Source organism: Polaribacter sp. (assembly GCF_965660385.1).
GTDB lineage: Bacteria > Bacteroidota > Bacteroidia > Flavobacteriales > Flavobacteriaceae > Polaribacter.
Window position 1 is genome coordinate 57,954 of record NZ_CBFHZT010000006.1, and the last position, 45,565, is coordinate 103,518.

Below are 45,565 nucleotides of genomic sequence, written 5' to 3' on the forward strand. Positions count from 1 at the left end.
TTTGATACCACAACTCACTCTGATTTCTTGTATTGGTAAAAATAAGGGTTGTATTGTTCTCATAAATAATAGGAATAATTTTAGAGCTCATCTTTTTACCCAAATGCCCTGCCCAAGACAATTCTTCGACTTCATCTGGTAAAACAGAAACAATTTCAATTTGCTTTTTTTCTTTGGCTGTAATCATCGTTGTTTTTAATTCTTGATACGGAATCAAAACCTGTTTTGCTTCTTTTAAATTACCAATGGTAGCAGTAATGCCCCAAATTCTTAAATTCGATGTTATATTTTTGATTCTGGCAATTGCCAATTCTACTAAAACGCCACGTTTAGAACCTAACAATTCGTGCCACTCATCTACAGCAATACAATTCACATTTTTAAACCAGCGCGAATTTTTTTTCTGAGAAAATAAAAGATGTAAGGTTTCTGGAGTTGTCAATAAAACATCTGGCATTAAACGCTCTTGTTTTCTTCGGATGTTTGTAGGTGTATCTCCATTTCTAACAGCCACTTCCCAGTCTAAACCAATTTCTTCTACAGCAGTATTCATGGCTTTTGCCAAATCTTTTGCCAAAGAACGCAAAGGGCTAATCCAAATGAGCTTTAACCCTTTTTTATAGTGTTCAGGATGATTCAAATAATCAATAACAACCCCTAAAAATACGGAAAATGTTTTTCCAAATCCTGTTGGAGCCACAACCATGCCACTAAATTTATTATGGTAACGTTCCCATGTTTGGGCTTGAAAACTAAAAGGCGAATGCCCTTTATCTGACATCCAATTTTGAATGATTTGGTAGCCTTGGGTTTGTTTAAAATTGCTCACTTTTAGTTTTTAATTGGCGTTTTTACCCTGTATTATGGCAAACAAAATACAAGAAAACGTTTGTTTTAGCTAGAAATCATAAAATGATTCCTGCAGATATTACAAATTTAAGAAGTAATGGTAGCAATATAAAACTCTTTTTTAACCTAGCTTAGATGTTTTATCATCTTGAGACGAATTGCTCATTAAACTAATCCTAGTAAATGTTTAAATTAACTATTAAAAGTTGTGTAAAGTAATTGATAAAGAACTCTACAAGATTGAGCTAAAACAAAAAAAGCAACCCAAATTTGGGAAGCTTTCCATTGGTTAACAAAACCAGACACTTTTTACGAAAAGTGCCAAAACAACACAACTATTATCACTCTAACAAAAAGTGATATGCAAAGATACATTCTTTTTGGTTATCCTAAAATAATTATCTCTTTTTTTACATTTATCTGAATTGTGTATTTGCGCATTCATTGTATCTTTGCGAACTTTAACAAACATCAGAAATTAAACAGCAAATGCAATTATCAGAACAAGAAGTTGTACGTAGAGAAAAGTTAGCAAAATTACGCGATTTGGGCATCAACCCTTATCCTGCAGATTTATTTCCTTTAAATTCAAATTCAAAAGAAATTAAAGCCAATTTTGTTGAAGAAAAACAAGTAATTATTGCAGGTCGTTTAATGTCTAGAAGAATACAAGGAAAGGCTTCTTTTGCAGAATTACAAGATGGTGAAGGTAGAATACAAGTGTATTTTAATCGTGATGAAATTTGTACAGGAGATGACAAATCTTTGTACAATGATGTTTATAAAAAATTGTTAGACATTGGTGATTTTATTGGGATAGAAGGTACTTTATTTACCACAAAAGTTGGTGAAAAAACAGTCATGGTAAAAGACTTTAAATTGCTTTCTAAAGCTTTAAAACCATTGCCATTACCAAAAGTAGATGCTGAGGGCAATACTTATGATGCGTTCAACGATCCAGAAATGCGTTACAGACAACGTTATGCAGATTTGGTGGTGAATCCGCATGTAAAAGAAGTTTTTGTAAAACGTACAAAGTTGTTTAATGCCATGCGTACTTTTTTTAATGATGCTGGCTATTTTGAGGTAGAAACGCCTGTTTTACAACCAATTCCTGGTGGTGCAGCTGCAAGACCATTTATTACACATCACAATTCTTTAGACATTCCTTTGTATATGAGAATTGCCAACGAATTGTATTTAAAACGTTTGATTGTTGGTGGTTTTGATGGTGTGTATGAGTTTTCTAAAAACTTTAGAAATGAAGGAATGGACAGAACACACAATCCTGAATTTACTGCCATGGAAATCTATGTTTCTTACAAAGATTACAATTGGATGATGGAGTTCTGTGAGCAATTATTAGAGTATTGTGCCATTGCTGTAAACGGAACTTCTGAAGCTACTTTTGGCGAACATAAAATAGATTTTAAAGCGCCATATAAAAGAATTACAATGCGCGATTCTATTTTAGAATTCACGGGTTTTGATATTTACAACAAAACTGAAGATGAAATTAGAGCAGCTGCAAAAGCAATGCATATAGAGGTTGATGAAACCATGGGGAAAGGAAAGTTGATTGACGAAATTTTTGGTGAAAAATGTGAAGGCAATTACATTCAGCCAACATTTATTACAGATTATCCTAAAGAAATGTCTCCTTTATGTAAAGAACACAGAACAAACCCTGAATTAACAGAGCGTTTTGAGTTGATGGTTTGCGGTAAAGAAATTGCGAATGCCTATTCTGAGTTGAATGACCCAATAGACCAACGTGAGCGTTTTGAACATCAACTAAAATTAGCACAAAAAGGTGATGATGAAGCTACCGAATTTATAGATCATGATTTTTTACGCGCATTAGAATATGGGATGCCACCAACTTCTGGAATGGGCATTGGAATGGACCGATTAATTATGTTTTTAACTAACAATCAATCAATACAAGAAGTGTTGTTTTTTCCGCAAATGAGACCAGAAAAAAAAGCACCTGCTGTAGAATTGAATGACGATGAAAAAGCAGTGTTAGCCATTTTAACCAAAGCTGAGAAATTAGAATTGGTTGCTTTAAAATCACAATCTGGTTTATCCAATAAAAAATGGGATAAAACCATTAAAGGCTTAACTAAAAAGGAAGTTGCCAAAGTTTCTAAAACAGATGAAGGTTTGTTTGTGGAAATAGTGTAAACTAAACTATCATTCCTGCGAAGGCAGGAATCCCAAAAAAAGCAAACTAGATTCCTGTTTTCGCAGGAATAACAAAATTAGGAATTACAGCAATGTAGTTCCTTTTTTTTATGAATGACACTTTAATTGTAATAACATCTTTTTTTGACGTTAAATTGTCATTATATTGACAGAATTATGACACTACTAAGACATAAAATCTATGGTAATTTTGAATATAACTTCAAATTCAAAATATCATGAACTTAAATCCATCAGAAAAAATTAAAGAATTCAGATTAAAAAGAGGTTTTTCTCAAGAGCAACTTGCAGAAATATCTAATATTAGTATTCGTACAATACAAAGAATGGAAAAAGGTGAAACAAGACCTAAAGGAGATTCTTTAAAAAAAATTGCCATGGCATTAGAAACAACCACAGAAAATCTTTTAGAAACTGATAAAAAAGAAGATTTAGGCTTATTATCTTTAATCGTAATAAGTGGTATTAGTTACCTCATTCATCCATTCTTAGGAATTTTGTTACCTGTATTGCTTTGGTTTTTTAAAAAAAATAAAATAATAAACGCAGATTTAACAGGAAAAAGAGTAATCAATTTTCAAATTACCTGGCAGATTCTCTTTTTTACTTATTTTGTAATTATAGTTTATAATGGTTATCCTTATATTCCTTACAATTATGGTATTTCAGACTGGACCATTGAAATTATTAGCAAACTAAATTCTAGTAATTTTTTAAAATATTCAACTTTGTTTTTTTACTTATTAAATTTATTATTAACCCTTTATAATTTAATTAGAATTAGAAATGAAAAATTACCAAAATACTTTATTTCTTTTCCATTTCTCTAATATCAAAAAAAGGAATTACAGCAATGTAGTTCCTTTTTTTTTGTTTATAAAGCGAAATAAAAGAAGCGTTCTTATCATAATCAAAATAAAAAAAATACCTATTAGTAAGTATATATTATATTAATATTTATTTCTAAATTGTAAGGCTTGTTTATGATATACTAGATAATTTAAATAAGCAACTAATCAAATAAAACATTTTAAAAGGTTAAATAGATAGAGGTTAACCCCCTTTGCGTGACTAAATGATGAAAACCTTGTACAATCATCTTAAATTATTACAAGGCGCGAAAATCGAAAAGCGTTATGAGTAGATATTATAATTTTTAATCAAGAATGCTATAAATGATGGTATCAAACAAAAAGAAACTAATAATACAATTTGCCATAATAATTTTAGGGCTTATTTACTTTGTTTCTGGCTTTAGTAAAGCCATAGATGTTAGTTCTTTTTATGATACTATAAAAGATTATGGTTTTAAAAAAGGTTCTTTATTAGCACCTTTAATAGTTGTTTTTGAAGTAGGGCTTGCAATTGCTTTTATATTGAAGATAAAAATTCGTAAAACTGCTTTACTTTCTTCAATTACTTTAGTGGTTTTCACACTTTTATTTACTTATGCTTATATATTTAATTCAGTAGAAGATTGTGGATGCTTTGGTTCTTTAGGTAAAGATATAGCTCCTAAATGGTTGTACGTTAGAAACTTTATAATGCTAATGTTATCTATTTGGATTTACATTTCTAACCCAATTGAAGCAGAAATTAAAGGGTATAAATTAAATTTATTTTTTTCTATGCTTTTAATTGCAACCTACTTGGTAGGTTTTACTTATAAAAACCCAATTAAAACTACTAAACGTAAAAGTTTTGATAAGATTGAGATTGATTTTATAGGGAAAAACATCAACGAAACACCTTTAAAACCTTACGCTCCTGCCTCTAAAGATTCTACTTATATGATGTATTTCTTTTCATATACTTGTCCACATTGTTTAAACTCTATGGAAAATATAAAACAATACACTAAAAGTGGTTTTTTAGAAAAGGTTATTCTAATAGGTACAGGAAGTGAAATTTCAAAAAATAAATTTTATAATAATTTTGAAATACCCTTTAAAAATTACCATTTAGAAAAGAAGGGAATGAAAAAAATTACAGATAAATTTCCAACTTCTTTTTTTATAATTAACGATACCATTAAAAAACATTATTTTGGAACGTTACCTGTTTATCAATTATTACTTGATAAAAAGTTTCTTGATTAAAATTAAAAATTTAAAAATTATGTTTACAAATCAACAAGTTAAAAGTTCAATTATTAGTATTTTAGGTATTGCAGCATTTGCAGTTTCTACGGTTTTCTTTGTATCATGTGAAGAAGCAGAAGATGCTTTAACAAATACAGTTTGTCAAGATGTAGCTTTAGATTGTGATAGATCTCCATACAAATACCAAGCCTGTGCAAATGGAAGTGGTGATAGTTGGTGGGAGTTAAATGGCACAAGATATGATGACGTTAATGCTGTAACAGAAGCTTACCTTAATTACTGTAACTAACTAATTTATAACACTATAAAATGAAAAAGAATTACTGTAACGTAATTCTTTTTTTTTGATTTAGATTTCGATTGTTTATTCCGCAATTTTCTAATAAGTTTGAAAAACTAAATTTAGTAATGGAGAATTACCAAAAAATAATAAACAGTATATACAGTAATTTAAAAAATGTTACTGATACTGGAAAAGTAGCTGATTATATTCCAGAGCTGGGCAATATTTCTCCAGATAATTTTGGGGTAAACATTACTACAATTGATAAAAAATCTTTTGGAGTTGGCGATTTTAACAAAAAATTTTCAATACAAAGTATTTCTAAAATTTTAACTTTAACATTAGCCTATCAATTAGAAGGTGAAACATTATGGAAACGAGTGGATGTAGAACCTTCTGGAAATCCGTTTAATTCATTATTGCAATTAGAAGCAGATTTAGGTATCCCAAGAAATCCGTTTATCAATGCTGGTGCCATTGTAGTTTGCGATGTTTTAATTTCTCATTTACAAAATCCTAAAGATGAATTTTTAGCTTTTTGTAGAGAAATATCAAATAATAACGAATTAAAATACAACGAAAAAGTAGCGCAGTCCGAAAAAAAGACAGGTTATAGAAATATTGCAATGTGTAATTTCATTAAATCTTTTGGCAATATAAAAAATGATATTGAAGATGTTTTAGACTTTTATTTTTACACGTGCTCTTTAGAAATGACTTGCCAAGAACTTTCACAAATTTTTCTTTTTTTAGCGAATGATGATTTTATCACTCAAAGAGGTAAAAGAGTTTTAACCATGAGCCAAGCCAAAAGAATCAATGCAATTTTGCTTACTTGTGGTTTTTATGATGAATCTGGCGAATTTGCTTTTAGAGTTGGTTTGCCTGGTAAGTCTGGAGTAGGTGGTGGTATTGTTGCTATTCATCCAGATGAATTTTGTATTACAGTTTGGAGTCCGAAATTAAATAAAAAAGGGAATTCATACAAAGGCATGTTATTTTTAGAACAATTTACTACAGCAACAGCATCTTCTATTTTTTAAAACAGTCAATAAGGATCTCATAAAAGAGAATTATAGGATTGGTTTTTAAAAAATAAAAACATAAAATTATTTTTCTTTTTATATTTGATATTATGATCTGTAAAAATTGCCAAAATACTTTAAAAGAAAATGCTCACTTTTGTGATGAATGTGGTGCAAAGGTGATTCAAGATAAAATTACTTTTAAAGCGTTAATCATAGATGTTTTTATTAATGTTTTTGGAGTTGATAGCAAACTCTTTTTAACCTTAAGAATGGCTGCAAGAAAACCTCATGTACTTGTAGAAGAGGTTATAGATGGTGTTCGAAAACGTTACATGAATCCTTTTGCTTTTTTAGCTGTGGGTGCAGCAATTTCTTTATTGGTATTCAATTATTTTTCTGATGATTTTAAAGCTGTAAATAACGAAATTAATTCTTCTCAAGTTGAGGAATACAAGAAGAAAGCAAATTTGGATATTGCCTCTATAAAAGGATTATCTGAAAAAGAAAAGCAAAAGTTAGAAATCGAAAAAAAAGGTGCGCAAATTCAATTGCAATTTTTAGATGGCATGATGAATTTTATGCTACAATATTACAATTTGCTAGCTTTTGTTTTTGTGTTTTTGTATGCTATTTTAAGTAAGTGGACTTTTTGGAAACCCCATAATTTTGGTGAACATATTGTTATGAATGCCTATTTTTTTGGTTTTACAACGTATTTGTCATTGCTACTTTTCTTTTTATCCATACTAATTCATCCTTCAATTTATACCTATAGTATTTTAGTGTATATTATTTACTATATGTTTGCGTTTGGTAAAATATATGAACTTTCTTTTTTTAAAAATGTACTAAAACTTCTTCGTTTTTTTCTGGGTTTATTAATTCTCTTTTTATTAATTATGATTATTGCAACTTTAATTGTTTTAGGTTTAGCTTTTTTAGGCTACATAAAGTTTTAATTTTATCTTAAAAAGTTTCTTTTAATTCTATAATTTTTAAGTTTAAATTACATCAAAAAAAAACTCTCAAAATTAAATTTGAGAGTTTGTAATAAGATTTTAGACTAAAATTTATCCTAAGTAAGTCATTAAAATTTTACTTCTAGAAGTATGTTTTAATCTACGAATAGCTTTTTCTTTAATTTGTCGTACACGCTCACGAGTTAAATCGAAAGTTTCACCAATTTCTTCTAAAGTCATAGGTTGGTGTTCACCCAAACCAAAATATAATTTAACTACGTCAGCTTCTCTTGGTGTAAGTGTCTCTAAAGCTCTATTGATTTCAATTCTTAAAGATTCGTGTAGTAAAACACGATCTGGGTTTGGAGATTCTCCAGAGTTTAATACATCGTATAAGTTAGAATCTTCACCTTCAATTAAAGGCGCATCCATAGATACATGACGTCCAGAATTTTTCATTGATTCTTTTACGTCATTTACTGTCATGTCTAATTTCTTAGCAATTTCTTCAGCACTTGGTGGGCGCTCATTTTCTTGCTCTAAAAACGCATACATTTTATTGATTTTATTGATAGAACCGATTTTATTCAATGGTAAACGCACAATACGAGATTGTTCTGCTAAAGCTTGCAATATAGATTGACGAATCCACCATACTGCATAGGAAATAAATTTAAAACCTCTAGTTTCATCAAAACGTTTTGCAGCTTTGATTAGTCCTAAATTTCCTTCATTAATTAAGTCTGGTAATGTTAAACCTTGGTTTTGATATTGTTTTGCAACAGATACCACAAAACGTAAATTGGCTTTTGTTAATTTTTCTAATGCTCTTTGGTCACCTGCTTTAATAAGCTGCGCTAATTCTACTTCTTCATCAGCTGTAATTAAATCTACTTTTCCAATTTCTTGTAAGTATTTGTCTAACGATGCAGTTTCTCTATTCGTAACCTGCTTTGTAATTTTAAGTTGTCTCATCTAATTGTTTATGACTTTTAAAGGGTAATGTATTACTATTAAGTATACGTAATACTTTATATAAATGTTACAAAAAGGTTATCTTTTTTTTTAAAAGAGGTAATATAAACGTTCAACGTTTAAGTTTTACTACTTGGCTTTTTTTTAATTATAGTGAAGATTATTTTCTTTTTTTTATGATTAAAAGTGAATAAAATTTGAAAAATAGCAATCTAGACAAATTAACTGATGAAGAATTGATCACTAAAATTGTAGCGACCAATAGCGCTAAAATTTTCACCATATTGTATAACCGATATGTAAAAGTAATTTACAACCGGTGTTATGGTTTTACTCAAAACATACAAGAAGCTGAAGATTTAACTCACGATGTTTTTGTTCGTTTATATGCAAAGTTACCTACTTTTAAGGGTAAAGCTAAATTTTCTACTTGGTTGTATTCGTTTACCTATAATTTTTGTGTAAATTATGTACAAAGAGATAACTACAAAAAAAGAGAAAAAGTTACCTTAAATACAGATTTAGTGAAAGAACAAGGATGGTTTGAAGAAATTGAAGATCTTACTAAATATGAGTTAAGATCAGAGAAATTAACAAAGGCTTTAAAACTGATGAATCCGAATGATAAGAAGATACTTTTAATGAAATATCAAGATAATATTAGCATAAAAGAAATTCAAAATACTTTAGCAATTGGGGAAAGTGCAACAAAAATGAGAATAAAAAGAGCAAAACAAAAAGTTATGAGCATCTACACAGCACTATAATTTTATTTCGGATTTACTTTTGAATAATGATACCTTTAATAGTAGAAATTTTTAAGCCATATAAAGTTCTAAAGATATTTAGAATATTTCACTTTATGGTATTTAATGAATTATTTCAGTATTATTAGTAATGATATACAATCATTCTTTTTAACAATTTATTATTTTAATTTTTTAGAAATTAATGTATTGAAGTTTTTCTAAAAATGAACTTTATTTTTTTTTGATGGATGGTTATTATTAAAGCAACAGTTTAAATGATTGTGTTATTATTAATAAATGTGTTAATAAGAAGCACTAAAGGTAGTTATATGTGCAACTAAAGTCAGATTTGATTTCTAATAAAATATCTGCTATATTTGCAAAGTTTTGTAAAAATTGTTGTGAATTATAAAAAATCAAATTGAATCATTTCTGTAATTTCGAAATTAATTTTTTTAAAAGAGATAAAAAATTCTCTAAAATAATATTCAAGTGTTATAACACTTAAAATCTGATAGAAAGTTGGGGGACTATCTATCATGAGTGATTTAAATCACAAAAAAAGAGACCGTGAAAACGGTCTCTTTACTTTATATAAAAATATAATAATTTTAGATAACTTTCATGTTATTTTAATTCAACATTGCCCAAAGTTTGTCTTTTAATTCTTGCAAACCAGTTTGAGCAACAGACGAAATAAAAATAGCATCCACATCTTTGGGTAATTCTTCTTTAATTTCAGCTTTTAATTCATCATCTAACATATCTGTTTTAGAAATGGCTAACAACCTGTCTTTGTCTAATAATTCAGGGTTATGATTTTTAAGCTCGTTTAAGAGAATTTCATATTCTTTTTTGATGTCATCAGAATCTGCAGGAATTAAGAATAATAAAGCAGAGTTACGCTCTATATGGCGTAAAAAACGATGTCCTAATCCTTTTCCTTCAGCAGCGCCTTCAATGATTCCTGGAATATCTGCCATAACAAATGTGGAATGATTTCGATGTTCTACAATACCTAAATTGGGTTTTAAGGTTGTAAATGCATAATCAGCAATTTTAGGTTTTGCAGCTGTAATTACCGATAATAAAGTAGATTTACCTGCATTAGGGAAACCAACTAAACCAACATCTGCTAATAACTTTAATTCTATTCTAAACCAACCATCAACACCATCCATTCCTGGTTGGGCATATCTTGGTGTTTGGTTTGTTGACGACTTAAAATTCCAGTTACCCAAACCACCTTTTCCACCAGGTAATAAAATAACCTCTTTTTTATCTTCGGTAATTTCTACAATTATTTCATCAGTATCAGCGTTTCTAACAATAGTACCCAAAGGAACATCAATATAAATATCTTCTCCATCTGCACCAGAACTTCTACTTTTGCTGCCAGCTCCACCACCTTCTGCTCTAAAATGACGTTTGAATTTTAAGTGAAATAATGTCCACATATTTTTATCACCACGTAAAATAATGTGTCCTCCACGTCCTCCATCTCCACCATCAGGACCACCTTTGGTAATATACTTTTCTCTATGTAAGTGCGCAGAACCTTGGCCGCCTTTACCAGAAGATGCGTATATTTTTATGTAATCGACAAAATTTCCTTCAGTCATAGTTTTTGTGTAAATGTGTAAGTATTGAAACGTGTAATCGAAATCTTTGCTTAAACAATTAAACGCTTAAACAGTCACACGTTATTACAATTTATCAAATACTTCTGAAATTCTTTTGGTAATATCTTCAATAGATCCTACCCCATTAATTCCATAGTATTTATTTTGTGCTTCAAAATAATCTTTTAAAATCGCAGTTTTAGTATTGTACTCGTTAAAACGATTTCTGATTTTTGCTTCATCAGTATCATCAGTTCTTCCGCTTGTTTTACCTCTTTCTAGCAAACGCTCTACTAATACATCTTCTGGAACTTCTAAAGCAACCATTGCATTTATTTGTTCTCCTTTATCACATAAAAAAGCATCTAAAGCTTCTGCTTGAGATTGTGTTCTCGGAAATCCATCAAAAATAAAACCTTGTGCATCCGCATTCTTTTCAACTTCGGCTTTTAGCATATTTATGGTTACTTCATCAGGCACTAAATCTCCTTCATCCATATATTTTTTAGCTAATAACCCCAATTCTGTTGCGTTTTTTATATTGAAACGAAACACATCTCCTGTAGAAATATGTACCAAGTTGTACATGTCTTTTAAAAATGTTGCTTGTGTTCCTTTTCCTGCTCCTGGAGGGCCAAATAATACGATGTTTTTCATTTTAGGTATTGTTGATAGTTGATATATTTCTGGGTAATTTCTTCCTAAACCATTGTAATCTAAGCCATAGCCAACAATAAACTTGTCTTCTATGCTTTTACCAATATAGTTTATGGGTAATTCTTTTTTAAACACATCTGGTTTAAAGAATAATGAAACTACTTTTAATTGTTTTAAATTTTTGTTTCTAAAGATATTATAAATTTCTTGAAGTGTATTTCCGGTATCTATGATATCTTCTAAAATAATAACGGTTCTGTTTGTTAAATCTTCATTGATTCCTACTAACTGTTTTACATTTTCTGAGGATGAAGTACCTTCATAAGAAGCTAATTTTACAAAAGAAATTTCACAATCTGCATTAAATTCTCTTATAAAATCTGCCGCAAACAAAAAGCATCCGTTTAAAATACCGACAAAAATGGGTACTTCATTTTTAGGAAGCTCTTCTTGAACTTGTGCTGCTAAGTGTTTTACGATAGCACTAATTTCATCTTTATTGATAAAAGGTTTAAAATATAAATCGTGAAGTTTTAAAATACTCATAAGTATGCAAATATAACAGCATTATATTGAAAGAGAAAACCGTTTTGAAGTTGCTAAAATGATTTTAGTGCAACCAAAACGGTTTTTTCAATAGCTTAGATAAAAATGATTAGTTTTTTTCTTCTTTTTTAGTAGTATCGTACATGATTGGTGTTGCTACAAATAACGATGAGTAGGTACCTACTGCAACCCCTACAATTAAGGCGAACATAAATCCTTTAATAGAATCTCCACCAAATAAGAAAATAGCTAACATTACTAATAAGGTAGTTAAAGATGTGTTTATGGTTCTACCCAAAGTAGAACTTAAGGCAGTATCTACAACTTTACTATATTTCCATTTGGTATGCATGCCTGCAAATTCTCTAATTCTATCAAAAATAACCACGGTATCATTCAGCGAATATCCAACAACGGTTAATATTGCAGCAATAAATGATTGTCCAATCTCCATATCAAAAGGCATAAAACTGTAGGTAATTGAGAATACCCCTAATACAATTAATACATCATGGAAAACTGCAATTACAGCACCAATAGAGAAAGATACTTTTCTAAAACGTAATAAAATGTATAAGAATACCACTAATAAAGAGCCAAATACTGCATATAAAGCCGAAGTTTTAATATCATCTGCAATGGTTGGTTCAACTTTTATAGAACTCATAACACCTGCACCAGCTTTCTCAAAACCAGGTTTAAAGTTTTCGTAAGATAAATCTCCTAAATAAGGTTGTAAACCAGTGTATAAAGCATTTTGAACTTCGTCATCTACTTCTTGCCCTTCTTCATCAATTTTATAAACTGTTGTTATTTTTAATTGATTGGCAGTACCATAAGATTTTACTTCTGGAGCAGTACCAAAGGCATCTTTTAACGTGTTAGAAACTTCAGTTGCATTCATGTCTTGATCGAAACGAACCACATAAGAACGACCTCCTTTAAAGTCTACACCTTGTTTTAAGCCTATTGAAAAAATAGAAATTAAACCACCAACAATAATTGCACCAGAAACGATGTATGCAATTTTACGCTTCTTTAAAAATTCTAAATTGATGTTTTGGAACCATCCTTTAGAAATATTGGTATTAAAAGTTAATATAGAACCTTTATTTACTGCACCATCAATTAAAATACGAGTAATAAATACGGCTGTAAAGAATGACGTTAAAATACCAATCATTAATGTTAATGCAAAACCTTTAATTGGTCCTGTACCAAAAACATATAAAATAATACCCGTTAAAAACGTGGTAATATTTGCATCAATAATAGCAGATAAAGCCCCTTGAAAACTAAAGCCTTCTTCTACAGATTGTTTTAAACCTTTCTTTTTAAATAATCCCTCTTTTATTCTTTCAAAGATAATTACGTTGGCATCTACAGACATACCAATAGTTAAAATAATCCCTGCAATACCAGGTAATGTTAATACGGCTCCAAAAGAAGCTAAGATTCCGAAGATGAATAAAATGTTTACAATTAAAGCGATATCTGAATACAAACCAGCTTTACCATAATACAAAATCATCCAAAGTAAAACTAAAACAATCGCTAAACCAAAAGAAATGAAACTGGCATCAATTGCTTCTTGTCCTAAAGATGGCCCAACAACTTGTGCTTGAATTATTCTTGCTGCAGCTGGTAATTTCCCTGCTTTTAAAACGGTTGCGATATCTTCTGCTTCAGCAACTGTCATACTTCCACCAGAAATAGAGGTTCTACCACCAGTAATAGCTTGATTTACAGAAGGTGCTGTATATACATAATCATCTAAAACAACAGCTACAAAATTACCTATGTTGTCTGCAGTCATTTTTGCCCATTGTTTTGTTCCAGAGCTGTTCATAGTCATACTCACCTCTGGTTTATTCAATTGGTCAAACACTTGAGCAGCATCTAAAATAACATCACCTTCTATAGTTGCTTGGTCTTTTCTGTTTCCTTTTATAGCATATAACCCTATAAATGGTTCCGCATTTTCATCACTTGCATTGCTATTATCAAAAGGTTTGTAATCCCATAAAAATTTTGCATATTTAATTTCAGGTGATAATAATGCTCTAACTTCTTTTTTAGCTAATAAATCATTTACGGTAGCAGTATCTGTTACTCTTGCTGAAGCTACTAAAGAACTTAATTGTTGCTGACTTTGCGCAATATTTGGTTGCAAATAAGTAAACAAGTTTTTTTGAACCTTTGTAGAATCTGCTTCTACACCTAATAAATCATCAATTTCATCGGTTTTAGTAGTGTCTTTAGCTTCTTCTAAATCACTATCATCTTTCAACATTTCTGCTACTTTTGCATTGGCTGCAAAGAAAAAGTTTTGAACTTCTGCGTTTGTATGTACTTCCCAAAACTGTAATTCAGCTTTGCTAGTAATTAATTTTGTAACACGATCAATATCTTTAGCACCTGGCAATTCAATCTGAATTCTACCAGAGTTTCCAATTCTTTGAATTTTTGGAGAAGCAACTCCAAATTTGTCAATTCTACTTCTTAAAACTTCAAGAGTAGTTACAATAGAACCGTTAATTTCTTCTTGTAAGGTTTCTTTTACAGTGGCATTAGCTTCATCAAAAGCTATTTTTTCGCTCAATGCTTTCGTTCCAAAAATTGAAGGGTCACTTAATTTAGTAGTACCTGCAATTTTCTCGAATTCTTCGAAAAATAAATCTAAATAATTAGAGTTACTTGCTTTTAATCTTACATCTGCAGCCTCTAAAGCCTTGTTAAAGGCTTCATTTTTAGATTCGTTAGATAAACTCTTAAGCACTTCTTTTACAGATACTTGTAAAATAGCATTAATACCACCTTTTAAGTCAAGACCAAGATTCATTTCTTTATCTTTCACATCATTATAGCTATATTGTGCAATACCTAAATCGATGATATCTTTGTTAGCAACGCTATCTAAATATTTTCTTTCGTAGCCAGCTTTTTGCCTAGCATTATCAGTTTCAGTAGCTGTGTTTTTAGCATAAGCTACAGCATCATCTTCTACTTTATTGGCTAAAAAAGTAAATGATAATTGGTATAAACTCACTAAACCAAAGAGGATAGCGAAAACCTTAATAAGTCCTTTATTTTGCATTTTGTTTGTATTTTGTTGTCAAATTTTATTAAAAAACGAGCAAATATATAGTTTCTTAGATAACTTGACAATTATTTTTTAGATTGTTTTATAGTAATTATGAGTATGTTACTCAATAATTTAGAGTAGTTTAAAAAGATGTAAACTATAACATTTTTAGGTAGTAAATATTTGAGGTCCAGCCCTAACTTCAGGTTCTTTATTTGATGTTCTTTCTTTTGTAAAAGGATTACTTTTATAAGCAGTATAGGCTAATTTAAACAATTGATTTGCTTTCTCAATTTCCAAACTTCTAAGAGAAGCGTAATTTGGTGTGATTGAAAATCGTTCAGCGATGTATTTTATTTCAAATACGTATTTATCGTTTAAATTAGTATTGTTTATTTCGTCTGTTAACTCGTAAATATCAATATTATAGGTAGATGAAGGTAGCTTATTTTGTTCGTTTTTTGAATTTTGATGTAATTCAAATTGATCACCTATACTAAGCGCTTCTTTGATCGTATTAACATGAACAGTAGCGTAATAAGAAATTGTAAGCGTACCCTTTTTAGTATCTTTTATTAAGATATTAGTAGCGCCAATACGAACCAGTTTCTCTTTTACATCAAGGATAGTATTATTTACATACTGCTCATTATTTTTACCATCAACGAATTCTAAAACAATTTCTTGATTAGGTATTACAGCTTGGTCTTGGAAAGCGCCAAAGCAGAGGCATAAAATTAAAAAAAGTGTACTAAAGTACCATTTAGACTTCATTGGTTGTATGTAAAAAAGAGGGCTTGTTTGTTATTTGTTTTCTCTTATTAAATGCTATTTAAATAATCGAAAAATATCATTACCGTTTGCAAAAAGTAACAAGGTGATTAATAAAATAAAACCAACGATTTGGGCATATTCTAAAAATTTATCACCAGGTTTTTTACCTGTAATCATTTCCCAAAGTGTAAAAACTACGTGTCCACCATCTAAAGCAGGAATTGGTAATAGGTTCATAAACCCTAGCATAATGGATAAAAATGCCGTAATTTCCCAAAAAGCTTGCCAGCTCCAAGTAGATGGAAATATTTTTCCAATAGAAATAAAACCACCTAAACCTCTGTATGCTCCTGTTTTAGGATTAAAAATCTTTTTTAATTGCTTTATGTAATCTGATAATTTTTTTACTGATTTGTTCCATCCAGCAGGAATCGCTTCACTAAATGTGTATTCAATATCTGCTAAATCGTAATAACCAAGTTTTTCTAAATCATCCATGCTAAAGTTGTTTCCAAAAACACCTAGCTTACCTGAATCAGAGATTTTTACAGTAACTTCTTTTAATTTATCTTCTCTTTTAACAGTTATAGAAATATCTTGACCTTTAAATTTTTGAAAAGCATCTTCAACTTCGTCATAATATTTAGTGTCAATGCCATTTACATTAACAATAATATCTTTTGGCTGTAAGTCTGCTTTTTTATTTGGAGAATCTTTTGGCACTTCAGCAATCATAAAAGGGATTCTAGTAGATAAGATAGGGCCTTCATCATTTTTATTCCTGTCCATTAACTTTGCAATAAAATCTACAGGTAATTCCTTTTCAATTGTTTCTCCGTTTCTATCTATGGTTACGTTATTTCCGTTAATAAAAGCTAACGTCATGCCTCTAAACTCTCTAATTTCTTCGCTATCAACAGCTATTATTTTATCTCCGTTTTTAAAACCAATACTCATTGCTAAAGAATCTTGCACCCAAACCCCATCTTTTGCATTAACACTAGCATTTGGCAAAAACTGTTCGCCATATGCATACATTAACATGATATAAATAAAAATACCCAAAACAAAATTCACAAAAACACCACCTAACATAATAATTAAACGCTGCCAAGCTGGTTTTGAACGAAACTCCCAAGGTTTTGGAGGTAGCGCCATTTGCTCTTTATCCATACTTTCATCAATCATACCAGCTATTTTTACATAGCCTCCTAAAGGAATCCAGCCAATACCATAAACGGTTTCACCAAATTTTTTCTTAACAAGTGAGAATTTATAATCGAAGAATAAGTAGAATTTTTCTACTTTAGTTTTAAATAATTTTGCAGGGATAAAATGCCCTAATTCGTGCAAAACAATTAATAAAGATAAACTTAAAATAAATTGTGATGCTTTAATTAATATTTCCATTAAGCGTTAAATCAGATTTAAAAAACGCACAAATGTACGTTTTTATAAAGAGTTTAAAAAGAACTATTGAAACTTGATTTTTATTTTAACAAAGATTTTATGGCAATCAATTTTTTTGCCATTTTTTTAAGCCCTAAATTTGCAAAAATAACTTTAATAATGGATTTTAAATTCTTCAAAAAAAGTAAAGCTACATTGCTTTTTCTAGTTGTTTTTTCAGCAGTTTCTTTGCCTGTTTTTTATCATTTGGTAAAGGTTGATAAAAAACTAAAAGTATATAATCCTGTAGATGTAAATCCGAGTTTGGTACACGAGTCCATTAAACACATCACCAAAGATCATACGATTGCTGATTTTGAATTGACGAATCAAAATGGAGAAATCATCACTCAGAAAAATTATAAAGACAAAATTTATATTGCAGATTTTTTCTTTACACGGTGCACGAATATCTGCATTGCAATGGCCTATAATATGAGTGAATTGCAAGGCTTTTATAAAGATGATGACGATATTATGTTTTTATCACATTCCGTAACTCCAGAAATAGATAGTGTTTCTGTTTTAAAAGAGTATGCACTAAATAAAGGTGTAATTGATGGAAAATGGAATGTAACTACAGGCTCTAAAAAGCATATTTATGATTTAGCCAGAAAAAGTTATATGGCTGTAATTGAGGAAGGTGATGGAGGTGAAGATGATTTTATACATACAGAACAATTTATTTTAGTAGATAAAAAAAGGCGAATTAGGGGGTTTTATGATGGTACTGATAAAAAAGACATGGAAAAACTTAAAGAAGATGTTGCTTTGTTAAAAGAAGAATATAGGGGTAAATAACTTGTTTAGAATCATTCTAAATTCGTATCTTTGTTTTAAATATCATTCCTGCTTTTTGCAGGAATCTTTTTATACATAAACAAATTGAGCACAATTGCATCTTTACTTAAAGGAGAAATAGGGTATATTTCTGAAGAATCTTTAGATTTTATTCCGCTAAAATTATTAGAAATGGGTTGTTTGCCTGGGGCAGAAGTTCAGTTAATTCAATTGGCACCTTTAAAAGATCCGCTTTATATCTGTGTAAACGGAAGTCATTTAGCTATTAGAAAAGAAACAGCATCTCAAATTAAAATTCTTAAAGCCCATATTAATGTCTAAAAACGATATAAAAGTAGCTTTAATTGGTAATCCTAATACAGGGAAAACATCCTTATTTAACCAACTTACAGGATTAAACCAGAAAGTTGGGAATTATCCAGGGATAACTGTTGATAAAAAAGAAGGCTCAAGTAAGTTATCAGATAAACAAAATGCTTTAATAACTGATTTGCCAGGTACGTATTCAATAAATCCTACTTCTTTAGATGAAAGTATCGTTTTAAAAACCTTATTAAATAAAGATATTAAAACATCACCAGATGTAATTTTAGTAGTGGCTGATGTTGAAAATTTAAAGCGAAATCTTTTGCTTTTTTCACAAATTAAAGATTTAGAAATTCCTACAGTTTTGGCCATCAATATGGTTGATCAGATGGATAAAAAAGGAATTACTATTGATTTAAACTTACTAAAAAAAGAATTAAATACCGAAGTTGTTTTAATTAGTGCTAGAAAAAACGAGGGAATAAAAGAAGTAAAAAAGGCAATAATTCGTTGTCATGTAGCTGCAAAAGCATCTCCTTTGTGTGGTATAAACTCTAAAATTGATGTTCATTATTTTGATGCCTTAAAAGCCATAAGTCCAAATTATTCGTTGTACGAATTGTGGTTAATGGTTACACAGAATAATTTTCCTGATTCCATTTCATCCGAAGAAAAAGAACAATTAATTGCTTTTCAGAAAGATGTTTCTAAGGTTAAGAGATATCAACATAAAGAAACCATCTATCGTTATCAAGAAATTAATAAAATTTTAAACAAAGCTTACGTTATTGATCCTTCTAAAGCTACAGGATTACGTAGTAAATTAGATCGAGTTTTTACCCATAAAATTTGGGGTTATGTATTGTTTAGTTTCATTTTATTACTCATTTTTCAATCTATTTTTGAGTGGGCTTCATTGCCAATGGATTTTATTGATGAAACCTTTGCGCAACTCGCCGACTTTGCAAAAGGTAGTTTACCCTCTGGTGTGCTTACGGATTTACTTACAGAAGGTATAATACCAGGAATTGGAGGTGTTGTTATTTTTATTCCGCAAATTGCTATTTTATTTTTATTTATAGCAGTTTTAGAAGAAACAGGTTATATGAGTCGTGTGGTTTTTTTAATGGATAAAATTATGCGTCGTTTTGGAATGAATGGAAAAAGTGTAATTCCTTTAATTTCGGGCACAGCCTGTGCAATTCCTGCAATTATGGCTACCAGAACCATTTCTAGTTGGAAAGAGCGTTTAATTACCATTTTAGTAACTCCGTTTACTACCTGTTCTGCTCGTTTGCCTGTTTATGCCATTTTAATTGCCTTAATTATTCCACAAAAAAGAGTATTAGGATTTTTAAATCTTCAAGGTTTAGTGCTCTTATTGCTGTATGCTTTGGGTTTTGCATCTGCAATTTTAGCCGCATTTATTTTACATAAAACCTTAAAGATTAACAATAAATCTTTTTTTGTAATTGAAATGCCCAACTACAAATTACCCTCACTTAAAAATGTTTTTTTCGAAGTTATAGAAAAAACAAAAGCATTTGTTTTAGGGGCAGGAAAAATTATTTTGGCTTTGTCTATCGTGTTGTGGTTTTTAGCGTCTAATGGTGGTGCTGATTATAAAAATGCCGAGAAAATTGTTGTTGAAAATGTGAAAAATCAACATTTAAATGCTGATGAAATTCAGCAAAAAATTGCATCAGTAAAATTAGAAAACTCCTATATAGGAATGTTAGGTAAAACCATAGAGCCAGCCATAAAACCTTTAGGATATGATTGGAAAATAGGTATTGCTTTAATTACTTCTTTTGCAGCTAGAGAGGTTTTTGTTGCCACGTTAGCAACTATTTATAGTGTTGAGGCTGGTGATGAAGATACGAGCACTATTAAACAAAAAATGGCGTCAGAAATAAATCCAGATACTGGTAAAAAGCGTTTTAATTTCCCTGTTGGGATGTCTCTAATGGTCTTTTACGCATTTGCTATGCAATGTATGGCGACTTTTGCTATTGTAAAACGTGAAACAAAAAGTTGGAAATGGCCTTTAATTCAGTTATTTGGTATGGCCTTGTTGGCATACATTACTTCTTTATTTACCTATCAAATTTTAAGTTAATGCAACAGATTATTGTATATCTTTTAGTAATTTTAGCTGTTGGGTTTTTAGTAAGGACCTACCTGTTACCATCTAAAAAAAAGAAAAGTTGTAGTACAGATTGTAGTTGTCACTAAACCTTAACACAATATTAAGATTTTTGAGTGTAAGGTTTTTTAAGTTTGATGACATCTTACTTATAAATAAAAACCTAATATTAACAACATGAAGAAAGCTATTTTATCAATCGCAATTTTTACGATTGCCTTGATTTCATCAACAGAAACGTTTGCGCAAAAATTTTCGAAATTAGATGTCAGTCCTATGGATGCAGCATCTTATCCAACAAATTGGAGAAACGCAGATAAATTAGTAAAGATAATTTACAGTAGACCGCAATTAAAAGGTAGAAAATTAGACAAATTAGCACCTAAAGATAAAGTTTGGAGAACTGGCGCTAACGAAGCAGCAGAAATTACATTTTATAAAGATGTAACCTTTGGTGATAAGCAAGTAAAAGCAGGTACTTATACACTATTTACTATTCCTAAAGATGGTGATTGGACTGTGATTTTAAGTAATCAAAAAAATGTTTGGGGTTCTTATTTTTATGATGAATCTGAAGATGTTGTAAGAGTTGCTGGTAAAGTATCTAAGTTAGAAGAACCTGTAGAAGCATTTTCAATAGCTTTTGAAGGTGAAGATGATACTGCTACTATGTTTATGGCTTGGGGTAAAACCGTAGTTGCTGTACCTGTAAAAGGATAATTTTTTAGTGAAATATTTTATAAAAAAAAAGCCTCAAAAAGTATCATTACTTTTTGAGGCTTTTTTTAGTTATGATAACTTAGGCTTGTTTCTGTTGCCATTTCCATGCAGATTCCAAAGCATCAGCAAGATTTTTTTCGGTTTTCCAATTTAATTCTTTATTAGCAATTGTAGTATCAGCATAAGCAGCAACTACATCACCTTCACGTCTATCTACAATTTTATAGTTTAATTTTAAATTGTTTACTTTTTCAAAGGTTTCAATTACCTCTAAAACAGAACTTCCTGTTCCAGTACCAATGTTAAAATATTCAAATGCTTTTTTGTTCTTTTTGTCAATTAATCGATTTAATGCTGCAATATGTGCTTTTGCTAAATCTACAACATGTATATAATCACGAACTGCAGTTCCGTCTTCAGTAGGGTAATCATCACCAAAAACAGAAAGCTGTTCTCTAATTCCTGCAGCGGTTTGTGTAATAAACGGAATTAAATTTTGAGGAACACCCAAAGGTAATTCACCAATTTTTATACTTGGGTGGGCACCAACAGGATTAAAGTAACGCAAAGCAATGGTGTTAATATTATGTGCATTGCTTGCATCTCGTATAATTTCTTCGCCAACTTGTTTGGTGTTACCATACACAGATTCTGCAGCTTTTACAGGTGCATTTTCTGTAATTGGCAGTTCGTCTGCTTGGCCATAAACCGTACATGAAGATGAGAATATAAAGTTGTCTAAGTTACGATCTCTCATTTCTTGTAAAAGATACACCAAACTACCAATGTTATTTTCGTAATATTCTAACGGTTTTCCCATGCTTTCTCCAACTGCTTTATAAGCAGCGAAATGAATAATGCCATCAACTTTATTTGTGTCAAAAAAATGTTTTACATCATTTTTAACACGTAAATCAATTTGATGAAAATCTGGTTTTATACCTGTAATTTCTGTAATGTTATCTAAAACAGAAAGTGTGGTGTTCGATAAATCATCAATAATAACGACCTCAAAGCCTTCGTTTTGTAGTTCTACAACTGTGTGCGATCCAATAAAACCTAGACCTCCTGTTACTAAAATTCTTTTCATTTGTTTTATAGTTTTAGGGTTAATTATTTAAAAAATTGATGATGGTTTGTGTAATGAAATTCAATTGCTCATCATCTAATTCTGTATGCATTGGTAAAGAAATTACCGTTTTTATCAATTGATTGGTTACAGGGAAATCTGCTTCATCATAGCGATTATCTTGATAGGCTTTTTGAGAATGCAATGCCACAGGGTAATAAATTGCATTGGGTATTCCTTTGTCTAATAGGTGTTTGTGTAATTCATCTCTTTTACCATTGGTAATTTGTAATGTATATTGATGAAAAACATGGCAATCGCAAACGTCACAAATAGCATTACACGTTTTTGTTTTGTTAGATTTTGCAGTTGGTGTAATAATTTCTGGGTGATTTGCAAAAGCAGTGTTGTAAAAACGAGCTGCATTTCTTCTCGCATTACAATAGCTATCTAAATGAGGTAATTTTGCTTTTAAAACTCCTGCTTGGATGGAATCTAATCTAGAATTTACACCCACAACATCATGATAATAACGCTCGTACATTCCGTGGTTTACAATACCGCGAATGGTATGTGCTAGATCATCACCATTGGTAAAAATGGCTCCACCATCACCATAACAACCTAAGTTTTTTGATGGAAAAAATGAGGTAGTTCCTACATTTCCAATGGTTCCTGCTTTTTGCTGTGTGCCATCTTTAAATGTATAATTTGCGCCAATAGCTTGTGCATTGTCTTCAATTACAAATAAATTGTGTGCTTTTGCAATTTCCATAACAGCATCCATATTCGCTACTTGACCAAATAAATGCACAGGTACAATAGCTTTAGTTTTTGGTGTAATTGCTTTTTTTAGAGCATCAATATCAATATTAAATGTATCTGGCTCAACATCAACTAAAACAGGTGTTAATTTTAATAATGCAATTACTTCTACAGTGGCTGCAAATGTAAAATCGGCAGTAATTACTTCATCTCCTTGTTCCAAACCCAAGCCCATCATGGCTACTTGCAAAGCGTCTGTTCCGTTTGCACAAGGTATTACATGTTTAACATCTAAATATTTTTCTAAATCTTGTTGAAACTCTTTAACTAAAGGCCCATTAATATATGCTGAGGTTTCTAAAACATCTTGAATTGAAGTATCTACAGTTTCCTTAATTTGTTGATACTGACCTTGCAAATCAACCATTTGGATTTTTTTCATAATTCGTGAAAATATTGTTCACTCAAAAATACAATTTAAATCTATTATCTTTGACAAGTTCAAATATTTTTTAATGATGAAGTTTTTAAAAAAAGTTTTTAAAATTGTTATTTTACTCTTGGTATTGTTAGGTGTTGGCTATTTTGGGTATTCAAAATATAATGCACCAACATATTCAGGTGAACTTGAAATAGCACATTTAACAAGCTCTGTAAACGTTCATTTTGATGAAAATGGTGTGCCCCATATTAATGCACAAAATCAAAAAGATGCCTACATCGCTTTGGGGTATTTGCATGCACAAGATAGATTATGGCAAATGGAACTTATTAGAAGAATTGCACCAGGAAGATTATCGGAAATATTTGGTAAAGATTTGTTGAAAACAGACGTGTTTTTTGCTGGTTTAGGCATTGAAGAAGCTGCTGAGAAAACAATGCAAAATTTAAATAAATCTTCTGAATTTTACGAATTAACACAGGCGTATTTAGACGGAATTAATCAATTTATAGCAAACGGAAAAACACCATTAGAGTTTTCTTTGGTGGGTATTGAAAAAGAAAAATATACTTTAAAAGATATTTATAATGTATTTGGTTATATGTCTTTTAGTTTTGCTGTAGCGCATAAAACAGACCCTTTATTAACCGAAATCAAAGAGCAATTGGGTAAACCCTATTTACATGAATTATTAGGTAGTTTCTCTGAAAACTTAACCATTAATAAAATGGATAGCGTTTCTAAAATAAATGCCAATTTTTCAAAAAGTGTGAGTGCTATTATGGATAATATGCCTGTTTCTCCTTTAATTGGTAGCAATTCTTGGGTAATTGGTGCAGACAAAACCAAAAACGGAAAAGTGATTTTTGCAAACGATCCTCATATAGGGTTTTCTCAGCCCTCTGTTTGGTATCAAAATCATATTAAAACACCTAATTTTGAAGTTTATGGTTTTAATATTGCTTTAATGCCTTTTCCATTATTAGGGCACAATAAAAGATATGCTTATGGTTTAACGATGTTAGCTAATGATGACTTAAACTTTTACATAGAAGAAAATAACCCTGAAAATTCATTAGAATATAAAACTCATGATGGTTATAAAGCCTACAATGTTGTAACCAAAACCATTAAAGTGAAAGATGATGTAGATACTACGTTTCAGGTAAAAGTGTCTAAGCATGGCCCAATCATGAATGGTTTAATTACCCATGTAAAAGATACGAGACCTATTGCCATGTATTGGTTGTACACGCAATTGGAAAATGAAATGCTTGAAGTTTCTTACGGAATATCACACTCAAAATCAATTAAAGATTTTCAACAATCGGTTTCTAAAATTCATGCTCCAGGTTTAAATGTGATGTATGGTGATGCTGAAGATAATATTGCTTGGTTTGCTTCTGCAAAATTATATCAATTAAGAGATAGTCTGTCTTCTAAAACCTATTTAAATGGCGCTTCTGGAAAAGATGAAATCACCGAAATTCTAGATTTTAGTGAAAATCCGAAATCTATAAATCCAAAATGGAATTATGTGTATTCTGCCAATCATCAGCCAGATTCAGTGCGAGGTAAATTATATCCAGGATATTATCAGCCTGAAAATAGATCGAAAAGAATTGTAACGCTTTTAAAAGATAAAGACGATTTTACAAAACAAGATGTTACTGCTATGTTGTATGATGTTACCTCTTCTGTAGATCATCTCATTGCGCAAGATTTATTACATCATGTTTCTAAAAGTGATTTGAATGTTTCTGAAAAACAAGCCTTTACAATTTTAGAAAACTGGAAAGGAGATTATTTAAAAACCTCATTAGCACCGACAATTTACAATCGATTTTTATTTGAGTTTTTAAGAAATACTTATCAAGATGAATTAGGTGATGCTTTTGAACTGTTTATCAATTCGCAATTACAAGATCAAGTATTAAGAACTCAAATTGATAGAGAAAATTCGGTTTGGTGGGATAATATTTCCACAACAAATAAAATAGAATCTAAAAAAGAAATTATAACCACTTCTTATAAAAATGCAATTTCCTTTTTGCAAAATCAATTAGGAGAAAACATAGAAAGTTGGACTTGGAACAGGGTAATTTCTGTTGAATATGAACATGCTATTGGAAAAGCTGGAGGTCTTTTACGCAAGTTTTTTAATGTGGGTCCTTTTGAAACGATTGGTGGAAATGAAGTAATCAACAATCAGATTTTTAAATTAAATAGTACAGGTATTTACAAAGTAACAGCAGGGCCATCTACAAGAAGAATTGTTGATTTTTCTGATGTAGAGCATGGTTTGTCCATAATTCCTACAGGGCAATCTGGTAATGTGTTTAGTGCTTATTATAAAGACCAAACACAACAATATTTAGAGGGTAAATTTATTACAATGAAACTGAATGAAGGTGAAATTAATAAAAGTGAAAATGTTTTGATTTTAAAGCCTATTTCAAAAAATTAACCTAATTTAGTTGATATTCTTCTACATAAAAATTTTTAGAAACTAGTTTTTTTGATTTGTGAGAAGTATTCTTTTTTCTAATTGAAAACACTCCAATTAAACCAATTCTCATATTATTTTTAAGGCTTTTAAATTCAGATTTTATTCGAACCTTTGGCAAGTGCTTTTTAGAGTATTTGTACTTTATGTTTTTGGGTTTTGCTAAAATTTCCTTTTCAACACCTTTAGCTTCTAATAAAAGGTATAAATTAGATCTGGTAACTATTTTATCTTCTAAAACTTCTTGAGCCACTTCTTCCATGATTTTTCTGAAGTAATTAATAATTCGCGCTTTTTCTTCTTTATTATCCATTGTTTGTTTTTAAGTTTTTAGGTAAATATATGGCTCTGTTTATTGCTAAACTTCTTTATAAACTTCGCTAAAAGGAATACGAAAACGTTCACCATAAACTCCTTTTTCATCTCGAATTCCACACGAAACAATCATGTTTATTTCTGCGCCATAAGGTAAACCTAACAACCTTTTCACACGTAAAGTGTCAGAACCTTCCATTGGGCAAGTATCATAACCTTTGGCAGCCATAGAAATCATAAAGTTTTCAGCAGCTAAACCACAGGTTTTATGTGCAACTATACGCATATCACTTTGCCTCACTTGCCTGTAAATAGGTTTAAAAAGTCCTACTATCAAAATCATAAGATATTTAAAGAACCCTAATATTCCTAAAAAATCTGAATAAGCAAAAGGGATGATTTTTTCATAATAATTCCTAGATACTTTCTCTCTTTTCGATTGTTTAGCTTTTGGATTGTTAGCGCCAAAATTTGCATCAATAAACTTTAAGTTCGCTTTGGCTCTATGTTTCCATAAGTCTTTTCTGGTAACAAAAACCACCAATTGTTGTGCGGTTTTAGCAGCATTTTGGTTAAAACAAAAAGGAGCAATTTTAGCAATAATATCTTTGGAGGTAATGTGATAAAATTCCCACAATTGCATATTGCTACTGTTAGGTGCAAGTGCAGCTTGTTCAATACACTTTTTTACAAGGTTTTTGTCAATAGTCTTTTCTGCGTCGTAAATTCTTACTGAGCGCCTATACTGTATGGCTTCAGATACTGTTTTTTCTTGTGACATAAATCGTTTTTATGAGATTTGGATTAATTTTTTATGCTTGGTTTTTTAAAAAAACTTTAAATGAGAAACTAAACCCAAAAACACAAAAGCAGGTAAATAACAATGGGTAAGCCATCCTTTATAGGTAAAAGAAATAGATACAACAAGTACTAAAACTAAAAATGAGAAATATTTAAAGGCTGCCAATCAAAAATTATTTCTTTAAAGATAATCATTCCTTACATGCGTTCCAAATCACATCATTTGGAGTAGGGGCAGTCACTAAAATGTTTTCTTTAGAAACAGGATGTATAAATGCTATTTTACGAGCATGTAAATGGATACTGCCATCTTTATTACTTCTATTAAAACCGTATTTTAAATCGCCTTTTATAGGAAGACCAATTGCAGATAATTGTGCTCTAATTTGATGATGCCTGCCAGTTTCTAAATCAACTTCTAATAAAGTATAATTATCTAGTTTTTGGATAACTTGATAATGTAATACAGCCCTTTTAGAGCCAGAAATTTCTTTTTGATAAACAGAAGATTTGTTATTTTTAGGATTTTTTTTAAGATAATTGATCAACGTATCCTTTTCCTTTTTTGGTGTATCTTTTACAACAGCCCAATACGTTTTGTTTATATTTTTATCGCGCAACATTTTATTTAAACGCTCTAAGGCTTTAGATGTTTTTGCAAAAATAATAATACCTGAAGTAGGTCTGTCTAAACGATGTACAACCCCCAAATAAACATTTCCAGGTTTATTGTATTTTTCTTTAATGTATGCTTTTACTACGTCACTTAAAGGTTTGTCTCCAGTTTTATCACCTTGAGTAATATCTCCAGAACGTTTGTTTACAATAATAATATGATTATCCTCGAATAAAACCTGTAAGTTTTGTTGGGTTGAATGCATATGTGCTGGAATATTCTGGTTAATCTAAAAGATATTTTATGTAAAGTCTTTTGCTACATCTTCATTTACACCATCAATAAAATCTAAAAATTCTTTTCTACCTAAGCCTGTAGTAGATGAAGTTAAAAATGTCATTGGCAAAGATTCCCAATGTTGTAGCAATTTTTTCTTATAAGAGGTAATTTGCTTATTCAATTTAGAGCTCCCTAATTTATCTGCTTTGGTAAAAACAAGGCAAAAAGGAATTTGGTTTTCTCCTAAAAATCGCATAAAATCTAAATCAATTTTTTGCGGATCGTGTCTAGAATCAATCAAAACAAAAGTACAAACCAATTGTTCTCTTTCCTTAAAATAATTTTCTATAAAGTATTGAAAAATAACCCGTTTCTTTTTTGATACCTGTGCATAACCATACCCAGGTAAATCTACTAAAAACCAAGCGTCATTAATTTTAAAGTGATTGATGAGTTGTGTTTTTCCTGGTTTTCCAGAAATTTTTGCCAAATCTTTACGTTCCATCAACATGTTAATCAATGAAGATTTCCCAACGTTAGAACGTCCTATAAAAGCATATTCAGGAATTCTATCTTTAGGTGCATTGATAACATTACTGTTACTCATTACAAATTCAGCAGATTTAATTTTCAAAACAATGTAATTTTAGAATTTTGTTGTCGCAAGCCAATCACCAAGAATTTTATTAAATTCTTTAGGTCTTTCCATCATAGCTGCATGCCCACATTTATCAATCCAATTTAATTGTGAGTTAGGTAACAATTTATGAAAATCTTTTGCAACTTCAGGAGGGGTAACTCCATCTTGTTTTCCCCATATTAAACAAGTAGGTTGCTTCATGTTTGGCAAATCGTTGGCCATATTATGTCTAATGGCACTTTTAGCAATAGATAGGGTTTTTAAAGCCTTCATTCTATCGTTAACTGTGGCATAAACATCATCTACCAATTCTTTGGTAGCAACAGCTGGGTCATAAAAAACGTCTTTTGCTTTTTGTTCAATAAACGCATAGTTTCCTCTTTTTGGAAAACTGTCTCCCATTGCTTTTTCATACAAACCAGAACTACCTGTTAAAACCAATCCGCTTACTTTTTCTGGGTAGTATTTTGTAAAATATAATGCAATATGTCCTCCAAGCGAATTTCCTAAAAGAATAACATTATCCAATTCTTTATAAATAAGGAATTCTTCTAGATATTTTGCTAAATTTTTAACGTTTGTTTTTATAAGTGGAAGCGTATATAAAGGAAGCTCAGGAATTAAAATTTTATAACCATTTTTTGAAAAATGGTCAAAAGTTGGCTTAAAATTGCTCAAAGCGCCCATTAACCCATGTAAAACAATGATTGCAGGTCCTTCTCCAGCTTCTGCATATGTAAACTTACCTTCAGTTTTTAACTTGTCAGTCATTGGTTTTTGTTTCTTTTCTCTAATCGCAAATGTAGTTCTTTTTTATAACATACAAATTCAATTCGTTATCAGTCAATTATACTTATTAACAGGGTTGTTTATGAGGGCAGTAAAGCCTTAGCCCTGTTTTTATTAACAAAGTGGTAAAAAGTGGTAAAAAGTGGTATTTTTTATATATTTTTGAGCTATAAATTAATGTTTTAAGTGATTAACCTGATTGGCGAATATAATTGTAAGGTAGATGCTAAAGGAAGAGTGATGTTTCCATCGTCTTTCAAAAAGCAACTTGCTGCAGTTTTAACAGAGGGTTTTGTATTAAAAGAATCGATATATGAGCGTTGTTTAGAACTGTATCCAATGAAAACGTGGAACGCAACTATGGCAAAGGTTGCTACAAAAAACAGATTTGATAAAGAAACAAACGATTTCATTAGAAGATTTTCAGCAGGTGTAAAGTTAATTGAATTAGATGGTACAGGGAGGTTTTTAATTGCAAAAAATTTATGTAATCACGCAAATATTAAGAAAGAAATTACAATGGTATCGTCTATTGATAGAATTGAAATTTGGAATAGCAACGATTATCAAAAGAAATTAGAAAGCGAAAAAGAAAATTTTGCAAAGCTTGTACAGAATGTTATGGTAGATGGTGAATCAAAAACAAATGGAGATGCGTAGTTATCATGATGCTGTTTTATTAAAAGAAAGTGTAGATGCCTTAGCTATTAAAGAAGATGGTGTTTATGTTGATGTAACTTTTGGTGGTGGAGGTCACTCAAAAGAAATTTTAAGCAGGCTAAATGAACACGGAAAATTATTTGCTTTTGATCAAGATCCAGATGCCTTAAAGAATGTAATTAATGATGAACGTTTTACCTTGATTCCAGAGAATTTTAGATACATATCTAGATTTTTAAGGTTTCATGGCATTCGAAAAGTAGATGGTGTTTTGGCAGATTTAGGAGTATCATCACATCAATTTGATGAAGCAGAAAGAGGTTTTTCAATTCGTTTTGATGGCGATTTAGATATGAGAATGAATCAAAAAGCTAAAAAATCGGCAAAAGAAATCATCAATAATTATTCTGAAGAAAAATTAGCAGAAATATTGTTTTTGTATGGTGAGTTGAGAAATTCTAGAAAACTTGCAAGAACCATAGTTCATGAAAGAGGAAATCAAAAAATTGAAACTAGTTTTCAATTAAAAGAGGTTTTAAAAGCGTTTTTGCCAAAGGCAAAAGAACATAAAATTTTAGCTCAGATTTTTCAAGCGATTAGAATTGAGGTGAATGAAGAATTGGATGTGTTAAAGGAGTTTTTAGAGCAAATTCCCAATTTGTTAAAAGATGAAGGTAGGTTAAGTGTAATTTCTTATCATTCTTTAGAAGATCGATTGGTAAAGCGTTTTATAAGAACAGGATTGTTTGAAGGTGAGCCAGAAAAAGATGTTTTTGGAAACTCTAATGAACCTCTAAAAAAAGTAGGGAAATTAATAATTCCGAATCAAAAAGAAATTAAAATCAACAACAGAGCAAGAAGTGCAAAATTAAGAATTGCAACTTTAAAAAACTAAAATGGTAAAGGTTAAAAGAGGAATATACGATTTTTTGAGAGGAAGTTTCCTTACAGATGAGTCTGCCTTTAAAAACTGGCGAATTATCATTTTTGTGGTGTTGTTAATGTTGGTAATGATATATAGTTCTCATAGTGCAGAAAAAAAAGTTTTTGAAATATCAGAATTAAATAAGAGAAAAAGAGAATTAAGAGCAGAATATGTAGACACAGGAACCATTTTAATGCGCTTAAAGATGGAGTCTACCATAAGAGAAAAAGCAACAAAAAGAGGTTTACAACCTTCAGAAACCCCTCCAAAGAAAATAAAAGTAACGATTAAAGATTAATACATTGGCAACTCACAAAAAAAGCATACTTAACAAATTCTACATAGTAGCTTCTTTTATGACGCTCATTTTGTTTGCGGTAATTTTTCGTGTTGTTAATATTCAATATGTTCAAGGGGAAAAATACAAGAAACTTGCAACAGAGCTAACATTAAAGCAATTTACCATTAAAGCCAATAAAGGAAATGTATATGGAGCAGATGGTAATTTATTAGCAACATCTATGTCTAAATATACAATAAGGATGGATGTTATTGCTGCTGCAAAACATAAAGATTTTGAGAGAGATATAGCTGCTTTGTGCCAAGAGCTTTCAAAAATGTTAGGGAGTTCAACTCGTTATTGGCAAAATAAATTAAGAACCGCAAAAAGGCGAAAAAATAGGTATTTATTAATTGCTAGAAATGTGGGTTATAATGATTACCTAAAAATGAAAACATTCCCAATTTTCAAAGAGGGTGTTTATGGTGGAGGTTTTATTGCAGAGCATAAAACAGTTCGCGCACATCCTATAGGTAAAATAGCAGAACGTACTATTGGTTATGATGATTTTAGAGGTGAAGCTGGTATAGAAGGTGCTTTTGCAGATTTTATGCAAGGCCATGATGGTTTGCGTTGGAAACAAAAAATTGCCAATAATCAATGGAAACCAATCTCAGATGTAAATGAAAAAGAGCCTATTGATGGCCATGATATTATTACAACAATAGATGTTAATATTCAAGATATTACACATCATGCTTTATTGCGTCAACTAGAAAATTTTGAGGCAGATCATGGTTGTGCTGTGGTTATGGAAACCGCAACTGGCGAGGTTAAAGCAATTTCTAATTTAGGAAGAACCTCAAAAGGTAAGTATTACGAAAAAAGAAATTACGCGGTTTGGGAAAGTCATGAACCTGGTTCTACCTTTAAATTAGCAAGTTTAATGGCTGCTTTAGAGGATAAATTAATTGATACTTCTACTGTGGTAGACACAGAAAAAGGTAGAATTTATATTAATAATAGAAAAGTAGAAGATTCTAGAAGAGGTGGTTATGGAAAAATTTCTGCTGCTCGAGTTTTTGAGGTTTCATCTAATGTGGGGATTGTTAAATTGATTAAAAAACATTACGATCATCAACCTGAAAAATTTATAGAAAAATTAGAAGATTATGGCTTTACCAAGCCAATTGGATTTCAAATTAAAGGAGAAGGTAAACCTTATGTACCTAAACCATCTGACAAAAGTTGGAGTAAGATTTCTTTAGAATGGATGTCTTGGGGATATGGAGTTTCTCTAACACCAATGCAAACGTTGATGTTTTACAACGCAGTTGCAAATAATGGAGTAATGGTAAAACCAAGATTTGTAAAAGAATTAAGAAAAGAAGATAAAGCTGAAAAAGTTTTTGAAACAGAGGTGGTTAATCCAAGAATTGCATCCGAAGAAACATTGAGAAAAATTCGTAAAGTGATGGAAAATGTGGTGATTAAAGGTACTGCAGATAATATTTATTCTGCGAATTTTTCAATGGCTGGTAAAACTGGTACTGCTAAGAAATACATTCCAAGAATAAAAAATAAAAAAGGCGAATGGGAAGGTGGTTATTACTCTACAAATAGATATGTAGCTTCTTTTGCTGGTTTTTTTCCTGCAGATGAACCTAAGTATTCGTGTATTGTAGTGGTGCATGATCCTGATAAAAAGAAGGGGTATTATGGGGCAACTGTAGCAGCTCCTATTTTTAAAGAAATTGCCCAAAAAATATACACAACTACACCTATAGATAACCAATCTGTTGAGGATAAAATTGAATTTACGGAGATTGAAAATCAATATAATGCGTACCATAAAATCATCAATAAAGAATACAAAAAAGTGCCGAATGTAAAAGGTATGGATGGAATGGATGCAGTGTCTATGTTAGAAAATATAGGTTTAAAGGTTCAGTTTTCTGGATTAGGAAAAGTAAAAAGTCAGTCCATTAAAAAAGGCGAAAAATTAGTAAAAGGAAGTACAATTGTTTTAAAATTATCATAAACTGAAAAATTTAAAAGACATATTATATAAAGTTGGCATCAACCAAGTATTTGGAATTACAAATATTGATGTAAACGAACTTGTTTTCGACTCTAGAAAAGTGAAAACAGGCGATGTTTTTGTGGCGCAAAAAGGGGTGCAGGTAGATGGGCATTTATATATTGATAAAGCGATTTCTCTTGGGGCAACTGCAATAATTTGTGAAGATTTTCCTTCGGATAAAAAAGAGGGTGTTACTTACATTCAAGTGGAGAATGCAAATACTGCTTTGGCAATTATGGCATCTAACTTTTACAACAATCCTTCTACAAAATTTCCTGTTGTTGGGGTAACTGGTACAAATGGTAAAACTACAATTGCATCATTATTATATCAATTGTTTCAAAAAGCAGGGTATCATGTAGGTCTATTATCTACTGTAAAAATTTTGGTGGGCAAAAAGGAATATAAAGCAACTCATACCACACCAGATTCTGTTACGATTAACAGATATTTAGATTTGATGTTAGAAGAAGGTGTAGAATATTGTTTTATGGAAGTGAGTTCGCACGGAATTCATCAAAAAAGAACAGAGGGTTTAACCTTTGCAGGTGGAATTTTCACCAACCTTTCTCACGATCATTTAGATTATCACAAAACCTTTGCTGAATATCGAAATGTAAAAAAAGCTTTTTTTGATGAATTGCCAAAAACGGCTTTTGCATTAACCAATATCGATGATAAAAATGGCAACTTTATGTTGCAAAATACTAAAGCAAAAAAATATTCATACGCACTAAAAACAGTAGCAGATTATAAAACACGAATTTTAGAAAAACAACTTTCTGGTACTTTAATTGCTGTGGATGGAACAGAGGTTTGGACTAAATTAATTGGTGTTTTTAATATATATAATCTCACTGCAATTATGGCTACAGCAGAGTTGTTGGGTTTAGAAAGGTTAGAGATTTTGACCATCATTAGCCAACTAGAAAGTGTAAATGGTCGTTTTCAATACACGGTTTCTGAAGACGGAGTTACAGCAATCGTAGATTATGCACATACACCAGATGCTTTAAAAAATGTATTAGAAACTATAAACGATATCAGAACCAATAACGAAAAATTAATTACAGTTGTAGGTTGTGGTGGAGATCGTGATAAAACTAAAAGACCAAAAATGGCACATATTGCCTCTCATTTGAGTAATCAAGTCATTTTTACTTCAGATAATCCTAGAACAGAAAATGCACAAAGCATTTTAGAGGATATGGAAGTTGGGGTTTCTCCTGAAAATTATAAAAAAACGTTGAGTATTTTAAATAGGAAACAAGCCATTAAAACAGCCTGTAAACTATCGGAAACTGGCGATATTATTTTAATTGCAGGAAAAGGGCATGAAAATTATCAAGAAATTAATGGAGTACGCTCTCATTTTAATGATTTAGAAGAAGTTACCAATTGTTTTAATCAACTAAAAAAGAATTAGAGATGCTGTATTATTTATTTCAATATTTAGAAAATCAGTTTAGTTTTCCTGGGGCAAGTGTGTTTCAATTCATCACATTTAGAGCAGCAGCAGCATTTATTTTATCGCTGTTAATTTCTTCAATTTACGGAAAAAGAATCATTAATTATTTAAGAAAACAGCAGGTTGGTGAAACCGTAAGAGATTTAGGGTTAGAGGGGCAAAAACAAAAATCAGGAACTCCAACAATGGGAGGTCTCATTATCATTTTTGCAACATTAATTCCGGTGTTTTTGCTTACAAAACTAGATAATATTTACATCGTAATTCTAATTATTACTACAGTTTGGATGGGTTTAATTGGTTTTTTAGACGATTATATAAAAGTATTTAAAAAAGATAAAGAAGGTTTAAAAGGTAAATTTAAAGTACTAGGTCAAGTTGGTTTGGGTGTAATTGTAGGCTCCATGTTGTATTTTAATGATGGTGTTACAATTAAAGAACAACTGCCACTTGATCAACAAGTAATGCAAGAAAATGGACGAAGAAAAGTTTTTGGAGAAGCACATAAATCTACAAAAACAACAGTACCTTTTTTTAAAGATAACGAGTTAGATTATGCAAAACCATTGCGTTTTTTAGGTGATGGTTACGAAAAATATGGTTGGATAATTTTCATATTTATTACTGTATTTATCGTTACAGGAATTTCTAACGGAGCCAATTTAACGGATGGTATAGATGGTTTAGCAGCAGGTTCATCTGCAATTATAGTGGTTACTTTAGCGGCTTTTGCTTGGGTTTCTGGAAACATCATTTTTGCAGATTATTTAGATGTTATGTACATCCCCAATTCTGGTGAAATGTCTGTCTTTATTTTGGCATTTGCAGGTGCTTTAATTGGGTTTTTATGGTATAATACTTTTCCAGCTCAAGTATTTATGGGAGATACTGGAAGTTTAACCATTGGCGGAATTATTGCAGTGATTGCAATTTCTATTAGAAAAGAATTGTTGTTGCCTATTTTAGCCGGCATTTTTGTAGTTGAAAATCTATCTGTAATCATGCAAGTTTCATGGTTTAAATATACGAGAAAGAAATTTGGAGAAGGTAGACGAATTTTTAAAATGTCGCCTTTGCACCATCATTATCAAAAGTTAGATTATCACGAAAGTAAAATTGTTGTTCGTTTCTGGATTGTAGGAATTTTATTAGCAGTTTTTACAATCGTGACTTTAAAATTAAGATAAAATGGAAAGGTTGGTTGTTCTTGGTGGTGGAGAAAGTGGAGTAGGTACAGCAATCTTAGGAAAACAAAAAGGGTATAAAGTTTTTGTTTCAGATAAAGGAGAAATCGAAAAAAAATACAAACAAGTTCTTTTACATAACGAAATAGATTTTGAGGAAAATCAGCATACAGAAAGTAAAATTTTAAATGCTCATGTGGTTATGAAAAGCCCCGGAATTCCTGATAATGTTGCTTTGGTTCAAAAGTTAATTCAAAAATCAATTCCAGTGATTTCTGAAATTGAATTTGCAGGACAATATACAAATGCAACAATTGTAGGAATTACGGGTTCAAATGGCAAAACTACCACAACATTATTAACGCATCATATTTTACAACATGCAGGTTTAGATGTTGGAATTGCAGGAAACATAGGAGATAGTTTTGCTAAGCAAGTTGCTGAGAATGATTACAAAAATTATGTGTTAGAAATTAGTAGTTTTCAGTTAGATGGAATCGAAAGTTTTAATCCACATATTGCAATTTTAACAAATATATCTCCAGATCATTTAGATAGATATGAGTACAAATTTGAAAATTATATCAACTCAAAATTTAGAATAACAAAAAATCAAAAATCAACCGATTATTTAATTTATGATGCAGATGACGAGGTTATCAATAATTGGTTAAAAAAAAATAAAACAACAGCAAAATTAGTTCCTTTTTCAATCGAAAAAGAATTGAAATATGGAGCGTTTATCAAAGAAAATAATATTACAATCAACATAAATAAAGAAAAAATTAATATGCCAATATCACCCTTATCAGTAAAAGGAAAACACAATACTAAAAATGTTATGGCTGCTGCAATGGCTGCTCAGTTATTAAATGTTAGAAAAGAGTTTATTAAAGAAAGTATGGCAACTTTTGAAGGTGCAGAACATCGATTAGAAAACGTAGCTAAAATTAAAGATGTAGAATATATTAACGATTCTAAAGCAACCAATGTTAATGCAACGTTTTATGCTTTAGAGTGTATGGATAAGCAAACTATATGGATTGTTGGTGGTGTAGATAAAGGAAACGATTATTCAGATTTGTTGCCTTTGGTAAGAGAAAAAGTGAAAGCCATAGTGTGTTTGGGTATTGATAATGAAAAGATAAAAAATACGTTTGGCAATGTTATAGAAATGATTGTAGAAACTGCAGGAGCAGAAGAGGCTGTAAAAGTTGCAGAGAAATTAGCAGAGAGAGGAGATGCTGTTTTATTATCTCCAGCCTGTGCAAGTTTCGATCTATTTAAAAGTTACGAAGATAGAGGGCGTCAATTTAAAAAAGCCGTTAGAAATCTTTAAAAAGCCCCTCTCAACCTTATTAAAAGGTTGGGGTTAGCAAGTTTTACAGAAATCAAAAATGAAAAATAATAACTAAACAGTATAGATAAACAAAAGCGTTTTTCCCTCCTTTAGAGGGGTTAAAAGAAGATTATGAAAACCATTTTTCAACATATAAAAGGAGATAGAACCATTTGGGCAATTGTGGCCATTTTGGCAATCTTTTCATTTATGCCTGTATACAGTGCAAAAACAAATATTTTGTATGTGCAAGGTTTGGGTTCTGCATTTACGCATTTAATGAAGCACTTTTTTTTATTGATTATGGGTTTTGGAATTATTTATGGAGTGCATAAAATACCATATCGATATTTTTCAGGAGGGTCTGTCTTAATGCTTCCTGTTGTAATTATTTTGCTCATTTTTACCCTGATTCAGGGCAATGTTAAAGATGGTGCAAATGCAAGTAGATGGATTGAAGTTGCAGGTGTTGGCTTTCAAACATCAACCTTAGCAGGTTTAGTATTAATGGTTTATGTGGCAAGATATTTGGCAAGAAATAAAGAAAAACAAATAAAATTTAAAGAAAGTATTTGGCAGTTATGGTTGCCAGTTTCTATTATTTTAATGCTGATTTTACCAGCAAATTTCTCAACAACAGCCATTATTTTTGTAATGATTTTAACGCTTACGTTTATAGGCGGTTATCCTCTAAAATATTTAGCATTTATTTTAGGTACAGGAATTGTGGCCTTGTCTTTATTTATTTTAATGGCGAAAGCGTTTCCAGATGCCATGCCAAACCGAGTAAACACTTGGGAAAGTAGAATTTCAAACTTTTTCCCAACAGATGAAGTTGAAGAAGGCAGTGAAGGAAAAACAAAAAACACAGAAAATTATCAAGTACAAAAAGCTAAAATAGCTATAGCAACAGGTGGTGTTGTTGGTGTTGGGCCAGGTAAAAGTGTGCAAAAGAATTTTTTATATGCCTCAGAATCCGATTTTATTTTTGCGATAATTATCGAAGAGTATGGTTTAGTGGGTGGCCTGTTAATCATTCTAATTTATTTTGTATTGTTATTTAGAATTTTTGTAGTCATCAGAAAAACAACTACCATTTTCGGTACGCTGTTGGTTCTTGGTGTTGGGTTGCCAATAATTTTCCAGGCAACTATAAATATGGCAGTGGCCACCAATTTATTTCCAGTAACAGGGCAAACATTGCCTTTGGTTAGTAGTGGAGGAACTTCTATTTGGATGACCTGTTTTGCACTCGGCATGATTTTGAGCGTAAGCGCATCCAAAGAAGAAACAGAAGAAGATATTTTAGATGATAACCCTTTAGATATTTTGCATGAAACCATATAATATACTCATATCTGGTGGAGGAACAGGAGGTCATATTTATCCTGCAATTGCAATTGCAAATGAGATAAAAATGCGATTTCCTGATGCTAATTTTCTATTTGTGGGTGCACAAGATAAAATGGAAATGGAAAAAGTACCTCAAGCAGGTTATGAAATAAAAGGGCTTTGGATTGCAGGTATTCAAAGAAAATTTACGCTCGATAATTTATTATTTCCTATAAAAATGATTTTTAGTTTATGGAAATCAAGAAATATCATCAAACAATTTAAACCAGATATTGCTATTGGCACAGGAGGTTTTGCAAGTGGCCCAGCCTTAATCATGGCAAATAGAAAAAGAATACCAACATTAATTCAAGAACAAAATTCTTTTCCAGGAATTACTAATAAATTGTTGAGTAAAAGAGCTAGTAAAATCTGTGTGGCTTATGATAATTTAGAGCGTTTTTTTCCAGCAGATAAAATCGTAAAAACAGGCAATCCTGTTCGTCAAGATTTGTTATCAATTTATCATAAAGCAAAAGATGGAAAAGCATTTTTTAAATTAGATGTTGCCAAGAAAACAGTATTAGTATTAGGAGGTAGTTTAGGGGCAAGAACAATAAATCAGTTGATAGCATTACATATCGATTTTTTTAAGAAACAACAGGTGCAAGTTATTTGGCAATGTGGAAAATTCTATTTCGAAGAATATAAAAAATACAATGATGTTGCAAATGTTCAAGTACATCAATTTATCAATAAAATGGATTTAGCCTATGCAGCTGCAGATTTTATAATTTCTAGATCAGGTGCCAGTTCTGTTTCTGAATTATGTATTGTTGGGAAACCTGTAATTTTTATTCCATCACCTAATGTTGCTGAAGATCATCAAACAAAAAATGCAAGGGCAATTGCAGATAAACATGGCGCAATTTTATTGCCAGAAAAGGAGCTCGATACCTTTTCTATAGTTTTTGAAACCTTGTTAAAAGATATAGGTAAGCAAGAGCATTTATCAGATAATATAAACGAACTAGCACTGCCAAGTGCCACAACAAATATTGTAAACGAAGTAGAAAAATTATTGAATACGTGAATTTAAGAGAGATACATAACTGTTTTTTTGTCGGAATTGGTGGCATAGGAATGAGCGCAATTGCTCGTTATTTTGCTGCTAATGGAAAAAATGTGGCTGGTTATGATAAAACACCTTCTCAAATTACTTTAGATCTAGAGGAATTAGGAGTTCAAATTCATTTTGAAGATGTAGTTAAAAATATACCGATTTCTTTTTTAAATAAGGATAAAACATTGGTGATTTATACACCTGCAATTCCAGAAAATCATTCACAACTCAACTATTTTTTAGCAAATAATTTTAAGGTTTTTAAAAGAGCCGAGATTTTAGGAGAAATTACAAAAGCTACGTTTTGTTTAGCAGTGGCAGGCACTCATGGAAAAACAACAACATCTGCTATTTTAGGACACATTATGCAACCTGAAAATGCTACTTCTTTTTTAGGCGGAATTGCAGAAAATTACAACTCAAATTTAATTTTAGGAGAAGATAAAGTCTCTGTAGTAGAGGCAGATGAATTTGATCGATCATTTTTAAAGTTAAATCCAAATATTGCTTGCGTAACTTCTATGGATGCCGACCATTTAGATATTTATGGAGAAGCGAAAGCATTAGAAGAATCGTTTTTTACATTTTCTCAAAAAGTATCTGATAGTTTAATTGTTGCAAAAGGTTTACCATTAAAAGGATTAACATATGCTGTGAATGAAGCTGCAGATTACAAAGCTTTTAATTTAAAAATTAAAAAGGGAACCTATATTTTTGATGTGCAAACCCCAACCGAAATTATTAACGAAATTAATTTTCATTTACCAGGAAAACATAATATAATGAATGCCTTGGCTGCTTTAGCGATGGCAGATGTTTACGGGGTTTCTTTACCAAATATAAAAAAGCGTTTGGCTAGTTTTAAAGGTGTAAAACGTAGGTTTTCTTACAAAATTAAAACCGATGATTTTGTTTTGATTGATGATTATGCGCATCATCCAACAGAAATAAATGCAGTAGAAAACGCCATTAGAGAAATGTACCCAAATGAAAAAGTACTTGCGGTTTTTCAACCACATTTATTTACAAGAACAAGAGATTTTATTGATGATTTTGCAACCGGCTTATCAAAATTTGATGAAATTGTATTGTTAGATATTTATCCTGCTAGAGAAAAACCAATTGCTGGGGTTACATCTGATTGGTTATTAAGTAAAATTGATAATCAACATAAAATATTACTCCAAAAAAGTCAATTATTAAAACATATTCACAATTCACAAGCAAAAGTAGTGGTAATGTTGGGTGCAGGAGATATTGGAGTATTGATACAAGAAATTACGAATCAGCTTTTAAATAATATAATATATGATGTTTAAAAGATTGGTAAAATATTTGTTATTCCTTTTGTTCATAGTCGGTTTAGGAGTTTTATTTAGTTTTTCATCAAAAAGAAATGAAAATAGAAAAGTGTCAGATATTATTGTTGAATTTGAGAACGGAGAGAATAATTTTTTAACGCATGCAATGGTTTATAAATTGTTAATACAAAAAGGAGATAGTATCAGAAACCAAGCAAAATCTGTAATAAATTTATACAGTTTAGAAAATAATGTAATACAAAATCCGTATGTAGAAAAAGCTTCTGTTTTTTTATCTATAGATGGCTTGTTAAAAGCTACTCTTAAACAAAGAACTCCAGTAGCTAGAATTGTTGGTAAAAATAATTCTTATTATGTTGATAAAGAAGGGGTAAAGATGCCTTTATCAACCAATTATTCAGCAAGAGTATTGTTGGTTTCAGGTATTGATAATGATGAAGATTTAAACGAGATTTTACCACTAATCAATACAATTACAACAGATAGTTTTCTGCATAAAGAAGTTGTTGGAATTGAAAAATCAGACACTAAGGAATATCAATTTTCTGTGCGAAGTGGAAATTATAAAATCGATTTTGGTAAATTAATCGAAGTTGATATAAAAATTAAGAAATTAAAAGCGTTTTATAACAAAACTTTTGAAGACAAAACCATTCAAAATTATAAAACAATAAATGTTAAATATCACAACCAAGTTGTGTGCACTAAATAAACTACAATGGAAAACAATAAAATAGCAGTTGGTTTAGATATTGGTACTACCAAAATTGTTGCCATGATTGGTCGTAAAAATGAATATGGTAAAATTGAAGTGATTGGTAGAGGTAAAGCCAAAAGTTTAGGTGTTAAACGTGGTGTTGTAAGTAATATTACACAAACCATACAATCAATTCAGCAAGCTGTAGATGAAGCCGAAAGTGTATCTGGTGTTCAAATAGATGATGTTGTTGTGGGTATTGCAGGGCAGCATATTAGAAGCTTACATCATAGCGATTATATCACCAGAAATAATGCAGATGAAGTTATTGAAGATTCAGATATCGAAAATTTGGTAAACCAAGTACATAAATTGGTAATGTTGCCAGGAGAAGAAATTATTCATGTATTACCACAAGAATTTAAAGTAGACTCTCAAGCTGATATTAAAGAACCAATAGGGATGTATGGTGGCAGATTAGAAGCTAATTTTCATGTAGTTGTAGGTCAGGTTTCATCGATCAGAAATATTGGGCGCTGTGTAAAAAGCGCTGGTTTAGATTTAAGTGAAATTACTTTAGAGCCTTTGGCATCTGCACAAGCCGTTCTAAGTCAAGAAGAAAAAGAAGCAGGTGTTGCTTTGATTGATATTGGAGGTGGTACCACAGATTTAGCCATTTTTAAAGATGGTATTATTAGACACACAGCTGTGATACCTTTTGGTGGAAATGTAATTACAGATGATATCAAAGAAGGATGTTCTATCATAGAAAAACAGGCAGAATTATTAAAAACTAAGTTTGGTTCTGCTTGGCCAGGAGAAAACAAAGAAACAGAAATTGTTTCCATTCCTGGGTTAAGAGGTAGAGAGCCAAAAGAAATTACGCTTAAAAATTTATCAAAAATCATACATGCTAGGGTTCAAGAAATTATTGAGCATGTATTTTTAGAGATAAAAAATTATGGACACGAAACTGCTAAGGGTAAACTAATTGCAGGGATTGTGCTAACTGGTGGTGGTTCTCAATTAAAACATTTACGTCAGTTAGTAGAATATATTACTGGTATGGATGCTCGAATAGGATTTCCTAATGAGCATTTAGCAGGAGATTCAGATGAAGCTTTATCAAGCCCTTCTTATGCAACAGCTGTTGGGTTGTTAATGGAAGGCTTAGAGAAAGAAGGTAAAGTAGAAGAACCTCAAGCTGTAACAGAAGAAATTAATAGTGAAGAAGAAAATGAAGATGAAGCAGTTGATATACAACCAAAAGTTGAAAGTAAGCCCAAACCAAAAAAGAAATCTTTTTTCGAAAAGTTTACAGAGAGCTTAAAAGATTTTTTAGATAATGCTGAGTAAGCCCAGCAAAGTACATTTAACAAAGAACAAAACATCAATAAAAACCATAAAAGAAAAACGTTATTATGAGCGCAGAATTTGATAACATTTCATTCGATATGCCAAAAACACAATCAAACACCATTAAAGTAATTGGTGTTGGAGGTGGAGGTAGCAATGCCGTAAACCACATGTTTAAGCAACACATTAACGGAGTAGATTTTGTAATCTGTAATACAGATGCACAAGCTTTAGAAAACAGTCCAATTCCTAATAAAATTCAATTAGGTGCAAACTTAACTTCTGGTTTAGGCGCAGGCGCAAATCCAGAAATTGGTGCGCAAGCTGCAAAAGAGAGTATGCAAGAAGTACAGCAAATGTTAAATACCCAAACCAAAATGGTATTTATTACAGCTGGTATGGGTGGTGGTACAGGTACTGGAGCAGCACCAATTATTGCTAAGATTGCCAAAGATATGGATATCTTAACAGTGGGTATTGTTACGATGCCTTTTGCTTTCGAAGGGAAAAGACGTACAAATCAAGCTCAATTAGGAATTAATCAACTGCGCCAAAATGTAGATTCTTTAATTGTAATCAACAATAACAAGCTAAGAGAAGTTTACGGAAACCTTGGTTTTAAAGCAGGTTTCTCTAAAGCAGATGAAGTGTTGTCTACAGCGTCTAAAGGTATTGCCGAAGTTATTACACATCATTACAAACAAAATATTGACTTGCATGATGCTAAAACTGTGCTTTCTAATAGTGGTACAGCAATTATGGGATCTGCAAAAGAAGAAGGACCAGATAGAGCAAAAACGGCCATTGTAAAAGCTTTAGATTCGCCTTTATTAAATGATAATAAAATTACAGGTGCTAAAAACGTATTATTATTAATTGTATCTGGTACAAATGAAGTTACCTTAGATGAGATTGGTGAAATCAATGACTTTATACAAGATGAAGCTGGTTATGATGCTAACATTATTATGGGTATAGGTGAAGATGAAGATTTAGGTGATGCTATTTCTGTAACTATTGTGGCTACTGGTTTTGCTGCAGATCAGCAGAGTACAATTACCAATACTGAGGTAAAAAAAGTAATTCATACTTTAGAGGATGAGCAAAAAGCAACATATAATTTTGCTGATAAAGCTATTATAAAACAACCTAATTTAGATGCACCAATTGCGCATAAACCAGCGCAAAAAGTTGTACACACTTTAGAGGATGATGATGCAGATACCAAACCAAAAATGGATTTGGTGAAAACTAATGAAATTATTGCAAGCATGCCTGTAAGTTATGAAGAGGTAGGTGTTGAAACGGTTTCAGAAGATGATTTTATCATAACCAATGTTGTAAAAGAAGAGGAAAAGATAGAAGAGGTAACTCAAGAACCACAAACAGATTTGTTATTCGATTTTCCAATGTCAAAATCTAAAGTTAATAAGGAAGATGAAATACGTTTTGAGTTGACCAATGATCTTGAAAAAGCAAAAAATATCGAAGTTGATGATGCCATTGAAATTAGGGCTCAAAAAGAGGTTCGTTATGTTTTAGAAGATTTTAATGCAGCACCTACTATTGGAAAAAGTTCAGAGATTCATAAAAATAATGCTGTGGAAGAGGAAATTAAAATTGAATTAAAAAATGTTACTCCTCAATCTGAAATTAATGACATGGATACGTTTAGTGAAGAAGTTTCTCCATTAGATTCTACAATCAGTGAGATGCAGAGAAGAGCTGCTGAACGTAGAAAAAACATGAAAAAATTCAATTATAGTTTTAACGAAAATTTGAATAAAAATATTGATGAAATCGAACGTCAGCCAGCATATAAAAGGCTAGGAGTAGACTTGAATAAAAATGGAACTATTAGTAAAACCAAAACTGCCTTAAAAAAAGATGATGATAGTATTGATTTTTCATCAGGTAATTCTTTTTTACATGATAATGTAGACTAATAAATTGCCATTAAAACAATAAAAATCACACCTCAAAAGGGTGTGATTTTTTGTTTAATATATTTTAACTTTCCTTAAACGTTTTTTATCGATACTTCTTTACGTCTCAAGGCTATTTAAATATTTACTAGAACCTAAATAGTAGATTTGCTACAGATTTATAAGGTAAGTTTATGTTCGGTTATACCATAAAACAACCATTTGTTAATTTACATTAAGAAATTAAATCAATATAAAATAATTTTGAAAGGTTAATACAGGTATTAATGGTAGAGGAGTTAAAAGCGTACGTTGTTGAAGACGATAAAGAAAATATAGAATTTTTAAAATTGCTAATAAAGGGTTATATACCTTCTATCAATATAATTG

General features: G+C 30.9%; 40 protein-coding genes (1 of these 40 running past the window's edge). 26 read left to right on the top strand and 14 right to left on the bottom strand.

All coding sequences use genetic code 11. From position 1 onward, the window contains the following. Positions 1-829, bottom strand: the start of a protein-coding gene (locus ACTG3V_RS03350; RefSeq protein WP_439130718.1) for a ligase-associated DNA damage response DEXH box helicase. 1,619 nt of this gene lie to the left of the window's left edge; 829 of the gene's 2,448 nt are visible here — the first part of the coding sequence; it begins with the start codon at positions 827-829; its stop codon lies off the left edge, out of view. Positions 830-1,338: 509 nt separating this feature from the next. On the opposite strand from ACTG3V_RS03350, the gene lysS reads away from it, so the two are divergent. From lysS to ACTG3V_RS03380, 6 genes are all read left to right on the top strand, one after another. Next, positions 1,339-3,036, top strand: coding sequence for a lysine--tRNA ligase (lysS, locus tag ACTG3V_RS03355; RefSeq protein WP_439130719.1), 1,698 nt, complete (start codon positions 1,339-1,341; stop codon positions 3,034-3,036). A gap of 239 nt (positions 3,037-3,275) precedes the next feature. Next, the gene (locus ACTG3V_RS03360) at positions 3,276-3,887 is read left to right on the top strand and encodes a helix-turn-helix domain-containing protein (RefSeq protein ID WP_439130720.1); all 612 of its coding nucleotides are present in this window, start codon (positions 3,276-3,278) and stop codon (positions 3,885-3,887) included. 345 nt (positions 3,888-4,232) lie between these two features. Then, the gene (locus ACTG3V_RS03365; RefSeq protein ID WP_439130721.1) at positions 4,233-5,156 is read left to right on the top strand and encodes a MauE/DoxX family redox-associated membrane protein; all 924 of its coding nucleotides are present in this window, start codon (positions 4,233-4,235) and stop codon (positions 5,154-5,156) included. Between the two features lie 19 nt (positions 5,157-5,175). Further along, positions 5,176-5,448 carry a hypothetical protein gene (locus ACTG3V_RS03370; RefSeq protein WP_439130722.1) on the top strand — a complete coding sequence of 91 codons (273 nt, stop codon included), beginning with the start codon at positions 5,176-5,178 and terminating at the stop codon, positions 5,446-5,448. Between the two features lie 119 nt (positions 5,449-5,567). Beyond that, a complete protein-coding gene (locus ACTG3V_RS03375) occupies positions 5,568-6,485 on the top strand; it encodes a glutaminase (RefSeq protein ID WP_439130723.1) in 918 nt (305 codons plus the stop codon). 92 nt (positions 6,486-6,577) lie between these two features. Continuing rightward, the gene (locus ACTG3V_RS03380) at positions 6,578-7,429 is read left to right on the top strand and encodes a DUF3667 domain-containing protein (protein ID WP_439130724.1); all 852 of its coding nucleotides are present in this window, start codon (positions 6,578-6,580) and stop codon (positions 7,427-7,429) included. 111 nt (positions 7,430-7,540) lie between these two features. On the opposite strand, the gene ACTG3V_RS03385 is transcribed toward ACTG3V_RS03380, so the two are convergent. Beyond that, positions 7,541-8,404, bottom strand: a complete 864-nt coding sequence (locus ACTG3V_RS03385) for a sigma-70 family RNA polymerase sigma factor (protein ID WP_018942691.1) — start codon at positions 8,402-8,404, stop codon at positions 7,541-7,543. A gap of 197 nt (positions 8,405-8,601) precedes the next feature. Between ACTG3V_RS03385 and ACTG3V_RS03390 the strand changes: the two genes are divergently transcribed. Then, the gene (locus tag ACTG3V_RS03390; protein ID WP_439130725.1) at positions 8,602-9,171 is read left to right on the top strand and encodes an RNA polymerase sigma factor; all 570 of its coding nucleotides are present in this window, start codon (positions 8,602-8,604) and stop codon (positions 9,169-9,171) included. 614 nt (positions 9,172-9,785) lie between these two features. Here the strand turns inward: ACTG3V_RS03390 and obgE are convergent. From obgE to rseP, 5 genes are all read right to left on the bottom strand, one after another. After that, positions 9,786-10,775, bottom strand: a complete 990-nt coding sequence (obgE, locus tag ACTG3V_RS03395; protein ID WP_439130726.1) for a GTPase ObgE — start codon at positions 10,773-10,775, stop codon at positions 9,786-9,788. An 84-nt stretch (positions 10,776-10,859) separates the two neighbouring features. Further along, positions 10,860-11,978 carry an adenylate kinase gene (locus tag ACTG3V_RS03400; protein WP_439130727.1) on the bottom strand — a complete coding sequence of 373 codons (1,119 nt, stop codon included), beginning with the start codon at positions 11,976-11,978 and terminating at the stop codon, positions 10,860-10,862. 109 nt (positions 11,979-12,087) lie between these two features. After that, positions 12,088-15,075, bottom strand: coding sequence for a protein translocase subunit SecDF (gene secDF, locus ACTG3V_RS03405; protein WP_439130728.1), 2,988 nt, complete (start codon positions 15,073-15,075; stop codon positions 12,088-12,090). 156 nt (positions 15,076-15,231) lie between these two features. After that, entirely contained in the window at positions 15,232-15,837 is a 606-nt protein-coding gene (locus ACTG3V_RS03410) for a hypothetical protein (RefSeq protein ID WP_439130729.1), read from the bottom strand. A gap of 54 nt (positions 15,838-15,891) precedes the next feature. Continuing rightward, positions 15,892-17,247: an RIP metalloprotease RseP gene (gene rseP, locus ACTG3V_RS03415; RefSeq protein ID WP_439130730.1), complete on the bottom strand. Its 1,356-nt coding sequence runs from the start codon at positions 17,245-17,247 to the stop codon at positions 15,892-15,894. Positions 17,248-17,406: 159 nt separating this feature from the next. On the opposite strand from rseP, the gene ACTG3V_RS03420 reads away from it, so the two are divergent. The 5 genes from ACTG3V_RS03420 to ACTG3V_RS03440 all read left to right on the top strand — a co-directional run bounded on the left by ACTG3V_RS03420 (position 17,407) and on the right by ACTG3V_RS03440 (position 21,259). Further along, positions 17,407-18,087, top strand: coding sequence for an SCO family protein (locus tag ACTG3V_RS03420; protein WP_439130731.1), 681 nt, complete (start codon positions 17,407-17,409; stop codon positions 18,085-18,087). A gap of 84 nt (positions 18,088-18,171) precedes the next feature. Next, positions 18,172-18,408 carry a FeoA family protein gene (locus ACTG3V_RS03425; RefSeq protein ID WP_439130732.1) on the top strand — a complete coding sequence of 79 codons (237 nt, stop codon included), beginning with the start codon at positions 18,172-18,174 and terminating at the stop codon, positions 18,406-18,408. Further along, complete coding sequence (feoB, locus tag ACTG3V_RS03430) at positions 18,401-20,512, top strand: ferrous iron transport protein B (RefSeq protein ID WP_439130733.1); 2,112 nt, start codon at positions 18,401-18,403, stop codon at positions 20,510-20,512. Before ACTG3V_RS03425 ends, feoB begins: the two co-directional genes overlap by 8 nt. After that, positions 20,512-20,628 carry a FeoB-associated Cys-rich membrane protein gene (locus ACTG3V_RS03435; protein ID WP_439130734.1) on the top strand — a complete coding sequence of 39 codons (117 nt, stop codon included), beginning with the start codon at positions 20,512-20,514 and terminating at the stop codon, positions 20,626-20,628. The genes feoB and ACTG3V_RS03435 overlap by 1 nt, the downstream gene beginning before the upstream one ends. Before the next feature lie 88 nt (positions 20,629-20,716). Beyond that, complete coding sequence (locus tag ACTG3V_RS03440) at positions 20,717-21,259, top strand: DUF2911 domain-containing protein (RefSeq protein WP_439130735.1); 543 nt, start codon at positions 20,717-20,719, stop codon at positions 21,257-21,259. A gap of 79 nt (positions 21,260-21,338) precedes the next feature. Here the strand turns inward: ACTG3V_RS03440 and galE are convergent, their stop codons facing one another. Then, entirely contained in the window at positions 21,339-22,349 is a 1,011-nt protein-coding gene (gene galE / locus ACTG3V_RS03445; RefSeq protein ID WP_439130736.1) for a UDP-glucose 4-epimerase GalE, read from the bottom strand. A 19-nt stretch (positions 22,350-22,368) separates the two neighbouring features. Continuing rightward, positions 22,369-23,535 carry a DegT/DnrJ/EryC1/StrS family aminotransferase gene (locus ACTG3V_RS03450; RefSeq protein WP_439130737.1) on the bottom strand — a complete coding sequence of 389 codons (1,167 nt, stop codon included), beginning with the start codon at positions 23,533-23,535 and terminating at the stop codon, positions 22,369-22,371. A gap of 76 nt (positions 23,536-23,611) precedes the next feature. Between ACTG3V_RS03450 and ACTG3V_RS03455 the strand changes: the two genes are divergently transcribed. Further along, positions 23,612-26,002 (top strand): penicillin acylase family protein, encoded by a 2,391-nt coding sequence (locus tag ACTG3V_RS03455; RefSeq protein WP_439130755.1) that lies wholly within the window; start codon positions 23,612-23,614, stop codon positions 26,000-26,002. Position 26,003: 1 nt separating this feature from the next. On the opposite strand, the gene ACTG3V_RS03460 is transcribed toward ACTG3V_RS03455, so the two are convergent. From ACTG3V_RS03460 to ACTG3V_RS03480, 5 genes are all read right to left on the bottom strand, one after another. Beyond that, positions 26,004-26,354 (bottom strand): hypothetical protein, encoded by a 351-nt coding sequence (locus ACTG3V_RS03460; RefSeq protein ID WP_439130738.1) that lies wholly within the window; start codon positions 26,352-26,354, stop codon positions 26,004-26,006. Positions 26,355-26,399: 45 nt separating this feature from the next. Continuing rightward, positions 26,400-27,137 carry a nitroreductase family protein gene (locus ACTG3V_RS03465; protein ID WP_439130739.1) on the bottom strand — a complete coding sequence of 246 codons (738 nt, stop codon included), beginning with the start codon at positions 27,135-27,137 and terminating at the stop codon, positions 26,400-26,402. Positions 27,138-27,348: 211 nt separating this feature from the next. Continuing rightward, a complete protein-coding gene (locus ACTG3V_RS03470) occupies positions 27,349-28,038 on the bottom strand; it encodes an RluA family pseudouridine synthase (RefSeq protein ID WP_439130740.1) in 690 nt (229 codons plus the stop codon). 36 nt (positions 28,039-28,074) lie between these two features. After that, positions 28,075-28,686: a ribosome biogenesis GTP-binding protein YihA/YsxC gene (yihA, locus tag ACTG3V_RS03475; RefSeq protein WP_439130741.1), complete on the bottom strand. Its 612-nt coding sequence runs from the start codon at positions 28,684-28,686 to the stop codon at positions 28,075-28,077. Positions 28,687-28,698: 12 nt separating this feature from the next. After that, positions 28,699-29,463, bottom strand: coding sequence for an alpha/beta fold hydrolase (locus ACTG3V_RS03480; protein ID WP_439130742.1), 765 nt, complete (start codon positions 29,461-29,463; stop codon positions 28,699-28,701). A gap of 204 nt (positions 29,464-29,667) precedes the next feature. On the opposite strand from ACTG3V_RS03480, the gene mraZ reads away from it, so the two are divergent. The 13 genes from mraZ (at position 29,668) to ftsZ (ending at position 45,196) form a co-directional block, all read left to right on the top strand. Beyond that, positions 29,668-30,141, top strand: coding sequence for a division/cell wall cluster transcriptional repressor MraZ (mraZ, locus tag ACTG3V_RS03485; protein WP_439130743.1), 474 nt, complete (start codon positions 29,668-29,670; stop codon positions 30,139-30,141). Beyond that, a complete protein-coding gene (gene rsmH / locus ACTG3V_RS03490) occupies positions 30,128-31,036 on the top strand; it encodes a 16S rRNA (cytosine(1402)-N(4))-methyltransferase RsmH (RefSeq protein ID WP_439130744.1) in 909 nt (302 codons plus the stop codon). The genes mraZ and rsmH overlap by 14 nt, the downstream gene beginning before the upstream one ends. Before the next feature lies 1 nt (position 31,037). After that, positions 31,038-31,364 carry an FtsL-like putative cell division protein gene (locus ACTG3V_RS03495; RefSeq protein WP_439130745.1) on the top strand — a complete coding sequence of 109 codons (327 nt, stop codon included), beginning with the start codon at positions 31,038-31,040 and terminating at the stop codon, positions 31,362-31,364. A 58-nt stretch (positions 31,365-31,422) separates the two neighbouring features. Beyond that, on the top strand, positions 31,423-33,387 hold the full coding sequence (locus tag ACTG3V_RS03500; protein ID WP_439130756.1) for a penicillin-binding protein: 1,965 nt from the start codon (positions 31,423-31,425) through the stop codon (positions 33,385-33,387). Between the two features lies 1 nt (position 33,388). Next, positions 33,389-34,855 carry a UDP-N-acetylmuramoyl-L-alanyl-D-glutamate--2,6-diaminopimelate ligase gene (locus tag ACTG3V_RS03505; RefSeq protein ID WP_439130757.1) on the top strand — a complete coding sequence of 489 codons (1,467 nt, stop codon included), beginning with the start codon at positions 33,389-33,391 and terminating at the stop codon, positions 34,853-34,855. Between the two features lie 2 nt (positions 34,856-34,857). Beyond that, complete coding sequence (gene mraY / locus ACTG3V_RS03510; RefSeq protein WP_439130746.1) at positions 34,858-36,084, top strand: phospho-N-acetylmuramoyl-pentapeptide-transferase; 1,227 nt, start codon at positions 34,858-34,860, stop codon at positions 36,082-36,084. Position 36,085: 1 nt separating this feature from the next. Further along, a complete protein-coding gene (murD, locus tag ACTG3V_RS03515; RefSeq protein WP_439130747.1) occupies positions 36,086-37,420 on the top strand; it encodes a UDP-N-acetylmuramoyl-L-alanine--D-glutamate ligase in 1,335 nt (444 codons plus the stop codon). Between the two features lie 132 nt (positions 37,421-37,552). Beyond that, positions 37,553-38,767, top strand: a complete 1,215-nt coding sequence (locus ACTG3V_RS03520; RefSeq protein WP_439130748.1) for an FtsW/RodA/SpoVE family cell cycle protein — start codon at positions 37,553-37,555, stop codon at positions 38,765-38,767. Further along, complete coding sequence (gene murG, locus ACTG3V_RS03525) at positions 38,754-39,845, top strand: undecaprenyldiphospho-muramoylpentapeptide beta-N-acetylglucosaminyltransferase (protein WP_439130749.1); 1,092 nt, start codon at positions 38,754-38,756, stop codon at positions 39,843-39,845. Before ACTG3V_RS03520 ends, murG begins: the two co-directional genes overlap by 14 nt. After that, positions 39,842-41,194 (top strand): UDP-N-acetylmuramate--L-alanine ligase, encoded by a 1,353-nt coding sequence (gene murC / locus ACTG3V_RS03530; RefSeq protein WP_439130750.1) that lies wholly within the window; start codon positions 39,842-39,844, stop codon positions 41,192-41,194. The genes murG and murC overlap by 4 nt, the downstream gene beginning before the upstream one ends. Beyond that, positions 41,184-41,909 (top strand): cell division protein FtsQ/DivIB, encoded by a 726-nt coding sequence (locus ACTG3V_RS03535; RefSeq protein WP_439130751.1) that lies wholly within the window; start codon positions 41,184-41,186, stop codon positions 41,907-41,909. Before murC ends, ACTG3V_RS03535 begins: the two co-directional genes overlap by 11 nt. A 6-nt stretch (positions 41,910-41,915) precedes the next feature. After that, entirely contained in the window at positions 41,916-43,250 is a 1,335-nt protein-coding gene (gene ftsA / locus ACTG3V_RS03540) for a cell division protein FtsA (RefSeq protein ID WP_439130752.1), read from the top strand. A gap of 65 nt (positions 43,251-43,315) precedes the next feature. Continuing rightward, entirely contained in the window at positions 43,316-45,196 is a 1,881-nt protein-coding gene (ftsZ, locus tag ACTG3V_RS03545; protein ID WP_439130753.1) for a cell division protein FtsZ, read from the top strand. Positions 45,197-45,565: the final 369 nt, after the last annotated feature.

Coding starts and splice junctions, on each gene's coding strand:
- ACTG3V_RS03435 (WP_439130734.1), top strand. CDS start 20,512: ATGCAACAGATTATTGTATATCTTTTAGTAATTTTAGCTGTTGGGTTT.
- ACTG3V_RS03465 (WP_439130739.1), bottom strand. CDS start 27,137: ATGTCACAAGAAAAAACAGTATCTGAAGCCATACAGTATAGGCGCTCA.
- ACTG3V_RS03440 (WP_439130735.1), top strand. CDS start 20,717: ATGAAGAAAGCTATTTTATCAATCGCAATTTTTACGATTGCCTTGATT.
- ACTG3V_RS03420 (WP_439130731.1), top strand. CDS start 17,407: ATGGATTTTAAATTCTTCAAAAAAAGTAAAGCTACATTGCTTTTTCTA.
- ACTG3V_RS03380 (WP_439130724.1), top strand. CDS start 6,578: ATGATCTGTAAAAATTGCCAAAATACTTTAAAAGAAAATGCTCACTTT.
- ACTG3V_RS03360 (WP_439130720.1), top strand. CDS start 3,276: ATGAACTTAAATCCATCAGAAAAAATTAAAGAATTCAGATTAAAAAGA.
- ACTG3V_RS03385 (WP_018942691.1), bottom strand. CDS start 8,404: ATGAGACAACTTAAAATTACAAAGCAGGTTACGAATAGAGAAACTGCA.
- obgE (WP_439130726.1), bottom strand. CDS start 10,775: ATGACTGAAGGAAATTTTGTCGATTACATAAAAATATACGCATCTTCT.
- lysS (WP_439130719.1), top strand. CDS start 1,339: ATGCAATTATCAGAACAAGAAGTTGTACGTAGAGAAAAGTTAGCAAAA.
- ACTG3V_RS03535 (WP_439130751.1), top strand. CDS start 41,184: ATGATGTTTAAAAGATTGGTAAAATATTTGTTATTCCTTTTGTTCATA.
- ACTG3V_RS03495 (WP_439130745.1), top strand. CDS start 31,038: ATGGTAAAGGTTAAAAGAGGAATATACGATTTTTTGAGAGGAAGTTTC.
- secDF (WP_439130728.1), bottom strand. CDS start 15,075: ATGCAAAATAAAGGACTTATTAAGGTTTTCGCTATCCTCTTTGGTTTA.
- ACTG3V_RS03365 (WP_439130721.1), top strand. CDS start 4,233: ATGATGGTATCAAACAAAAAGAAACTAATAATACAATTTGCCATAATA.
- rseP (WP_439130730.1), bottom strand. CDS start 17,247: ATGGAAATATTAATTAAAGCATCACAATTTATTTTAAGTTTATCTTTA.
- feoB (WP_439130733.1), top strand. CDS start 18,401: ATGTCTAAAAACGATATAAAAGTAGCTTTAATTGGTAATCCTAATACA.
- ACTG3V_RS03370 (WP_439130722.1), top strand. CDS start 5,176: ATGTTTACAAATCAACAAGTTAAAAGTTCAATTATTAGTATTTTAGGT.
- ACTG3V_RS03470 (WP_439130740.1), bottom strand. CDS start 28,038: ATGCATTCAACCCAACAAAACTTACAGGTTTTATTCGAGGATAATCAT.
- ACTG3V_RS03480 (WP_439130742.1), bottom strand. CDS start 29,463: ATGACTGACAAGTTAAAAACTGAAGGTAAGTTTACATATGCAGAAGCT.
- ACTG3V_RS03520 (WP_439130748.1), top strand. CDS start 37,553: ATGAAAACCATTTTTCAACATATAAAAGGAGATAGAACCATTTGGGCA.
- ACTG3V_RS03400 (WP_439130727.1), bottom strand. CDS start 11,978: ATGAGTATTTTAAAACTTCACGATTTATATTTTAAACCTTTTATCAAT.
- ACTG3V_RS03455 (WP_439130755.1), top strand. CDS start 23,612: ATGAAGTTTTTAAAAAAAGTTTTTAAAATTGTTATTTTACTCTTGGTA.
- ACTG3V_RS03500 (WP_439130756.1), top strand. CDS start 31,423: ATGACGCTCATTTTGTTTGCGGTAATTTTTCGTGTTGTTAATATTCAA.
- ACTG3V_RS03410 (WP_439130729.1), bottom strand. CDS start 15,837: ATGAAGTCTAAATGGTACTTTAGTACACTTTTTTTAATTTTATGCCTC.
- galE (WP_439130736.1), bottom strand. CDS start 22,349: ATGAAAAGAATTTTAGTAACAGGAGGTCTAGGTTTTATTGGATCGCAC.
- murD (WP_439130747.1), top strand. CDS start 36,086: ATGGAAAGGTTGGTTGTTCTTGGTGGTGGAGAAAGTGGAGTAGGTACA.
- ftsZ (WP_439130753.1), top strand. CDS start 43,316: ATGAGCGCAGAATTTGATAACATTTCATTCGATATGCCAAAAACACAA.
- ACTG3V_RS03375 (WP_439130723.1), top strand. CDS start 5,568: ATGGAGAATTACCAAAAAATAATAAACAGTATATACAGTAATTTAAAA.
- murG (WP_439130749.1), top strand. CDS start 38,754: ATGAAACCATATAATATACTCATATCTGGTGGAGGAACAGGAGGTCAT.
- mraY (WP_439130746.1), top strand. CDS start 34,858: ATGCTGTATTATTTATTTCAATATTTAGAAAATCAGTTTAGTTTTCCT.
- rsmH (WP_439130744.1), top strand. CDS start 30,128: ATGGAGATGCGTAGTTATCATGATGCTGTTTTATTAAAAGAAAGTGTA.
- ACTG3V_RS03450 (WP_439130737.1), bottom strand. CDS start 23,535: ATGAAAAAAATCCAAATGGTTGATTTGCAAGGTCAGTATCAACAAATT.
- ACTG3V_RS03460 (WP_439130738.1), bottom strand. CDS start 26,354: ATGGATAATAAAGAAGAAAAAGCGCGAATTATTAATTACTTCAGAAAA.
- ftsA (WP_439130752.1), top strand. CDS start 41,916: ATGGAAAACAATAAAATAGCAGTTGGTTTAGATATTGGTACTACCAAA.